The sequence below is a fragment of the Xanthomonas cissicola genome, from assembly GCF_008801575.1.
Classification (GTDB): domain Bacteria; phylum Pseudomonadota; class Gammaproteobacteria; order Xanthomonadales; family Xanthomonadaceae; genus Xanthomonas; species Xanthomonas cissicola.
In genome coordinates this window covers 57,672-112,289 of record NZ_VZPL01000008.1, presented here as the reverse complement: position 1 = coordinate 112,289, position 54,618 = coordinate 57,672, and the positions used below count along the sequence as shown (strand labels likewise).

The 54,618-nt window shown below is 66.1% G+C and carries 46 protein-coding genes, 1 tRNA gene, 1 other RNA gene and 2 pseudogenes (1 of these 50 cut by a window edge); 21 read left to right on the top strand and 29 right to left on the bottom strand.

The window, feature by feature from the left end; all coding sequences use genetic code 11:
* The 6 genes from F7R02_RS05680 to dtd all read right to left on the bottom strand — a co-directional run.
* Window positions 1-187 (bottom strand): transposase (locus tag F7R02_RS05680; RefSeq protein WP_151210039.1); only part of this gene is annotated, 187 nt, incomplete at its 3' end.
* A gap of 560 nt (window positions 188-747) precedes the next feature.
* Window positions 748-1,938 (bottom strand): tyrosine-type recombinase/integrase, encoded by a 1,191-nt coding sequence (locus F7R02_RS05670; RefSeq protein WP_078589720.1) that lies wholly within the window; start codon window positions 1,936-1,938, stop codon window positions 748-750.
* Between the two features lie 166 nt (window positions 1,939-2,104).
* A tRNA-Ile gene (locus tag F7R02_RS05665) sits at window positions 2,105-2,180 on the bottom strand.
* A gap of 484 nt (window positions 2,181-2,664) precedes the next feature.
* Complete coding sequence (locus F7R02_RS05660) at window positions 2,665-2,985, bottom strand: hypothetical protein (RefSeq protein WP_011052523.1); 321 nt, start codon at window positions 2,983-2,985, stop codon at window positions 2,665-2,667.
* A 192-nt stretch (window positions 2,986-3,177) separates the two neighbouring features.
* On the bottom strand, window positions 3,178-5,055 hold the full coding sequence (gene rpoD, locus F7R02_RS05655; RefSeq protein WP_005921936.1) for an RNA polymerase sigma factor RpoD: 1,878 nt from the start codon (window positions 5,053-5,055) through the stop codon (window positions 3,178-3,180).
* 108 nt (window positions 5,056-5,163) lie between these two features.
* On the bottom strand, window positions 5,164-5,604 hold the full coding sequence (dtd, locus tag F7R02_RS05650) for a D-aminoacyl-tRNA deacylase (protein WP_005927386.1): 441 nt from the start codon (window positions 5,602-5,604) through the stop codon (window positions 5,164-5,166).
* Between dtd and F7R02_RS05645 the strand changes: the two genes are divergently transcribed.
* A complete protein-coding gene (locus F7R02_RS05645; RefSeq protein WP_172397222.1) occupies window positions 5,603-6,619 on the top strand; it encodes a lauroyl acyltransferase in 1,017 nt (338 codons plus the stop codon). The two genes, dtd and F7R02_RS05645, sit on opposite strands and share 2 nt — an antisense overlap.
* Window positions 6,620-6,681: 62 nt before the next feature.
* On the opposite strand, the gene F7R02_RS05640 is transcribed toward F7R02_RS05645, so the two are convergent.
* Window positions 6,682-6,758, bottom strand: a non-coding RNA gene (locus F7R02_RS05640) — sX9 sRNA.
* A 55-nt stretch (window positions 6,759-6,813) separates the two neighbouring features.
* Entirely contained in the window at window positions 6,814-7,335 is a 522-nt protein-coding gene (locus F7R02_RS05635; protein WP_003484403.1) for a GNAT family N-acetyltransferase, read from the bottom strand.
* A 245-nt stretch (window positions 7,336-7,580) separates the two neighbouring features.
* Here F7R02_RS05635 and ribA point away from each other — a divergent pair, with 245 nt between their 5' ends.
* The 3 genes from ribA (at window position 7,581) to F7R02_RS05615 (ending at window position 10,831) form a co-directional block, all read left to right on the top strand.
* Window positions 7,581-8,714: a GTP cyclohydrolase II RibA gene (gene ribA, locus F7R02_RS05625; protein ID WP_011052524.1), complete on the top strand. Its 1,134-nt coding sequence runs from the start codon at window positions 7,581-7,583 to the stop codon at window positions 8,712-8,714.
* Window positions 8,715-8,852: 138 nt separating this feature from the next.
* Window positions 8,853-9,329, top strand: coding sequence for a PH domain-containing protein (locus F7R02_RS05620; RefSeq protein WP_003484425.1), 477 nt, complete (start codon window positions 8,853-8,855; stop codon window positions 9,327-9,329).
* Window positions 9,326-10,831, top strand: coding sequence for a PH domain-containing protein (locus F7R02_RS05615; protein WP_078589717.1), 1,506 nt, complete (start codon window positions 9,326-9,328; stop codon window positions 10,829-10,831). Before F7R02_RS05620 ends, F7R02_RS05615 begins: the two co-directional genes overlap by 4 nt.
* Before the next feature lie 284 nt (window positions 10,832-11,115).
* Here the strand turns inward: F7R02_RS05615 and F7R02_RS05610 are convergent, their stop codons facing one another.
* Entirely contained in the window at window positions 11,116-12,174 is a 1,059-nt protein-coding gene (locus tag F7R02_RS05610) for a CDP-glycerol glycerophosphotransferase family protein (RefSeq protein WP_078589716.1), read from the bottom strand.
* On the opposite strand from F7R02_RS05610, the gene F7R02_RS05605 reads away from it, so the two are divergent.
* Complete coding sequence (locus F7R02_RS05605) at window positions 12,175-12,999, top strand: glycosyltransferase family 2 protein (protein ID WP_078589715.1); 825 nt, start codon at window positions 12,175-12,177, stop codon at window positions 12,997-12,999.
* Window positions 13,000-13,182: 183 nt separating this feature from the next.
* Here F7R02_RS05605 and F7R02_RS05600 read toward each other — a convergent pair whose 3' ends face one another.
* The 5 genes from F7R02_RS05600 to def all read right to left on the bottom strand — a co-directional run bounded on the left by F7R02_RS05600 (window position 13,183) and on the right by def (window position 19,558).
* Window positions 13,183-14,460, bottom strand: coding sequence for an O-antigen ligase family protein (locus tag F7R02_RS05600; RefSeq protein WP_078589714.1), 1,278 nt, complete (start codon window positions 14,458-14,460; stop codon window positions 13,183-13,185).
* 165 nt (window positions 14,461-14,625) lie between these two features.
* Window positions 14,626-16,347, bottom strand: a complete 1,722-nt coding sequence (locus tag F7R02_RS05595) for an ArnT family glycosyltransferase (RefSeq protein ID WP_078589713.1) — start codon at window positions 16,345-16,347, stop codon at window positions 14,626-14,628.
* Window positions 16,348-16,397: 50 nt separating this feature from the next.
* Complete coding sequence (rsmB, locus tag F7R02_RS05590; RefSeq protein ID WP_078589712.1) at window positions 16,398-17,708, bottom strand: 16S rRNA (cytosine(967)-C(5))-methyltransferase RsmB; 1,311 nt, start codon at window positions 17,706-17,708, stop codon at window positions 16,398-16,400.
* Window positions 17,708-18,631 (bottom strand): methionyl-tRNA formyltransferase, encoded by a 924-nt coding sequence (gene fmt / locus F7R02_RS05585; protein ID WP_007972915.1) that lies wholly within the window; start codon window positions 18,629-18,631, stop codon window positions 17,708-17,710. Before fmt ends, rsmB begins: the two co-directional genes overlap by 1 nt.
* 414 nt (window positions 18,632-19,045) lie before the next feature.
* The gene (gene def, locus F7R02_RS05580) at window positions 19,046-19,558 is read right to left on the bottom strand and encodes a peptide deformylase (protein WP_005911379.1); all 513 of its coding nucleotides are present in this window, start codon (window positions 19,556-19,558) and stop codon (window positions 19,046-19,048) included.
* Window positions 19,559-19,689: 131 nt separating this feature from the next.
* Here def and F7R02_RS05575 point away from each other — a divergent pair, with 131 nt between their 5' ends.
* The 9 genes from F7R02_RS05575 to F7R02_RS05535 all read left to right on the top strand — a co-directional run bounded on the left by F7R02_RS05575 (window position 19,690) and on the right by F7R02_RS05535 (window position 29,555).
* A complete protein-coding gene (locus tag F7R02_RS05575; RefSeq protein ID WP_151210067.1) occupies window positions 19,690-20,826 on the top strand; it encodes a LysM peptidoglycan-binding domain-containing protein in 1,137 nt (378 codons plus the stop codon).
* Between the two features lie 71 nt (window positions 20,827-20,897).
* Window positions 20,898-22,043: a DNA-processing protein DprA gene (gene dprA, locus F7R02_RS05570; RefSeq protein ID WP_151210065.1), complete on the top strand. Its 1,146-nt coding sequence runs from the start codon at window positions 20,898-20,900 to the stop codon at window positions 22,041-22,043.
* Window positions 22,044-22,085: 42 nt separating this feature from the next.
* On the top strand, window positions 22,086-22,559 hold the full coding sequence (locus tag F7R02_RS05565) for a DUF494 family protein (RefSeq protein ID WP_151210063.1): 474 nt from the start codon (window positions 22,086-22,088) through the stop codon (window positions 22,557-22,559).
* Window positions 22,560-22,599: 40 nt separating this feature from the next.
* Window positions 22,600-23,322, top strand: coding sequence for a pilin (locus tag F7R02_RS05560; protein ID WP_003484454.1), 723 nt, complete (start codon window positions 22,600-22,602; stop codon window positions 23,320-23,322).
* 41 nt (window positions 23,323-23,363) lie between these two features.
* Window positions 23,364-24,632 (top strand): RDD family protein, encoded by a 1,269-nt coding sequence (locus F7R02_RS05555; RefSeq protein WP_151210061.1) that lies wholly within the window; start codon window positions 23,364-23,366, stop codon window positions 24,630-24,632.
* A gap of 182 nt (window positions 24,633-24,814) precedes the next feature.
* On the top strand, window positions 24,815-27,307 hold the full coding sequence (locus F7R02_RS05550) for a DNA topoisomerase I (protein WP_005927347.1): 2,493 nt from the start codon (window positions 24,815-24,817) through the stop codon (window positions 27,305-27,307).
* Window positions 27,308-27,317: 10 nt separating this feature from the next.
* Window positions 27,318-27,881 carry an L-threonylcarbamoyladenylate synthase type 1 TsaC gene (gene tsaC / locus F7R02_RS05545; RefSeq protein WP_003484460.1) on the top strand — a complete coding sequence of 188 codons (564 nt, stop codon included), beginning with the start codon at window positions 27,318-27,320 and terminating at the stop codon, window positions 27,879-27,881.
* Window positions 27,882-28,107: 226 nt separating this feature from the next.
* Window positions 28,108-28,881 (top strand): hypothetical protein, encoded by a 774-nt coding sequence (locus F7R02_RS05540; RefSeq protein ID WP_078584250.1) that lies wholly within the window; start codon window positions 28,108-28,110, stop codon window positions 28,879-28,881.
* Window positions 28,882-28,904: 23 nt separating this feature from the next.
* Window positions 28,905-29,555, top strand: coding sequence for a DUF4124 domain-containing protein (locus tag F7R02_RS05535; protein WP_087962461.1), 651 nt, complete (start codon window positions 28,905-28,907; stop codon window positions 29,553-29,555).
* Between the two features lie 157 nt (window positions 29,556-29,712).
* Here F7R02_RS05535 and F7R02_RS05530 read toward each other — a convergent pair whose 3' ends face one another.
* A complete protein-coding gene (locus F7R02_RS05530) occupies window positions 29,713-30,489 on the bottom strand; it encodes an SDR family oxidoreductase (RefSeq protein ID WP_003484465.1) in 777 nt (258 codons plus the stop codon).
* Between the two features lie 276 nt (window positions 30,490-30,765).
* Between F7R02_RS05530 and F7R02_RS05525 the strand changes: the two genes are divergently transcribed.
* The gene (locus tag F7R02_RS05525; protein ID WP_003484467.1) at window positions 30,766-30,981 is read left to right on the top strand and encodes a hypothetical protein; all 216 of its coding nucleotides are present in this window, start codon (window positions 30,766-30,768) and stop codon (window positions 30,979-30,981) included.
* Between the two features lie 374 nt (window positions 30,982-31,355).
* Here F7R02_RS05525 and sppA read toward each other — a convergent pair whose 3' ends face one another.
* Entirely contained in the window at window positions 31,356-33,257 is a 1,902-nt protein-coding gene (sppA, locus tag F7R02_RS05520; protein ID WP_151210059.1) for a signal peptide peptidase SppA, read from the bottom strand.
* Window positions 33,258-33,341: 84 nt separating this feature from the next.
* Window positions 33,342-34,718 (bottom strand): MATE family efflux transporter, encoded by a 1,377-nt coding sequence (locus F7R02_RS05515; protein WP_033485535.1) that lies wholly within the window; start codon window positions 34,716-34,718, stop codon window positions 33,342-33,344.
* A gap of 186 nt (window positions 34,719-34,904) precedes the next feature.
* On the opposite strand from F7R02_RS05515, the pseudogene F7R02_RS05510 reads away from it, so the two are divergent.
* Window positions 34,905-36,151 (top strand): annotated as a pseudogene (locus F7R02_RS05510) (DUF3667 domain-containing protein).
* A 188-nt stretch (window positions 36,152-36,339) separates the two neighbouring features.
* Here F7R02_RS05510 and F7R02_RS05505 read toward each other — a convergent pair.
* Window positions 36,340-36,942, bottom strand: a complete 603-nt coding sequence (locus tag F7R02_RS05505; protein WP_033482395.1) for a DUF3106 domain-containing protein — start codon at window positions 36,940-36,942, stop codon at window positions 36,340-36,342.
* The gene (locus F7R02_RS05500) at window positions 36,926-37,960 is read right to left on the bottom strand and encodes a hypothetical protein (RefSeq protein ID WP_033485537.1); all 1,035 of its coding nucleotides are present in this window, start codon (window positions 37,958-37,960) and stop codon (window positions 36,926-36,928) included. The genes F7R02_RS05505 and F7R02_RS05500 overlap by 17 nt, the downstream gene beginning before the upstream one ends.
* 469 nt (window positions 37,961-38,429) lie before the next feature.
* Here F7R02_RS05500 and F7R02_RS05495 point away from each other — a divergent pair, with 469 nt between their 5' ends.
* Window positions 38,430-40,652 (top strand): primosomal protein N', encoded by a 2,223-nt coding sequence (locus F7R02_RS05495; RefSeq protein ID WP_151210057.1) that lies wholly within the window; start codon window positions 38,430-38,432, stop codon window positions 40,650-40,652.
* A gap of 237 nt (window positions 40,653-40,889) precedes the next feature.
* On the opposite strand, the gene F7R02_RS05490 is transcribed toward F7R02_RS05495, so the two are convergent.
* The 3 genes from F7R02_RS05490 to F7R02_RS05480 are packed head-to-tail and all read right to left on the bottom strand — an operon-like array spanning window position 40,890 to window position 42,888.
* Complete coding sequence (locus tag F7R02_RS05490; RefSeq protein WP_276526725.1) at window positions 40,890-41,513, bottom strand: glutathione S-transferase family protein; 624 nt, start codon at window positions 41,511-41,513, stop codon at window positions 40,890-40,892.
* Between the two features lie 35 nt (window positions 41,514-41,548).
* Window positions 41,549-42,355, bottom strand: coding sequence for an NYN domain-containing protein (locus F7R02_RS05485; RefSeq protein ID WP_139370889.1), 807 nt, complete (start codon window positions 42,353-42,355; stop codon window positions 41,549-41,551).
* The gene (locus F7R02_RS05480) at window positions 42,352-42,888 is read right to left on the bottom strand and encodes a hypothetical protein (protein WP_078589533.1); all 537 of its coding nucleotides are present in this window, start codon (window positions 42,886-42,888) and stop codon (window positions 42,352-42,354) included. The genes F7R02_RS05485 and F7R02_RS05480 overlap by 4 nt, the downstream gene beginning before the upstream one ends.
* Window positions 42,889-43,006: 118 nt before the next feature.
* Between F7R02_RS05480 and F7R02_RS05475 the strand changes: the two are divergent.
* Both F7R02_RS05475 and F7R02_RS05470 read left to right on the top strand, forming a co-directional pair.
* A pseudogene (locus F7R02_RS05475) lies at window positions 43,007-44,299 on the top strand (NAD(P)/FAD-dependent oxidoreductase).
* Between the two features lie 52 nt (window positions 44,300-44,351).
* Complete coding sequence (locus F7R02_RS05470) at window positions 44,352-44,966, top strand: trimeric intracellular cation channel family protein (protein ID WP_005923058.1); 615 nt, start codon at window positions 44,352-44,354, stop codon at window positions 44,964-44,966.
* A 78-nt stretch (window positions 44,967-45,044) separates the two neighbouring features.
* Here F7R02_RS05470 and rpoH read toward each other — a convergent pair whose 3' ends face one another.
* The 6 genes from rpoH to rhlB form a co-directional block, all read right to left on the bottom strand.
* Window positions 45,045-45,920, bottom strand: a complete 876-nt coding sequence (rpoH, locus tag F7R02_RS05465) for an RNA polymerase sigma factor RpoH (protein ID WP_005911428.1) — start codon at window positions 45,918-45,920, stop codon at window positions 45,045-45,047.
* Between the two features lie 199 nt (window positions 45,921-46,119).
* Window positions 46,120-46,845, bottom strand: coding sequence for a uracil-DNA glycosylase (gene ung / locus F7R02_RS05460; protein ID WP_005911429.1), 726 nt, complete (start codon window positions 46,843-46,845; stop codon window positions 46,120-46,122).
* The gene (locus tag F7R02_RS05455) at window positions 46,842-47,684 is read right to left on the bottom strand and encodes a response regulator (protein ID WP_005927293.1); all 843 of its coding nucleotides are present in this window, start codon (window positions 47,682-47,684) and stop codon (window positions 46,842-46,844) included. The genes ung and F7R02_RS05455 overlap by 4 nt, the downstream gene beginning before the upstream one ends.
* Before the next feature lie 8 nt (window positions 47,685-47,692).
* Window positions 47,693-48,643, bottom strand: coding sequence for a permease-like cell division protein FtsX (ftsX, locus tag F7R02_RS05450; protein ID WP_003484495.1), 951 nt, complete (start codon window positions 48,641-48,643; stop codon window positions 47,693-47,695).
* Entirely contained in the window at window positions 48,640-49,326 is a 687-nt protein-coding gene (gene ftsE / locus F7R02_RS05445; RefSeq protein WP_003484499.1) for a cell division ATP-binding protein FtsE, read from the bottom strand. The genes ftsX and ftsE overlap by 4 nt, the downstream gene beginning before the upstream one ends.
* 75 nt (window positions 49,327-49,401) lie before the next feature.
* The gene (gene rhlB / locus F7R02_RS05440; protein ID WP_003484502.1) at window positions 49,402-51,120 is read right to left on the bottom strand and encodes an ATP-dependent RNA helicase RhlB; all 1,719 of its coding nucleotides are present in this window, start codon (window positions 51,118-51,120) and stop codon (window positions 49,402-49,404) included.
* 198 nt (window positions 51,121-51,318) lie between these two features.
* Between rhlB and trxA the strand changes: the two genes are divergently transcribed.
* Both trxA and rho read left to right on the top strand, forming a co-directional pair.
* On the top strand, window positions 51,319-51,660 hold the full coding sequence (gene trxA, locus F7R02_RS05435) for a thioredoxin TrxA (RefSeq protein ID WP_005923050.1): 342 nt from the start codon (window positions 51,319-51,321) through the stop codon (window positions 51,658-51,660).
* A 215-nt stretch (window positions 51,661-51,875) separates the two neighbouring features.
* Complete coding sequence (gene rho, locus F7R02_RS05430; RefSeq protein ID WP_033485545.1) at window positions 51,876-53,756, top strand: transcription termination factor Rho; 1,881 nt, start codon at window positions 51,876-51,878, stop codon at window positions 53,754-53,756.
* A 339-nt stretch (window positions 53,757-54,095) separates the two neighbouring features.
* Here the strand turns inward: rho and aceK are convergent, their stop codons facing one another.
* On the bottom strand, window positions 54,096-54,618 hold the final stretch of the coding sequence (gene aceK / locus F7R02_RS05425; RefSeq protein ID WP_078586402.1) for a bifunctional isocitrate dehydrogenase kinase/phosphatase. The gene runs 1,217 nt beyond the window's last position; the window shows 523 of its 1,740 coding nt (coding positions 1,218-1,740); the start codon falls outside the window, past its right edge — the gene reads right to left on this strand; its stop codon occupies window positions 54,096-54,098.

Sequence of the window (54,618 nt, the reverse complement as noted above, 5' to 3'; positions counted from 1 at the left end):
AACGGTTCATGCGTGTGTAGACCGTATGCCAGTTGCCAAAGCGCTTGGGTAGGCCGCGCCATTTGCAGCCATGCTCGGCAACGTAAAGGATGGCGTTGACCACTTGCAGGTTGGTCATGCTGACATTGCCGCGCTGCGCCGGCAGGCAGTGTTCGATCAGAGAAAATTGTGCTGGCGTGATCTCCATGCCCAATAGTTTAATCGCTCGGGCCATTAGTGTTAACAGGCCCTAGAAGCCGACGCGTCAGAGTTCACGCGGATAGCTGTGTAAAAACTTTTTTTACAAACTCTGTTGGACGCGGCCGGAATCAGGCGGACGACGGGCAGGCGTTGCCGGCCCGCGTAGACGATGCGAGCAAGGCGCTGACGTGCAGGTGCGGCTATACAGCCGGCGAACGACAGTAAGGAATTAGCAGCGCAGGGCGGCGCATGCGTCTGCTGACGTACGCACGGGCTGGCGAAGAAGAAATTTGGCGCCAGAGAAGAGGGTCGCCGGAGAATCACCTCGGCTGAACTCGCCGACCTGCGTCGCGCTAGGCGCGGCATGATCCGGCGTCCGGGTGCGTCCGGCATCGTCTCAAGGCGAGGTGATTGCTACACGAGTTACAGAGCGTTACTCAGCAGCCGAACGCCCGCCACCACCTTCCAAAGCACTGAATTTATTGCGTTATTGCCGAGGCGTTACGCGCGTTACAGCAGTTACCCTGAAAAATGGCAAGTCCGAAAATAAAAGTGGGCAGACAGCGGCTAGATAGATGCCCTGAGACTGTCCAAGTAGTCCGCCCAGGCTTGCATCATCTTCCGGCGCTCGACCAGATGGGCAGTGCGGTTGTAAGCGCGTCCGTTGGGATCTCGGACGGCATGCGCAAGTTGGTGCTCGATGTAGTCGGGACGAAAGCCCAGAACCTCGTCCAAGACGGTGCGTGCCATTGCTCGGAAGCCATGACCTGTCATCGTGTCTGAGTCGTAGCCCAGCCGCCGCAGCGCCGCATTGATGGTGTTCTCGCTCATCGGGCGCCCTCTCCCACGCACGCTAGGGAAAACGAACTCACCGCGACCCGTCAGCGGATGTAGGTCGCGCAAGATGGCAACCGCTTGCGAGGACAATGGAACCACGTGGGACTGAGCGGTCTTGCTCGCAATGAATCGCCATTCGCTCGAATCAAGATCAATGTTCTCCCAGCGTGCTCGCCTCAGTTCTCCTGGGCGCACGAATACGAGTGGAGCCAGTTGCAGCGCTCCCATCACCACTGGTGAACCACGATAGCCATGGATCGCTCGCAATAGCTCACCTACCAAGGCTGGCTCGGTCACGCTGGCGAAATGACGACCCTCCGGTGGAGTCAAAGCGCCCTTCAGATCAGAAGCAGGGTTGCGTTCCGCTCGGCCCGTAGCAATGGCATAGCGAAACACTTGGGCGGCAAGCATTCGCGCGCGATGAGCAGTTTCCACCGCCCCACGCGCCTCAATCTTCCGCAGTGCCTGCAGTAGATCGCGAGCCGGTATTGCATCCACTGGACGGCTACCGATGTAAGGACCGAGATCCTTCTCAAGGAGGCGCCGCTCACGCACAACTGAGCCAGCAGAGAGCTTGTTGGCTCGCATAGATAGATGCTCCGCGGCGATCGCCTCAAACGTGTTGGCCGAGCGCTCCAAGGTTGCCGACTTCTCAGCCTTGCGCTGTTCGCCAGGATCGATGCCTTCGGCCAACAACTTGCGCGCCGCCGCATGCCGCTCACGTGCCGTAGCCAAGCTGACATCCGGATATGTCCCAAGCGATAGCGTGTTGCGCTTGCTCGTCACCGGGCGGCGGTAGTCCCAACGCCACCACTTTGCACCGTCAGGGCGCAGTAGCAGATACAGGCCGCCGCCGTCGCGAAGCTTCTGCACTGTGGCGGCGGGCTTTGCCTTACGAATGGCTGTATCGGTCAAAGGCACTTTGGCGGTAACTGACTTTGGGGGGCGGTAGCTTACCGCCAAACTTACCGTCATCAAACTTGGGATCTAAGCAAACCCCATAGGACGCAATCAGACACAAAAAAGGCCGAAACCCCTTTTTTTATGCGGGTCTTCGGCCTTCTTAGGACGCTACTGGATCTTAAAATGGTGGGCCCACCAGGATTCGAACCTGGAACCAAAGGATTATGAGTCCTCTGCTCTAACCGTTGAGCTATAGGCCCGCGTGTCTGTCGGCGAGATGGCGAGCATGTCGGGCCGTGCAGCGGACACGAAAGTTTACCTGTCTGTACGTCACCGTGTCTGCCATGTGCCCTCTGCCGGAAGCGATCCAGCGCTCATAGCCGCGAGATCACGTATCGGCTGTCCACAACGAAAAAGCCCAGCACCGGCTGGGCTTTGCGCATCAGATTTCAGGGTTAAGTCCCGCCGCCTTACAGACGCCTTCGACGGACCGGTGCGGTGCAACCAAGCAGATTGCAGCCCGGTGTGGAGCTTGGTGGTGCCGAAGCTGGTTTAGTTAGCAGCCCGTCGCAGCGCATGTGTGCGTGACCGGTGGCGAGCCTTCGGCGCAAGCTTGGCAATCAACACGACGTGGCGGCGGGCACGATGATCGCGATAACGCGCGGGGTGGCGTTGGGAAACACAATATCTCGAAGCAACCAGCAAACCCTACCAATCCAGAATCCCCAATCCCAATCCCCACCCTCAGGCATCAGCCGTCTCAAACTGCCCATCGATCAACTGCCGACCTGCACGAAACCCGTGCGCAATGGCCTCCTGGTACGTCGCATAGGCCAGCCCGTTGCAGCCGATACGCGGCTTACGCTTGCCGCCGAGCGCATACACGTCCACCCAGAGCGTCCACTTGGCATCAGGGGAAGCCTGCTCGGCGCGTACGCGGATCTCGTGTTCGCGGTACGTGGTGGTTTCAAAGCGGCTTTGCCTGCTCATAAAGCAATCTCGTCTCCATTCGTCGGCCAACTTAAAAGTCGCTGTCAGAACGCCACGTGAGGTTTGCAGAAACATCTGTTTAATGTTGCATGGCCGTGTAGCTTCGTCGGCGGTGCGTGAAACATCGGGGCTGCACCGCTGACGCTTGCCTGGCATGCGACCGATCGCAGCCCAGGTACCAAGCATAGCCAACTGCCTGAGCCATAACGCAACAGCCCCGCATGAGCGGGGCTGCTGTGTGATCACTGCACGGTCGCGACCGAGGACTCAGTCGATATCCAGGAACGAGCGCAGCTGTTCCGAACGGCTCGGGTGACGCAGCTTGCGCAATGCCTTGGCCTCTATCTGACGAATCCGCTCACGTGTGACGTCGAACTGCTTACCGACCTCTTCCAGCGTGTGATCGGTGTTCATGTCGATACCGAAGCGCATGCGCAGTACCTTCGCCTCGCGCGGGGTTAGGCCGGCCAACACGTCACGCACCGTCTCGGAGAGATTGATGTTGGTGGTGTTGTCGATCGGGGACTCCACATTGGTGTCCTCGATGAAGTCGCCCAGATGCGAATCCTCGTCGTCGCCGATCGGGGTTTCCATCGAGATCGGCTCCTTGGCGATTTTCATCACCTTGCGGATCTTGTCCTCGGGCATGTCCATTTCCTTGGCCAGTTCCTCCGGCGTGGCCTCGCGGCCGAACTGCTGGAGCATCTGACGGGAAATGCGGTTCAACTTGTTGATCGTTTCGATCATGTGCACCGGGATACGGATGGTGCGCGCCTGATCGGCGATCGAACGGGTGATGGCCTGACGGATCCACCACGTGGCATACGTCGAGAACTTGTAACCGCGACGGTATTCGAACTTGTCCACGGCCTTCATCAGGCCGATGTTGCCTTCCTGGATCAGGTCCAGGAACTGCAGGCCGCGGTTGGTGTACTTCTTGGCAATGGAGATCACCAGACGCAGGTTGGCTTCGACCATTTCCTTCTTGGCCTTGCGCGCCTTGGCTTCGCCATAGGCCATCGCACGGCTGATTTCCTTGATCTCGCCCAGGGTCAGGTAATTGGCCTTTTCCATCTCGATCGAGCCCTGCTGCTCGGAGATGATCTGATCCTTGACGTCGCGCAGCGCCGAGGACCACTTCTGCTTGCGCTTGAGTGCGTCTTCCACCCATTCCAGGTTGGTCTGGTTGCCTTCCCAGGAGCGGATGAAATCCTTGCGCGGCATGCGGGCCACGGTGGTGGCCAGGTGCAGCACCTTGCGCTCGTGGTCCTTGATGCCATTGACCACGCCACGCAGCTGGGTGACCAGCGCGTCGGTCAGCGGTAGCGGAAGCTTGAGCGTGGTGAAGATGGCGGCCATGTCTTCGCGCGCCTTGACCACCAGCTTGTGCTCGGCGCCGTTCTTGGCATAGACCTTCTTGAACTTGGCGTATTCGTTGGCCAGGTTCTCCATGCGCGTGGCCACTTCCACCGGGTCCGGACCGGTCGGGCCGGCCTCTTCTTCGGCGGCCTCGTCATCGCCGTCTTCGTCGTCGTCTTCGTCGACTGCTTCATCGTCGGACACGGCGACCGGGCCGGCCGCGGCGAGCGCAGCAGCGGCCGCATCGGCCTCTTCGATCAGGTCGTTGAAGCCGACCACGATCTCGGCCAGACGCTTCTTGCCCTCCTTGTGCGCTTCGTAGTCGGCCAGCAGCATTTCGGTCGACAGCGGGAACACGCCCAACGCGGCCTGGACCTGGCTCAGGCCTTCTTCGATGCGCTTGGCGATGGCGATTTCGCCTTCGCGGGTCAACAGCTCGACCGTGCCCATTTCGCGCATGTACATGCGCACCGGGTCGGTGGTGCGGCCACCTTCGGTGTCGAGCGCGGTCAGCGCGGCGGCAGCTTCTTCGGCTGCGGTGTCGTCAACCTCGCGGTTGCCGGTGTTGCCATCGTTGAGCAACAGGGTTTCGGCATCGGGTGCAACTTCATGGACATCGATGCCCATGCCGTTGATCATGCTGATGATGTCTTCGATCTGCTCCGGGTCGACGAGGTCGTCGGGCAGATGGTCATTGACTTCGGCGTAGGTCAGATAGCCCTGTTCCAGGCCCTTGCTGATCAGTAGCTTGATGTCGGATTGCTGGGCAGGACGTTCGTTGGCCATGAGTGCTCGCGCCACCGGCTTTGAGATTGGAAAGAGAACCTAGCATTATACCAGCGTGAAGCCCGGTCTGCCGGATTCAAGACAGGACCGCTGGTGGACGTGTTGTATCTAGGGTCTGAGAAGGAAGGTCACCGGGCCATCGTTGACAAGGTCGACAACCATATGGGCACCGAAACGCCCGGTTTCCACCCCGCCGCGATGTTTTTCGCGACAGATCGCCGCCAATCGATTGAACGCCGGTTCAGCCTCCAGTGGCGGCGCGGCGGTGCTGAAGCCTGGGCGGTTACCGGAACTGGTGTCCGCAGCCAGGGTGAACTGGCTGACCAGCAGCAGGCCGCCGCCGGTGTCGGCGAGTGAGCGGTTCATCTTGCCAGCGTCGTCGCCGAATACCCGGTAGCTCAGCAGCCGCTCGGCCAGGCGCCGGATCTGCGCATCGCTGTCGCCGGGCTCCACGCCGATCAGCGCCAGCAGCCCGGGACCGATCTGCCCGACGATCTGGTCATCGACCGTGACGCTGGCGCGGGTGACGCGCTGGATCAGTGCAAGCATGGGCATTCTCGGGCAGCAAACTGTGCCGCGCAGCATGCCCAGCGCCGCCGGCACTGTCACGCGCGGGCCTTCGCGGTCTGCGCTGTTTAGAATTGCGCGGATGACACCTGATGTTCGCGCTCGCCTGTTGTACGCCACCGCCGCCACCGTGGGCCGCTTGCCGTGGCCGTTGCTCAAGCGCGTGGCCGACACGCTGGCCTGGGGCTGGCGCAAGCTCAATGCACGCGAATCACGCATGGCGCGCCGCAATCTGGAGCTGGCATATCCGGAACTGAGCGCCGAGCAGCGCGCGCGCTTGCATGCGCAGATCCTGCGCTCGACCGCGCGGCAGACGCTGGAAGTGCTGCGCGCCTGGACCCGCCCGCCGGCGGAGAACCTGGCACGCCTGCAGCGCAACGGCCAGGAACTTTACGACGCTGCGCTCGCCTCCGGGCGCGGGGTCATCGTGGCGGCGCCGCATTTCGGCAACTGGGAACTGCTCAACCAGTGGCTGTCCGAGCGCGGGCCGATCGCGATTGTCTACCGCCCGCCGGAGTCCGAGGCGGTGGATGGCTTCCTGCAGCTGGCACGCGGCGGCGACAACGTGCGCCAGGTACGCGCCGAAGGCCCGGCGGTGCGGCAGTTGTTCAAGGTGCTCAAGGATGGCGGCGCGGTCGGCATCCTGCCCGACCAGCAGCCCAAGGCCGGCGACGGCGTGTTCGCGCCGTTCTTCGGCATTCCGGCCTTGACCATGACCTTGGTCAACCGGCTGGCCGAGCGGACCGGGGCGATCGTGCTGTACGGCTGGTGCGAGCGCGCCGGCGACGACCTGCAGTTCGCGCTGCATGTGCAACCGGCCGACCCCGCGGTGGCCGATGCGGACCCGGTGCGTGCGGCCAGCGCGCTCAACGCCGGCATCGAACAGATCGCCCGGCGCGACCCGGCGCAATATCAGTGGACCTACAAACGCTACACCCTGCGCCCGCCGGGCAGCGGCGAGGCCAATCCGTATGCGACCGAGCGGCATCCGCATTGAATGCAGAGCCACATCTCACTTGATTGCCCAGCGCATCACTGCCAGGTCAACGCACTTGGAGCGGCTACCAACACGTAGCGGGCAGTCGTCAGGTGGGTGCGGACGGCGCGCTCAGAACCGCAGTGTAAGAGTGGTACATGCCGATTCCGGGCATCGGCGCGCCCGCCTGGCGAGTGCGTAGCTTTGGTAACCGCTCAGTCGTCGTGCGGATCGGCAGGTGTGTCCAGGATGCGTTGATAGAACGCCAGGTCCAGCCAGCGCCCGAACTTGAACCCGGCCTCGCGCACGGTGCCGGCATGGGTGAAACCGAACTGTTCGTGCAAGGCGATGCTGGCCTGGTTGCTGGCGTCGATGCCGCCCACCAGCACGTGCACGCCACGCGCTTGCGCCGCTGCGATCAGGGCCTGCAGCAGCAGGCGCCCCAGCCCTTTGCCACGATGGTCGCGATGCACGTAGATCGAATGCTCGACGCTGTACTTGAAGGCGGGCCAGGCGCGAAACGTGCCGTAGCTGGCAAAGCCCATCAGGGTGCCGTCGTCGTGCTCCACGCCGATCACCGGAAAGCCGCCCGTCTGTTTGGTGGCGAACCAGCCGACCATGCTTTCCGGTGGCCGGGGACGGTAGTCGTACAGCGCAGTGGAATTGGCGATGGCTTCGTTGAAGATGTCCAGAATGGCGCTGGCATGGCGCGCTTGGCTGCAATCGACAATGTGCATGGGGGCCAACGAACATGGAGGTCGCCCGATTAGAAAGCATTGCCGGACCCTGAACAACGCGGGCAGCGGGGCAACCAAGTGGCGCGGGCCTGCCCACTCAATCGGCAGCGGCTGGATGCAGCGTTCTATCCGGTTGTGGCGACTGCCTGTCGCCAGGCGCGCGACAATGGGCAGAGACGATCACGCAATGACCGCGGCGGCGTCCGCCTTGAAGCGGCCGTGGCAATCCCCATCTGGAGTCGTGCATGAGCAGCCCCCTCCCCTCCCCCAGCACACAGGCCTTCGGCGATCCGGCGGCGATTCGCTGTGAGCGCGCCGCTTCCGAACTGCGTGCCGGGCGCCCGGTCTTGCTGACGGCGGCGAATGGGCAGGCGCGTGCGGTGCTGGCGCTGGATAGCAGCACGGCACAGTCGTATGCGGCGTTCGCCCGTGCCGCACGGGGCCGCCACTATCTCTTTGTGACGCCCACTCGCGCCCAGGTGCTGGGGCTGAGCGCGCCGCAGGGTGCGCGCGTGGGCTTGATCGATCACAGCTACGACCAGCTCGCCGCGTTGGCCTACCTGCGCGACACCCCGGTGCCTGCGCAGTGGACGGCCGGCGATGCGCTGGATGCCGGCGGCGTGGAGATCGCGCGGCTTGGCCTGCTGCTGCCGGCGTTGCTGGCGGTGGAGCTGCGCGATGTGCACGACCATGCCGCGTTCGCCGGCTGCCAGTCGCTGGCGCTGGACGATTTGCTCCGCGGCTGTGCCACCTCCGCGGCTGCCGGCTACGAGCTGGTGACCCGCACCCCGGTGCCGCTGCGCGGCCTGGGCATGAGCGAGTTCGTGGTGTTTCGCGGCGGTGTGGCGCAGCGCGATCAGGTGGCGATCGTGGTCGGCCAGCCGGACCTGGGCACTGCCGTCCCGGTGCGCGTGCATTCGTCGTGCCTCACCGGCGACCTGTTCGGCTCGCTCAAATGCGATTGCGGCGACCAGCTGCGGCACGGCCTGGCCAAGTTGAAGGAGCTCGGTGGCGGCGTCCTGCTGTATCTGGACCAGGAAGGTCGCGGCACCGGCATCGCCGCCAAGATGCGCGCCTACGGCTATCAGCATGCGGGCCTGGACACCATCGACGCCGATGCGCAATTGGGCTTTGGTCCGGACGAGCGCCGCTACGGCAGTGCGGTGGCGATGCTGCGCGGGCTGGGCATCGGCCGGATCCGGTTGTTGACCAACAACCCGGCCAAGGCCGAGCGCCTGCGCGCGGCCGGCATCGTGGTCGAAGACCGCATCGCGATCACCGGCGACATCACCGCCGAAAACGAGCAGTACCTGCGCACCAAGGCCGCACGCGCCGGCCACGCGCTGGATGTGGATGCGTTGATCCTGGCCGCGCAATAACGCGCCCGGCGCCGGGTGCGCCTGCACTGGGCAGCCGGCTATGCTTGCGCATCGCTTCTGCAGGCCCGCCTCGTGCACGACGCTCCACCGCCGCACCCCGACGTCTTGGTCCAGCCCGCTCCGGCAGAAGCCCCAGCCGTGACGCACAGCCAGTGGCAGTCGCTGCCGCGTCGCGGTGCATATGTGGCGGCGATCAATGGCACGCTCGGCGGCGGATGTGCGGGCCTGATCGCAGCCAGTGTCACGGTTGTCTGGCTGCACGCCTGGCGTTACTGGCCGGCGGTGCTGGGCGTGACCGCGGTCATCGCCCTGCTGGGCGCCTGGTTGGCGGTCAAACGGCACCGGCTGACGCAATGGAAACTCGATCAGCATGGCCTGGCGCTACAGCGCGGTCATCTGTGGCAAAGCGATACGCGCGTTCCGATTTCGCGCGTGCAGCATGTGGACCTGCGCCGAGGGCCGATCGAACGCGCGACCGGCCTGACCACGCTGGTGGTACACACCGCCGGCAGCCGGCTCAACGCGGTGGCGCTGTCGGGGCTGGATCAGGACGATGCCGAGCGCCTGCGCGACCGCCTGGCCCGCCAACTCGATCACGACGACGACGCGCTATGAGTGCCGTTGCACATCCCGGCAACGACGAGCAGCGCCTGCATCCATTGTCGTGGGTGTTCGTGTTGCTGCAGCAGATCCGTCAGTTCCTGATTCCGCTGGCCGCACTGATCCTGTTCGGCAGCCGCGACGGCAATCGCGATGTTGCCGACCAGATCGCCACCGGCGTGGTGATTGCGGTGCTGGTGGCGATTTCGGTGCTGCGCTACTTCACCTACCGCTACCGCATCGGCAGCGATAGCGTGGCCATTCGCAGTGGCCTGCTGGAACGCAGCCGGCGCGATATTCCGTTTGCGCGCATCCATAACGTGGTGGTGCATCAATCGCTGCTGCACCGTCTGGCCGGCGTGGCCGAGGTGCGGCTGGAATCGGCCGGTGGGCACAAGCCGGAAGCGGAAATGCGCGTGCTGCGGCTGGATCAGGCGCTGGCGCTGGAAGATCTGATACGGCGCCGTGCAAGCGACGCAGGCGTGCCGGCGCCGCAAGTCGAAGAAGACAGCGGCAGCTTGCTGCGCCTGCCGATGGCCGAGGTCATCCGGCTGGGCCTGATCTCCAATCGCGGCATGGTGGTGGTGGCGGCCGGCTTTGGCGTGATCTACCAGATGATTCCGCGCCGTACGGTGTCCAACTTCGTCGAGCATAACGGCGAGCTGGCCTATCGCTACGTCAGCCAGATCCATCCCGGCGTCGCGGTCATGGCAACGCTGGTGATCCTCGCCACGCTTGCCCTGTTGATGGCCATGCGCGCGCTGTCGGTCGCCCTGGCGGTGACCCAATACCACGGCTTCCATCTGAGCGAATCCGAGCGCCGCCTCACCGTGGAGCGCGGGCTGCTGACGCGGATCCGCAGCAGCGTGGCGTTGCGGCGGATCCAGTCGTGGACGTTGTACGAGGGCCTGCTGCATCGCCTGTTCGGTCGTCGCCAGTTGCGGGTGGACACCGCAGTGGCCGGCACTGGCGACACCCACGGCGGCGCATTGAAAGAACTCGCGCCCATTGCCGACCCGCAACAATGCGACGCCTTGCTGCAACGCCTGCTGCCCGGCATCGCCTGGCCGCCGACGCAGTGGCAGACGATCGCCACGCATTGCTGGTGGCGATTGAGTCTGCCCGCCGCGCTGATGCTGCTGCCGCTGACGGCGGGCCTGGCGTGGCAGTTCGGCAGCAAGGCCTTGTGGTTGCTGGTATGGCTGCCGTGGAGCGCGTTCAAGGCGCAACGCCAGGTGCAGCGCATGGCCTACGCGGTGGATGCGCGTTACGTTGCCGTACGCGGCGGCTGGTGGAAGCGCTGGTGGCGGCTGGCCGAGCTGGACAAGCTGCAGGCGCTGCAACTGCAACGCTCGCCGCTGGATCGGCTCTCCGGCACCGCCACGCTATGGCTGGATACGGCTGGCGCCAGCGCCACCGGCCCGGCATTGCGGCTGCGGTTTGTGCCGTTTGCGCAGGCGCAGGCGCTGCAGGCGCAACTCGGTGCCGCATTGGCACGGCGCAAACTGCGCTGGTGATCACCGCCGGCGATCAGTCATGGTGCTGATCCGTCCTTGGTGATCTGCGGTTGTGCTGGTCGAGTGGGCCACTCGGTTTCGTGATCCGATCATTGACGGCGATCAGCTTGGGCGATGCCTTGCAATGCTCACCGACGTGGTCACGGCTGATGCAGCCCGGCGCGGCACCAAACGTCGCGAGCCGTCGGACAACGCGGGGCACTGCAATCGACGCGTGGTACATGCCGAATCCGAGCACCGACCACGACCGCCTGACGGCTGCGCAGTCGTGGCATGAGCTGCGCTTAGCGCTGCGCCGGCCCCCAGTAGCCCAACTCGCGACGGATCTGCAACCCGCGCCACACCGCACCCAGCGGTTTGCGGCGCAGTCCGCCGAGCTTGCCGGCGATGAAGTCTTCGGTGGCGGCAATCACCCGCTCGGAAGAATGCCCGTCGCGATACGGGTGAATCGCATCGGCGTAACTGGCAAGCGCGCTACGCGATGCCGCATCCGGCGCCAGCGCGCGCGCCAGCTGCTGCGGCAATTGCTCTGCCTGCTGGAAGTCGAGCATGTGCGGCTGCGGCACACGGTTGCGAAAGGTCACCACCGGTTTATGCTGCACCACGAACTCGGACACGATCGATGAGGTATCGGAAACCAGCACGTCGGCCGCACGTTGCGCGGCCATGACCTCTTCGGGCTCGATGAAGCGAGCGTTGGCGCCTGCCAGTGCGCGATAGCGGTCGAACAATTCCTGCGCGCACTTCGGGTGCAAGGTCAGCAGCCAGTAATGCGCGCCGCGCGCGATGTCGGCGGCGATCTCGTCGTAGAGTGCGGGCGCTGCGCTCAGCCGCTCGGTGAAGGTGGAACCGAACAGGATCACCGGGCGGCCGGCGGCCGGCGCACGCAAGGCCGCGCTACGGCCGCCATCGTCGCGAAAGACCGGGTCGAGCTTGGGCCAGCCTGTTTCCACCACGGCAAAATGGCCCTCGCGCTGCGCCAGCGCGCGAAACGGCGCCGTGGTGGCGGGGCCTTGCGTGCAGTACAGATCGAACAGGCCACGCACCCGGAAATGGCCGCGATTGTCCTCGCGCTTTTGCACATTGAAACCGTGAAACAGCTGCACTTTCGCGCCGGACACAAACGGTGGCACCCAATTGGCGGCACTGAAAACCGCACGCGGACGCAGCGCCAACGCCTCGTGCAGGCCGACCTCGCGCACGCCCGGCAGCGCCAGCCCGCGCGCGCCACCTTCGAACCAGGCCGACACCGCGTGCCCGCAGGCCTGTAACGCCTGCGCCAATGGCGCCAGAATAGGCAACGCGTAACGCTCCGTTGCGAACAGCAGGTAATCGGCCATCACATGTCCTCTTCGACCGCACCCGACGAACGGCCTCGCATTAGCGCCTGCATTATCGCGTTCAACGAGGCCGATCGCCTACGCGACTGTCTGACCTCGCTGGCGTTCTGCGATGAGATCGTGGTGGTGGACTCCGGCTCGACCGATGCCACTGCCGCCATCGCCAGCGCACACGGCGCGCGCGTGCTGCAGCGCGCCTTCGATGGCTATCGCAGCCAGAAGGCGTTCTGCGTGGCACAGGCCAGCCACGACTGGGTGTTGTGTCTGGACGCCGACGAACGCGTCAGCGATACCCTGCGCGCCTCGATCATCGCTGCGCGCGATGCCGGGTTCGCCACTGCGGCCGGCTACCGCTTCGCACGCCTGTCCGATTACTTCGGCCGCTTCCTGCGCCACGGCAACGCGTATCCGGACCGGGTGCTGCGCTTGTTCGATCGTCGCCGTGGTGGCTGGCGCGGCAAGCGCGAAATCCACGAAGCGGCCAGCGTGGATGGCCCCGTGGAGACCTTGCCGGGCGATCTGATCCATTACCCGTACCGCTCGCTGATGCAGCAGCTGGCCAAGACCCAGCGCTACGCGCAGATGATGGCCGAACACGAACACGCACACGGCAAACGCGCCACCTGGAGCAAGCTAGTGCTGGCACCGGCCTGGCGCTTCTGGCGCGGCTATCTGTTGCGCGGCGGCTTTCGCGATGGCTGGCATGGGCTGATCTACGCGTATGTGCGCGCCAACTACGTGCGCCAGAAGACCATCATGTTGTGGCTGCTGCAGCACAATCAGCCGGTGCAGGATCCGCCGCCCGCGCCGGAGCGGCGCAGCGAGTAGGCGCAGTTGAAAAGCCTGGCGAGCAGTCATCAAGCCGCTGCAAATAGTGCGCAGACGTCGGCATATCCAGGGGAGAGATGCCGATTCCAGCAACAAGTGCGCCGATTCGGCATCTGCGCAGTTGTCTTAGCAGTCGCTCAAAACGCGCGCATGCACCATATGCAGCTGATTGATCACCTGCCGCTAGCGAGCGATTGTCGCAGCGAGCTCGGTCTGCTGCGCCTGCCGCGCCGACAGACCCACCAGCACGCCTAGCGTGGCCGTGTAGAAGCTTGCCGCCACCTGATGCGCGAACATCGACTGGGTCAGCCCGCACAAGGCATAACTGATCACGATCATCACCCCGGCTGCGGCCGGGCCGCGGAACTGTTTCTGTCCACTGCGCCGATGCAGGCGCACGAATAGCCACAGCGGCACGCCGTAGACGGCAAGCAGCAGCAACAGCCCGGGCACACCCTGGGTTGCGCCCCATTCGGCCAGATCGTTGTGTGCATGTCCCAGATGACAGCGAACCAATGCCGGATCGGCGGCACAGGCCGGCAGGTCCTGCATCGCATCGTCGAAACGGCCAACGCCTACACCGGTCAGCGGATGCTCCTTCACGGTATCCCAGGCCACGTGCAAGCGTTCGATGCGGGCACCGGCCGACGAATCGCTATCGCCAACTTCGTAACGTTGCAGGTCGCTCTGCAATTCGCCCAGGCGCATCTGATCGGTCAGCCCCGGCACGCTGAGCACCACACCCATCGCCAGCACCGCGCTGCCGATGAAGGTGAGCAAGCGCATGCGCGTGCTGTGCCACGGCGCGCCCCAGATCAGCATGCCCAGCGTCGCCAGCAATGCCAACCAGACCCCGCGGCTGCCACTGAGCACGATCACCGCCACCGTGGCGACCGCAGCGCCCACTAGCCAACGCACATTGCCGGGCGGGCGACAGAACACCACCACCACCAGCAACATCAGCGCAATGTCGGCAAACACGATCGCGTTGGTGAAGCCTTCCGCGCGGTCGGCACCGTTCATCACCTGCAACAACGCAATCAACATCGCCGCGAACACGCCGGCTAGCGCGCCACGCCACAGCCAGAGCTGGCGCGGCTGCAATGCATAGGCCCATAGCGCCGCCCACGGCAGTACCAGGAAGCGCGAGCGGTTGCCCACATCGCGCAGCCCATGTTCGAACAAGGCGATCGACAGCAGCGACATCGCAATCACCGCCACGGTCAGCCAGCCCACTACGCGCAACGACCATTCGCGCGCAGCAATGCCGTCGCGCAGGCTGCGCCAGCCGATCAGCGAACCAAGCAACAGGCACAGGCCGAACGGCAGCAGCCCGCTCGGCATGCTGACCACCAGCGCGGTCAACACGAACACGCCCAGCTCGGCAATGCGCACGCCTGCCCGCGATGTGGTCTGAGCAGACGGCGAAAGCGATGCGGGCTGGGTACGCAAGGAATTCATCTAGAGATCGGCGGTGAAAGGGAGGTAACGCAGCGGACGGGCGGCGGCAACGCCGGCCAAGCTAACGATGCGCCGCATGAATCCCTGCTAGACGGCCGCCATCTGGCGCATTGACGCCGTACAAAGGGCGCCCGGCACGTGCGCATGCCTGTGGGTTGCGCTGGCTCATTCGGTATCCAGGTTGCCCTGTTCTTTTGCTTCCACCGCGCGCTCGCTGGAGCTGGCCACGCAGTCGCCATGCACCGCATCGCCCGGCACCAGCCACCAGCGTCGGCGATTGGCCACGCCCACCAGCTGGCTGCGACTGCGATCCACGCAGGCCAGCAACGCGGTTTCCTGCGCCATCAGCCAGCGCTGGCCGGGTTGCTGTGCCTGCCAGGCCACGCCGCGCTGCAATTGGGTTTCCCACGGCACCTTGAAGCCGAAGGTCTGCGCCGGGCGGTCGGCCATCAGCAGGTTCTGCTCCTTCCATGCCACGAGCCCGAGTTGCGCATCCGGGCCGATGCGGCGCCCGGCCTCGCGCATCACCGCGCTGGCCGAACTGGAATCGTTGAAGATCGGGTAGCAGACCAGCCCGAAGGCCACCCACCATGCACCAAGCAGCGAGACCACCGCGAATGCGGAGCGGCGCACCCGCATCAGCAGCAGGCTGGCAACGCCCCAGGTACCGACCGCCAGCAGCAGCCAGCCCAATGGGTCGGTGGCTTCGCTGCCGACCCCGCGGCTGTCCATGATCTTCTGCTCGAAGCCCGGATGGCCGATCAGCATCGCCGTGCCACCGGCGCTGAACACCAGCGCCAGCAGCACCCCGAACCCGAACAGCAGCCGCTGCACGCCAGCACGGCGCAGCAGGCCTGGCACCAGCGGCGCCAGTGCCAGGCAGAACATCGGCAGGGCCGGCAGGATGTAGACATCGCGCTTGCCGCTGGGAATGGTGAAGAACACCAGCACCAGCAGCCACCAGGCCAGCGGCAGCAGATAGCGCGGGTCGCGCCGCTTGAGCCGGCGCCGCCACGCCGGGATCGCCCACGGCAGCAGCAGGATGGTCGGCAGCCACATCGTGGCCATGCTTTGCAGGTGGTACCAGACCGGCTGCGCGTGATCCCAGGAGCTGGCGTAGCGCTTGGCGGTCTGGCGCAGCAGGATGTCGTTGAGATACACGCGGTATTCGGGCTGGCCGGCGGTCAGCGCCGTCACCATCATCGGCACGAACCACAACAGGATCGCCACGAAGAAGAACAGCGGCCCCAACCAGAAGCGCCGGTCGCGCACATGCACGCGCACACCCGCCCAACCACGCGCCGCGGCAATCCCGGCCGGGATCAGCATCAGCAGCGCGATGATGCCCACACCCTTGGTGATCACGCCCAAGCCGGCGGAAAACCAGCCCAGCGTCCACCAGCGCCAGGCCGGGCCCATCAGCAGATGGCGCAGCAATCCGTAATTGGCCAAGGTGATCCAGAACACCACCAGCGGGTCGATCTGCGCCTTCTTGGCCTGGAAGGTGAAGTGCAGCGTAAACAGCAGCATCCAGGCCGCATAGAGACCGACGCGCCGGGTCCACATGCGCCGGCCCAGATCGTAGACGCAGGCCAATGTGCCCAACGCGGCCAGCAACGACGGCAGCAGGAACGCCACCCGCCAATTGCCCAGCAGCGTGTAGGACAGCGCCTGCAGCCACATCAGCATCGGTGGCTTGTCCGAATACAGCTCGTTGCCGCGATGCGGGAACAACCAGTCGCCGCTCAACACCATCTGCTTGGCCACCAGCGCAAAGCGCGGCTCGTCCGCCGGCCACGGGTCACGCAAACCCAGGCCGGCACCGATCACCAGCACGGCGGTCATGGCCAGCAACCAGACATCGGTGGAAGCGCGATTCTTGAACATGTCGGGCGGCAGTCGGTCGCAGAGGGTGGCGCGCTGGACTTCGCGCGCGATCAGGAAGATTTTAGCAAAAGCGCGTAGAAAAATCCGTCGCAGTACTGCTCGCCTGGAAACCGCTGACGTCCGGCGCCCGCGGCATGCCCGAACTGCGCACCCAAGGTCTGCGCGCGTGCGTCGGGAGTGCGCTGCAGGAATGCATCGACCTGCGCCTGGTTCTCGCGCGCCAACAGCGAGCAGGTGGTGTACAGCAATTGTCCGCCTGGGCGCAGCGTGCGCCAGGTCGCATCCAGTAGCCGCGCCTGCAGCGCACACAGCGCCTCGATATCGTCGGCGCGCCGGTGCAGCAGCACATCCGGTTGACGACGCACCACGCCGGTGGCCGAACATGGCGCGTCCAGCAGTACCGCATCGAACGGCCGGCCGTTCCACCATGCGTCCGTATCGGCGGCGTCGGCCGCCTGCAACGCAACTAGCGCATTGGGGACCGTGCGCTGCAAGGTCTGCTGCACGCGCTCCAGGCGGCGCGCATCCACATCCAGCGCCACGAGCTGCAATCCGGGATGGCGCTCCAGCAGATGCGCCGCCTTGCCACCGGGCGCGGCGCAGGCATCGAGCACGCGTGCCCACGGCGCCAGGGTCAACGCATCGGCCACCTGCTGCGCAGAGCCGTCCTGCACCGAAACATCGCCTTCGGCGAAGCCCGGCAACTGGCTCACCGGCACGGCATTGTGCAGGCGCACCGCATCCGGCAATACAGCATCGGTGTGCGCGACGATATCCAGTTCGGCCAGTCGTGCGACATATGTCGCAGGGTCGGTGCGCGAACGCTGCACGCGCAGCCACATCGGCGCCATCTGCGCACTGGCGGTGAAAATGGCTTCGGCACGATCGCCCCAGTCCGCGCGCAACTGCTTGCGCAGCCAAGACGGCCAACCGGCATCGTCGGCCACCGCGGGAAATCCTTCGCGCTGGGCACGCCGCAAAATCGCGTTGACCATGCCGGCCTGACGGGGCCGGCCCAGTGCGCGACACGCATCCACGGTGGCCGACAACGCGGCGTGCGCGGGCAGTTGCAGCACGTCGAGTTGCGCGAAACCGACCATCAGCAGCGCCTTGAGTTCGGCATCGCGGGGCGGCAACGCGCGTTCCAGCCATTGCCGCAACGCGACCTCATACGCCGGGCGCCGGCGAATGACCGCAAAGCAGATCGCCTCCACCAGCGCGCGATCACGCGGATCGCCGATGCCGGGCAAGGTCGCGGCAAGTTCGGCCTTCAACGACCGGCCTTGATCGAACACCGCCGTCAGTACGCATGCGGCAGCCAGGCGCGAGGCGACGCCGGCGGTTGCGGTGTCGGCCGACATCAGCGCAGCGCCGGCAGGTCGCGTCGCGCGTTGAGGTAATCGGCGGCGGTAATCGCCTTGCCGCCCTCGCGCTGGAGCACGCGCACCCGCAGCGCACCCTCACCGCAGGCGATATCGATGCCCTGCTTGCTGGCCGCCAGCAGGGTGCCCGGCGGCTGTTGATGGGCCAGTTCAAGCGCCACCGCGCCATGCAGGCGCACGCGCTCGCCCGCCAGGATCGCCTCGGCCACCGGCCACGGGTTGAACGCCCGCACGCGTCGCGCCAGTTCCTGCGCCGGCTGTGCCCAATCCAGCCGCGCCTGCGCCTTGTCCAGCTTGTGCGCATAGGTCACCCCGTCGGCCGGCTGCGGCTGGGCCACCGGACGGATGCCGGCGCGCAACAGGCCCAGGCCATCGGACAGCACCTGCGCGCCCAGCGCGGCCAGCCGGTCGTGCAACTGCCCGCCGGTTTCCTGCTCGCCAATTTCGATGCGCTGCGACAGCAGCACCGGGCCGGTGTCCAACCCGGCTTCCATCTGCATCAGACACACCCCGGTCTCGGTGTCGCCGGCCTCGATCGCACGCTGGATCGGCGCGGCGCCACGCCAGCGCGGCAGCAACGAGGCATGCACGTTCCAGCAGCCGTGCGTCGGCGCGGCCAGCACTGCCTTTGGCAGGATCAACCCGTACGCCACCACCACCATCAGGTCCGCATCGAGCGCGCGCAACGTCGCCAATGCTTCGGGCGAACGCAGCGTCTGCGGCTGGAAGACCGGAATGCCGCGCGCGATCGCCTCCAGCTTGACCGGCGAGGGCGTCAACCCGCGACCACGTCCGGCGGGGCGATCGGGCTGCGTGTACACCGCCACCACCTCATGCCGCTGCGCGGCGGCGCGTAGCGACGGGACGGCAAAATCCGGCGTACCGGCGAAGATGATTCTCATAGGACTGGGATTCGGGATTCGGGAGTGGGGAGTCGCAACGGCAGGTCTGCTGGCCGGGGCGAGAATGGCGTGGAGCTGAGAGGTGGAAGCGGGATCTGCGCTGGAAGATTCGGCAACCCGGTGCCAGCACCTGCGTGGCCCATCCTCGATCGAGCGCGTCGAGAGGCAGGCCTGGCAACGGAGAATTGAATGCCCGCTGCAGGCAGCGGCTCATCCATCACGACGTCCGCATCCGAAGTTTCACGGCCATCCGCCCGCAGACGTGGCGCCATGGCAATGCACCGCCATCGCCATGAGTTCGCACCGAGATGAGCGCTCAACGATTTGAAACCAGCGGACTCAAAGGCCAGCAAAAACCCGCTTCTGCCAATCCCGAATCCCCAATCCCCAATCCCCAATCCCCAATCCCGGCCCTCAAGCCACATGCTTGCGCTGTTTGGCCAGCTTCTTGCGCACCATTTCGCGCTTGAGCGGCGACAGATAATCCACGAACAGCTTGCCGTCCAGGTGGTCCATCTCGTGCTGGATGCACACGGCTAGCAGCCCGTCGGCATGCAGTTCCTGCGGTTGGCCCTGGCGGTCGAGATAGCGCACGGTAATCGCATCGGCGCGGCTGACATCGGCATAGATGCCGGGCACCGACAGGCAGCCTTCCTGATACAGCTGCTCGCCCTGTTTGCTCACGATCTCCGGGTTGACGAACACCTGCGGCAGGTTTTTCTCGTCGCTGATGTCGATCACCATGAATCGCTTGTGCACGTCCACCTGACTGGCAGCCAGGCCAATGCCGGGCGCCTCGTACATGGTCTGGAACATATCGTCCAGCAGCGTCTGGAACGCTTGGCTGGTGACCTCGGCAGCATCGACCGGCACGGCCTTGGTGCGCAGCCGCGGATCGGGAAACTCAAGAATTGGGAGCAAAGCCATGGGGTTACCCGTCTGGAAACACCGGCGCGGCGCCGGCAAGACGGTGTCATTCTAGCGCAATGCTTGCGTGGCGCCCCGGTTTCTAGACTATAGTGCGCAGACCTGTTGGGGAATCAGGCAAGAAGGCACCTATGTTGAACCGACTTCGTACGGTCGTCGCTGCGGCGATGCTGACCGTCGCGACCTACGCTGCCGCGCAAGCGGTGGGCGAGCATCCAGACACCTATGTGGTCCGCAAGGGCGATACCTTGTGGGACATCGCTGGGCGTTTCCTGCAAAAACCATGGCTGTGGCCGGAAATCTGGCAAGCCAATCCGCAGATTCAGAATCCGCACCTGATCTATCCGGGTGACGTGATCAGCCTGGCCTATCTGGACCGGGTCGGCAAAGGCACGATCCAGCCCGGCCCGCGCCAGGAAGCGCCGATCAACGCCATTCCGCTGGCCGACGTCGAGCCGTTCCTGAAGAACCTGCGCGTGGTCGATGACTTCGACCAGTTGCCGTACGTCGTGGGTCTGGAAGGCGGTCGCACGCGTGCCACCACCGGCCAGGTCGCCTACGTGGTCGGGCTGGACAACGCTCAGCCGGGTCAGCGCTTTGCGGTGGTTCGCCCGACCGTGAAGTTCAGCCTGCCCAAGCACAACGAAGATCTGGACATGGCCGGCAACATCACCGCCGGCTCCGGCAACATCTGGAAGAACTTCATCGCGCCGAGCACGCGCCGCGAGTTCCTCGGCTACGAGATGGCGCAGGTCAATGTCGGCACCATCACCCGCAGCGCGGCAGGCGGCAACTCCAAGGCGGCCACCCTGCTGTTGCAGGACAGCGGCCGCGAAGTGCGCGCCGGCGATCGCATCGTTGCGGTCGAAGCGCAGCCGTACGATTTGCAGTTCATCCCGCATCCGCCGTCGGAACAGGCGCTGCAGACCGAGCTGCGCGTGCTGGCCATCTCCGACGCCTTCACCGTTGGCGGCACGCGCGATGTGATCGCCATCTCCGGCGGCGCTCGCGAAGGCATCAACAACGGCACGGTGTTCTCGATCTGGCGCAAGGGCCGCACGGTCAGCAACCGCGTCAAGCACTCGCGCTTCTCGCGGACCGACGACGATTTCAGCGGCCCGTCCGGCTCCACCGTCGGCCTGCCCAACGAGTACGCCTCGCATGCCATGGTATTCCGCACCTTCGACAAGGTCAGCTATGCGCTGGTGATGGAAAGCGTCAAGCCGACCGGCCTGGGCTATTTCGTCAAGCATCCTGACGCGCAATAAGCGAAAGATCCGATGCATCAACGCGACGGCGCCCGAGGGCGCCGTCGTCGTTTGTGGCCTAGCCTGGGTGTATGGCCCAAACCGCTCCCGACCTACGCGCACTGCTGATCCTGCTGCTGGCTGGCGGCCGCAGCCCACCGCGACGAAAATTGTTGACTTCGTACGGGTCAGCGTCCGAGATGCTGGCCGCCGGGCCTGGGGCGTGGCGTGCCGCTGGTTGCGATGAGGTGCAAGCCGCGCTGCTGCAGAGCCCCGATCCACATGCGCTGGAGGCCGCGCTGCGCTGGTGCGAACAGCCCGGCCATCACCTGATCGGCTGGCGCGATCCGGATTACCCGGCGCTGCTGCGGCATATCGCCAACCCGCCGATGGCCTTGTTCGTGGACGGCGACCCCGATGCCCTCTGGCACCCGGGCGTGGCGGTGGTCGGCAGCCGCGCGGCCACTGCCGGCGGCCGCGACCACACCCGCGCATTCGCCTCGAGCCTGGCCTGCGCCGGGTTAAGCATCGTCAGCGGCATGGCCGCCGGCGTGGATGCGATCGCACACGAGGGCGCACTGGCCCAGCACGACGGCATCACGGTGGCGGTGGTCGGCACAGGTGTCGATGTCGCCTATCCCGAGCGGCACCAAGGCTTGCGCGATCGCATCGCCGAACGCGGCGCGGTGGTCAGCGAATATCTGCCGGGCACTGCCCCGGTCGCGGCGCACTTTCCGGCCCGCAACCGGATCATTGCCGGGCTGGCGCTGGGGACGCTGGTGGTCGAAGCGGCGATGCGTTCGGGTGCACTGATTACCGCCCGGCTGGCGGCCGAAGCAGGCCGCGAGGTGTTCGCCCTACCCAGCTCGCTGCACAATCCGCTCGCGCGCGGCTGCCATCACCTCATCCGGCAGGGCGCCACGCTGGCGCAGGAGCCCGCACAGGTCATCGAGGGACTGGGCCAGCTGTCTGGCGAATTGGCCAGCGCCTTGCGCGAGCGCCTAGCCGCCCCCACAGAGTTGCCCGGGAAGGCTACGACCAGCGCTGGCTCCGGTCCTGCCCGCTCTGATCCCGACTACCAGCGCTTGTGGCAAGCGCTGGACCACGACCCAACCCCTATGGATTCATTGGTGCAGCGCACCGGATTGACGGCCGCCGCGCTGTCCTCCATGCTGCTCATCATGGAACTGGAGGGAGACGTGGTCACCGAGCACGGTCGCTATACCCGCAATCCTTAGTTTCTTCACCTCCACAGCGTCGCGCGACGCAGGCCGAGGGCAATGAAAGAGAGCATTCTCGATGTACTGCTGTACCTGTTCGAACATTACTTCAGCGAAGACGCGGACCTGGTCCGTGACCGTGACTCGCTTCAAAATGGCCTGATCCAGGCCGGTTTCAGTCCCGCAGAAATCAGCAAAGCCTTCGATTGGCTGGACGCGCTTTCCGAGCAGCGGCCCAGCGTCGCGCGCCCGCATGTCGATGGACCGGTGCGTATCTATCACGGGCCGGAGCTGGACAAGCTCGATGTCGACTGCCGCGGATTTCTGCTGTTCCTGGAGCAACACCGCATCCTCGACGCCGACCAGCGCGAGTTGGTGCTGGACCGCGCCATGGTGCTGGATCAGGACGAACTGGATCTGGACGACCTCAAGTGGGTGGTATTGATGGTGTTGTTCAACCAGCCCGGGGCGGAAGCGGCCTACGCCTGGATGGAAACCCAGATGTTCCTGGACGAGCCTGAACCCGTACACTGAGCGTTGAAGCCGCCACGGATGTGCGTGCAGGGGAACGGGGATGCGCAGTTGGTATTACGCCGATGGCCACCGCCATCGGCATGGCCCGGTGGCCGACGATGCCTTGCTGGGCCTGTATCGCGATCGCGTGATCGCCCTGGATACGCTGGTCTGGCGCGAAGGCCTGGACCATTGGGTGCCGCTGTCGGCGTGCGCCGACACCCTGGGTCCGCCTGTTTCCACTGATGTGCGGGCGGGCGCGGTTCCACCGCCGTTGCCGCCTGCCGCGGCGTACATCACGCCAGCCCATCCGTCCATCGCGCCAGCGCAGCCGCGCAGCGATCGCTCAGGCTGGCCGCTGGTTGCAGTGCTAGGTGCGGTGGTCGGTGTCTTCGTGATGGTGGGCGTCATCGGCATCCTGGCTGCGATCGCATTCCCGGCCTACAACGATTACCTGAGCCGCGCCAAGGTCGCCGAGGCGGTCGGCGAGTTGGCGGCATTGAAGCCGCAGATCACCGAATTTCTGGCCAGTGAAGGCCGCTGCCCGGCCAATGACGACACGGGGTTCAAGCCACCCGAGCAGTACGCGAGCGAGCGGCTGAGCAGCGTGCGCATCGGCCGTTTCGAGGGCAGCGAATGCGGCATCGAAGCCGTGCTCCATGCGCCCAAGTCGGCCAGAATCGACGGCAAGGCAGTATGGCTGGAGCTGGATGCGGATGCCGGCAGCTGGCGGTGCAGTTCCGAAATCGACGACACCCAACTTCCACCGGATTGCCGCGGCTGACCGCCTGCTGCATGCCGATCGCGACACGCTAAGGGGACAACATGACGCAGTGGTACTACGCCGACGCACAGCGGCAGCGCCAGGGGCCGGTGGACACGGACACGCTTCGTGCGCGCCTGTCGCAGGGCATCGTCGACCGTTCCAGCCTGGTCTGGCGCGAAGGTCTGGCGCAGTGGGTGGCACTGCACGAGGTCGAGGGCGAGCTAGGCTTCGGCGGCGCAGCGCCGGCCGCGGCCCCGGAAGCCAGCGGGCCGATGCCGGCGGATGCGACACGCCATGCGCCACTGTCGGCTGCGTATCCCGGCGACAACCCGCCGGCCACAGCCTCGGCTTCCGCAACCTTGCCGATCGACGACCACGCCGCTGAAACATCGCGCTGGCAGCCGGCAGTTGCCGGCGGCGGCATTGCCGGTGCGAGTGCCAGCACCAGTGATGCCGGCGCGACTGACGATGCCGGTCACCACCCGGCAATCGACTCCCCACTACATCCGCCGCGCGATCAATCCCCGTTATCGGACCCGTCGGCATGGTCCACCGCGCCGCTGGCTTCAGATCCAAGCCCGACCACGACCTCGAGCACCACGCCGACACCGGGTCCCCCCCCGGCAGCGGCGACCACGCCACCTCCAGGCGCCTGGGATGCCCCGGCCTTCACCGCGCCTGCCGCAGGCCTGGCGCTGCAGGATGCGCCAGTGGTCTACGCCGGTCTTTGGCGGCGCGTGGCCGCCAGTATTCTCGATAGCCTGATCACCACCTTTGCGGTGTACCTGATCGTGATCCCGCTGGTGTTCGTGGTGGCGCTGGTCACCACGCGCGGCGATTCGGGTTCGGCGTTGGACGACGGCAGTGCGCTCGGCATCGCCATCGTGGTGATGTCCTATGGCATCGGCCTGGCCATCCCGACGCTGTATTTCGCCTGGATGCAGTCCAGCCGGCATCAGGCCAGCCTGGGCAAGCTCGCCTGCGGCATCAAGCTGGTGCGTGCCGACAGCAACGGCGGCCGGGTCGGATTCTGGCGCAATGTGCTGCGCTATCTGGCCTACATGCTGATCAGCGTGCTGACCCTGGGCATCGGGGTGATCGTGGCGGCCTTCATGGCCGGCATGACCGAGCGCAAGCAGGCCCCGCACGACAAGGTCTGCGACACCCTGGTCGTGGACCGTTGGGCGTTCACCGAGCATCCGGAGCGGCAATCCAGAGGATTGGATACCGTGTCCATCGTGGTTCTGGCCATTTACGGGCTGATCCTGGTGCTCTCGGTGGTGGTCGTGACCTTCATGCTGGCGGCGATCGGAATGAGTCAAAGCTAGCAGTTCACGGCGCTGGCCGCTTGACACGGCGACGCCCGCCGTGATCTTTCTAATAAGAGAACTGAACGCCCGGGAGTCCTTCCCGGGCGTTAACGCGTGGGAAACGGTCGATCCGCTTCCCTCGACCGGCCAATTAGGCCACGCTACCCGCCCCCCGGGCTCCGCCCCAAGAAGTTGCCACCATGCCCAAGCACCTGCTCATCGTCGAATCGCCCGCCAAGGCCAAGACGATCAATAAATACCTCGGCAAGGACTTCACCGTCCTGGCCTCGTATGGGCACGTGCGCGACCTGGTCCCCAAGGAAGGCGCGGTCGATCCGGACAACGGCTTTGCGATGCGTTACGACCTCATCGAGAAGAACGAGAAGCACGTCGAAGCCATCGCGCGTGCCGCCAAGGGTGCCGACGACATCTTTCTGGCGACCGACCCGGACCGCGAGGGCGAGGCGATCAGCTGGCACATCGCCGAGATCCTGAAGGAGCGCGGCCTGCTCAAGGACAAGCCGATGCAGCGGGTGGTGTTCACCGAAATCACCCCGCGTGCGATCAAGGAGGCGATGGCCAAGCCACGCATGATCGCCGGCGACCTGGTGGATGCGCAGCAGGCGCGCCGCGCACTCGATTACCTGGTCGGCTTCAATCTGTCGCCGGTGCTGTGGCGCAAGGTGCAGCGCGGCCTGTCCGCTGGCCGCGTGCAATCGCCGGCGCTGCGTATGATCGTCGAGCGCGAAGAAGAGATCGAAGCCTTCATCCCGCGCGAGTACTGGTCCATCGATGCGCATTGCCGGCATCCCTCGCAGGCGTTCAACGCGCGACTGATCAAGCTGGATGGGCAGAAGTTCGAGCAGTTCACCGTGACCGACGGCGACACCGCCGAGGCGGCGCGCCTGCGCATCCAGCAGGCCGCGCAAGGCGTGCTGCATGTCACCGACGTGGCCAGCAAGGAGCGCAAGCGCCGCCCTGCCCCGCCGTTCACGACCTCCACGCTGCAGCAGGAAGCCTCGCGCAAGCTCGGCTTCACCACCCGCAAGACCATGCAGGTGGCGCAGAAGTTGTACGAAGGCGTGGCACTCGGCGACGAAGGCTCGGTCGGTCTGATCAGCTATATGCGTACCGACTCGGTGAACCTGTCGCAGGACGCCCTGGCGGAAATCCGCGATGTGATCGCGCGCGACTTCGGCACCGCTTCGCTCCCCGACCAGCCCAACGCCTACACCACCAAATCCAAGAACGCGCAGGAAGCCCACGAGGCGGTGCGCCCGACCTCCGCGCTGCGCACCCCGGCGCAGGTGGCGCGTTTCCTGTCCGAGGACGAGCGCCGCCTGTACGAGCTGATCTGGCGCCGCGCAGTGGCCTGCCAAATGATTCCGGCCACGCTCAATACCGTCAGCGTGGATCTGTCGGCCGGCAGCGAGCACGTGTTCCGCGCCAGCGGCACCACCGTGGTGGTCCCGGGCTTCCTGGCCGTGTACGAAGAAGGCAAGGACACCAAGAGCAGCGAGGACGAGGACGAAGGCCGCAAGCTGCCGCTGATGAAGGCCGGCGACAACGTCCCGCTGGACCGCATCGTCACCGACCAGCACTTCACCCAGCCGCCGCCGCGTTTCACCGAAGCGGCGCTGGTCAAGGCGCTGGAGGAATACGGCATCGGCCGTCCCTCCACCTACGCCTCGATCATCCAGACCCTGCAGTTCCGCAAATACGTCGAGATGGAAGGCCGCAGCTTCCGTCCCACCGACGTGGGCCGTGCAGTGTCCAAGTTCCTGTCCGGGCATTTCACCCGCTACGTCGATTACGACTTCACCGCCAATCTGGAAGACGATCTGGACGCGGTGTCGCGCGGCGAAGCCGAGTGGATCCCGTTGATGGAGAAGTTCTGGGGCCCATTCAAGGAATTGGTCGAAGACAAGAAAGACTCGCTGGACAAGACCGATGCCGGCAGCGTGCGCGTGCTCGGCACCGACCCGGTCAGCGGCAAGGAAGTCAGCGCGCGCATCGGTCGCTTCGGCCCGATGGTGCAGATCGGCACGGTCGAAGACGAGGACAAGCCCACCTTCGCGTCGCTGCGTCCGGGCCAGAGCATCTATTCGATCTCCCTCGAAGATGCGCTGGAACTGTTCAAGATGCCGCGCGCGCTGGGCCAGGACAAGGACCAGGATGTCAGCGTGGGCATCGGCCGTTTCGGCCCGTTCGCGCGGCGCGGCAGCACCTATGCCTCGCTGAAGAAGGAAGACGACCCCTACACCATCGACCTGGCGCGCGCGGTCTTCCTGATCGAAGAGAAGGAAGAGATCGCACGCAACCGGGTGATCAAGGAATTCGACGGCAGCGACATCCAGGTGCTCAACGGCCGCTTCGGTCCCTACATCAGCGACGGCAAGCTCAATGGCAAGATCCCCAAGGACCGTGAGCCGGCGTCGTTGACGTTCGAAGAAGTGCAGCAGCTGCTGGCCGACACCGGCAAGCCGGTGCGCAAGGGCTTCGGCGCCAAGAAGGCCACCCTGAAGAAGAATACGGTCAAGGATTCGGCGCCGAAGAAGCCTGCCGTCAAGAAGACCGCGACCAAGACCGCGGCCAGCAAGACCGCTGTCAAGAAGGCGCCAGCCAAGAAGACGGCCACCAAGAAGGCCGCCAAGCGCGTGGTCAAGAAAACCGTGAGCAAGGCCGCGGGCTGAGAGGCGCAGCATGACCGACACACTCGACCTGGATCGCGCCGTCGCCGCACTGACGCAGGGCGGCGTGATCGCCTACCCGACCGAAGCGGTGTGGGGACTGGGATGCGACCCGCGCCAGCGAGCGGCCGTGATGCGGCTGCTGGAGATCAAGCGGCGCCCGGTGGAGAAGGGCGTGATCGTAGTGGCGTCGAGCGTGGACGTACTACGCGACTGGGTCGACATCGACGCACTGGAGCCGGCACGCCGGCAGGACGTGCTGACCAGCTGGCCCGGCCCGCACACCTGGATCCTGCCGATCACCGACCGGGCGCCGCGCTGGGTCACCGGCGAGCATGACGGGCTGGCGGTACGCATCAGCGCGCATCCTGTGGTGGCGGCCCTGTGCGGGGCCTGGGGGGCGCCGCTGGTGTCGACCAGCGCCAACCTGGCCGGCGAGCCGCCAGCGCGTAGCCGCGCCGCCCTGGATCCGGCGTTGCTGGCGACGATCGACGGCGTGGTGGATGGCGAGACCGGCGCCCTGGCGCAGCCGACCCAGATCCGCGACGCACGCAGCGGGCAGATCCTGCGCGACTGAGTACGGCGGAGAAACGACCGCGCAGTCATCAGGCGAGCGCGGCCGGTCCATCGGTTCGTCTGTCCCATGCCGAATGTTCCGGGCGGTCGCCCTTGTCGGCCTACCTGGCGACTGCCCGCCCCTTCGGCAGCAGGCCGCAGCCATCTGGCGCGTCGTCGCCTCGACCCTGCACACCGTTCAGCCGCTCCCCCTTTGCGACGGCCGCACAGACGCGCACACTGCGGCCATGCGCATCGTCCTGACTGTTCTGCTGCTCGCCGCGGCGCTGCCTGCGTCGGCCGCCACCGCCGCGAGCAAACCCGACCCGAATGTGCGGGTCTATCGCTGCGTGAGCAGCACCGGCACCGTCGCCCTGCAGGATGCGCCTTGCAGCAGCGGTCGCCAGCAGGTGCTGGATCTGCAACGGCCGCAAGACCCACCACCGCGTCCGGCCCGCGTGGAGCCGGCACCGGTCGTCGCAGCGCCCACGCATGAGGTCCGTATCGTCACCGTACAACCGCCACAGCCAATGTACGAGTGCACCACCGAAGACGGCAACCGCTACACGAGCGACAGCCCGGAAGGCAATCCGCGCTGGGTGCCGACCTGGGGCCCCGCCTATGTGGGCAATACCATTGCCCCCCCGGTCGGCGGCGGTGGCGGTATCCAGCGCCCCCCGATCTCGGTGAACCCGCGTCCGGCGATCTCGGTGCAGGGCGGCTCCGGACGAGGAAACATCCGCGGCAACGCAAGCTTCGGCGTAGATAGCTACCAAGGCGGCTATCAGGGCGGTTACAACGGTGGCCGATACGGCGGCACGGTCATCGTGCCTTACGGCAACGTGCAGATCCGCGACGAATGCCACGCCCTGCCCGCACAGGAAGTCTGCGCGCGGCTCGCCGACCGCCGTTGGGAGCTGATCCGCCGCTACAACAGCGCGCTGCAGAGCGAGCGCGAAGATCTCAGCCGCGAACAGCGCGGTATCGAGGCGCGCCAGCAACGCGACTGTGGCGGCGCATGAGGCGCTGGCCGCTGTTGGGCGCAATGACGCTCGGCATGATGGCGCTCGGTTCGCTGGCCGGCGCGCAGGAAGTGGCCATCTATCGCTGTACCGATGCGGCTGGCGCACTGACGGTGCAGAACATGCCGTGCCCGAAGGGCATGCAACAACAGAAGAAGCTGATGACCGCACCGGCAGCGGTGCCATTCGCGCCAGGCGGCGCGACCAACCCATCGCCTCCACATGCGATGCCAGCGGCCCAACCACGGGCTACCGCGCAGGCGGCTGCCTCGGCGCCCGTTGCACCGGCTACGCCCGCCGCACCGCCAGCACCGACGGTCACCTCGACGTCGACCCTGCCACCGCCGCCACTGTTCGAGTGCACCGCACACGACAACGGGCGTTACTTCACCGAAGACCGCGAACCGGCCACGCGCTGCCTGCCGATGCAGACCACCAACCTGGCCGGCGGGCCGGCCACTGGGGGCGGCAGCGCCTGCGAGGTGGTCACCGACCGCTGCGCGCCGGTGCCGGACCAGAGCCTGTGCGAGGCCTGGCGCAAACGCGCCGAGCAGGCCGAATCCACCTGGCGCTTCTCCGATGAAGCGCAGTCGGCCGAACGCAAGCAACGCTATGAGCAGATGCGCCGGGTTCTCGACGAGAGCCGTTGCGCCAATCCAGCCGCCATACCCTGAACACCCCTGTCGCGTCATTGAGCCAACGGGTCTGGACGGCGGGCGAGCAATCGCCATTTGCTGAAAGAAGAGGCGTGCAGAACCGGCGTGTGCATGAACATGCCGGCTCTGCGTCCATGCGCGTCCAATCGGAACCAGGCGGTATTTGTTGCCTGCGCTAGAACCCGTAGCGCAAGAAGCCGCCGTCCACCGCGATGCATTCGCCGGTGATGTAACTGGCGGCTGGCAGGCACAAAAAACCCACTGCGGCGGCCACTTCTTCCGGTTCGCCAATGCGGCGCATCGGGGTGCGTTCGATCACCTGCTCGTAGTAATCCGGATCGGACAACGGCCCGGAGGTGCGGCGGGTGCGGATATACCACGGCGCCACCGCATTGACGCGGATGCCGTCTTCGGCCCACTCCACCGCCAGGTTGCGCGTCATCTGCTGCAACGCCGCCTTGGTCATGCCGTACGGCGCGCCGCTACGTACATGGGTGATGCCCGAGACGCTGCCGACGTTCACGATTGCCGACGCAGCATGTTGCGTCAGCAACGGATGCGCATAACGCGACAATTCAAATGCGGAAAACACGTTGGTTTCGAAGATGCCGCGCCACTGGTCTTCGGTGTAATCGATTGCGGCGCGGGTAATGTTGCCGCCGGCGTTGTTGATCAGCAGATGCAGGCCATCGGCATGGTCTTCCACCCAATCCAGGATGGCGCGGCGCTCTTCATCGTCGGAGACATCGGCGGCCAGCCCATGCAGCTCGCGCTCGGGAAACTCGTCGGCAAGCTCATCGCGCGCCTGCGCCAGGGCATCGGCATCGCGTGCCACCATCAGCAGGTCGGCACCGAAGCCGAGCAGTTCGCGCGCGATGGCCAGGCCGATGCCGGCACTGGCGCCGGTGATGAGGGCGGTCTGTCCATCCAGCCGCCAACGGTGCGTTGTCACGTGGGTGATCCTCTTCAAAAGCGCAGGAAACGGCCGCTGCAACGCAGTTGACGCGCATGCGTGGCCCGGGCGTTAGAGCATGTTATGCACCTTGAGATGAGATGCGTTGGCCGTCAGCGGTGCGGAGCGGGTGCCGCGTAGCGCCGGCTTGGCTGGCGCCAAGGCAAGCTGCGCGGCGCCCGCGCCGTGCCGCTGACGGCCAACCCTCCGGAAAGCACTCACCTCAAAGTACATAACACGTTCTAGGATAACGCCACCCCAGGTGAGGTCACGACGATGAAGATGCATTGGATGCTTGCGGTTGGTCTGGCGTTGTCGCTTGGCGCCTGTCAGCGGCCGCAGCCCGCGCCCACCGATCAGAAGCCCGACCCGCAGGCCACCGCCTTGCGCGACCACATCCAGCAACCGTTGAACAAGGCGCACGCGGTGCAGGCCGCAACCGACCAGGCGGCCGACGATCAGCGCAAGGCGATCGATGCCGCCACGCAGTAGCGGAACCTCGGCAATCTGCTGGCGTCGCGTCCTCAAGCGTCTGCGTTTGTATTTAGCCGGCTGCCACCACAGGACGACTTGGTGCACCAAGCAGCACGTGCATGCAGAAGCGCACGTGGACCGCGCACCAATGTGCAAATACCTGTGCGAACGGCGGCCAAACCTGCAAAGGCGTTCACCGCAATATGCGTCATAGCTAGTTGCTGATTAGCTGATAGCTGATAGCTTGAACGCTAGACGATTGAATCATGCGTCCTGCCATCTGCTTCGTTCGTTTGTGCGTTCAAAACGCCGCATCTCCCGACTTTAGAAACAACAACGCCGGCACATGGCCGGCGTTGTCGATGCATCACTCGCTCACTGAGCGCAACGCGTCAGAACCCGCAGAAGCAATAGGCCAGCGACTTGACCGGCGTGCCGCCTGCCTTGCTGTCGTGCACGGCGCTTTCGACAAAGCGCAGTTGGCTGTCCACTTCCGGCAACGAGCGGGCCAGCAGCGCGCGCGCCATGCCCGAGTCGCTCAGCATCCAGGCACCCATGCGGCTGCCGGCAAACCCGCTCATGAACTGCGAGAACGGCGTGGCCGGCTTTTCCACATAGCGCACGCGGAACTTGCCGCGGCTCAGCTTGGCGCGGTCGGCCGCATCGACCACCGCTTCCTGCATGCCGCCGAACGCATCCACCAATCCACGCTCCTTGGCCTGCGCACCGCTCCACACACGGCCACGCGCAACCTTGTCGATCGCGTCCACCGACTGGTGACGCGCCTGCGCCACCTTGCCGGTGAAGTCGGCGTAGCCCTTGTTGATCACCGCCTGGATGACCTGGCCGGCAGCCGGATCCAGCGGACGGGTGATGTCGAACGCACCGGCGAACCGCGTGGTGGCCACGCCGTCGGTGTGCACGCCGATCTTGTCCAGCGCACGGGTCAGATTCGGCACCATGCCGAAGATGCCGATGGAGCCGCTGATGGTCGACGGGTCGGCGTAGATGCGATCGGCATTCATGCTGATCCAGTAACCGCCGGAAGCGGCAAGATCGCCCATCGACACCACCACCGGCTTGCCGGCCTGCTTGAGCGCAACCACTTCGCGGCGGATCTGCTCGGAGGCGAAGACTTCGCCACCGGGCGAATCCACGCGCAGCACCACCGCCTTCACGTCATCGTCGTCGCGCGACTGGCGCAGCAGCGCCGCCGTGGACTCGCCACCGATGCGCCCGGCCGGCTGTTCGCCACCGCTGATCTCGCCCGCCGCCACGACCACCGCCACCTGCGGGCGACTGTCCATGGGCGAACGCTGCGCCTGCAGCTGGCTCAGATAATCGTTGAACCCGATATTGCGGAAACCGCTGTCGGCATCGCTGTCGGCGACGCCGCGCTGGACCAGCAGCGCATCGACTTCCTCGCGCGTCTTGAGCCCGTCCACCAGCTTCTGTTGCAGCGCGAACTTGGCCAGGTCGCCACCGGCGGCGGCCACGCCTTCGGGCAGCGTGTCGATACCGGCAGCCAGCTGCGCCGGGCTCAGCTTGCGTGCGGTGCCCACGTCGGCCAGGTAGCGCCGCCACACATCGTTCATCCAGAACAGATCCGCTTCCTTGGCATCGGCCGAGGCCGCGTCCAGGATGTACGGCTCGGCTGCAGACTTGTACTCGCCAACGCGGAACAGATGCACGTCCACGCCGAGCTTGTCCTGCAGGCCTTCGCGGAAGTACTGGCGATAGCGGCCAAGGCCTTCCAGCAGCACGCTGCCCATCGGGTCCAGATACACCTCGTTGGCCTGTGCGGCGAGCAGGTACTGGCCCTGGCTCATGCTCTCGCTGAAGGCCACGATCTGCTTGCCGGAGGCGCGCAACTTCTGCAATGCGGCGGCCACTTCGCGCTGGGAAGCGAATCCGGACGGTTGCAACTTGTCCAGGTTCAACAGCACGCGCTCGATCTTGCGGTCCTTGCCGGCCGCTTCGATCACGCGCACCAGGTCGCGCAGTTGCACTTCTTCGGCACTCTTGTCGCCGACCGCCTTGGCCAGCGACCGGCTGACCGGGTCGGCACTGAATTGTTCGACCAGCGTGCCTTCCGGGTTGATCACCAGGGTAGTGCGCTCGGCCAGCGGCTTGGTGCCATCACCACGCGCGAGCGCCACCACGAACACCAGCAGCAGCAAAAACAGGAAACCGAAGAACACCAGGTTGAAAATCAGGCGCCGGGTGAAATTCATCACATCCCACAGGCCGACGAAGAAGCTGGCGATGGGATTGCGACGCACGGGGTGGTTCATGGAAAGCTCCGTCGAAAGACGCTGCATACAGATCGATGGCGCCCAGCATACCGGCTGCGCAGCGCGCGCGGGATGCGCTGGAAGTCAGGGTGTCACGGTGGCGGTCAGCCGCCGGCTGGTCTGGCGAAAGCGCAGCCCCATCAGGATCGACGCCACCGTCAGGCCCAGGATCAGGCCCACCCACATGCCCTTTGGTCCCCAGCCCAGCCCCAGGCCGAGCCCGGCGCCGATCGGCATGCCCACGCCCCAGTACGAAAACATCGCCAAGAACATCGGCACGCGGGTGTCCTTGAGCCCGCGCAGCGCGCCGGCCGACAGCACCTGGATGCCGTCGGGAAACTGGAACGTGGCGGCAAACAGCAGCAACACCGAGGCCAGCGCGGCCACGGCCACGTCGTCGGTATAGACGCCGACGATGGCATCGTGGCCCAGCAGCAGCGCGCTGGCCGATAGCGCTTGCGTGCCCAGCACGATGGCATAGCCGGCCCAGGCTGCGCGCCGCATCGCCTGCGGGTCGCCGCGGCCCACTGCGTGGCCCACGCGCACGGTGGTGGCCTCGGCCACGCCCATCGGGATCATGAAACACAGCTGCGCGACGTTGATCGCAATCTGGTGCGCGGCCGCTTCGGTGGAGCCCAGCCGGCCGATCAACAGCGCGGTGACGATGAACAACCCGCCTTCCATCAAAACCGTAATGCCGATCGGCAAGCCGGTGCGTAGCAACTCGCCGATGGCGCGCCAGCGCGGCCCTTCCAGGTGGGCGAACAATTGCAGATGCGCAAACCGTCGCGCGCGCCACAAATACAGCGCGAACACGCTCGCCTGCATCCACATGGTGATGGCCGAGGCCATGCCCAGCCCTTCGGCACCGTGCTCGGCGAAACCGAACTTGCCATAAGTCAGCGCATAGCCCACCGGTGCCAGGACCAGCAAGCCGCCAAAGCCCAGCAGCATGGTCGGCAGCGTCCAGTGCATGCCCTCGCTGAGGTAGCGCATGCAGAAGTAGAACGTCAGCGCCGGCACGCCCCAGCGGACCGCGTGCAAGAACGCGGTGGCACCGGGCACGATGTCCGGCGCAATCCCGAAGGTGGGCAGCAACGGCGGCACCACGCTCAGGAACACGAACATCAGCGCACTCAGCCCCAGCGACAGCCACAACGCCTGTCGGAACAGCGGCCCGATCTCGCGCTCGCGGCCGGCGCCGAGCAATTGCGAGACCGAGGCGGTCAACGAAATCAAGGTGCCGATCGGCACCAGCATCGGCAGCCACAGCAGCGAAGTGCCGATGGTGACTGCAGCCAGCGTGGCGGTGCCGTGGTGGCCGGCGATGACGTTGTCGACAAAACCGATCAGGCCGGTGGAAACGTGGCCGAGCACCAGCGGCAATGCAAGCAGGCCGGTGGTGCGCACTTCCGAGGCGAAGCCTGGCGTCGCGGACGGGGGTGCAGAAGAAACAGACATGACAACCGATCGCTGCGCGGACTACGGCCGTGCCGGGAGGCGCTGGCACCGGGTCGCGCGGGCCGGCTATCTTACGCCTACTTTCCGACTGCGGCCTTGCCGCGCAGCTGGGTAGAGCCCGCTGCGCGACTGCGCGCGCGGGCAAAAACGCGAAGGCTGCTGCAACCGGGCCGGCGCGGGATACCGTTGCACGCGTGCGCCAAACGCCGGTCTTTCGGGATCAGGTCGACGGCAACGCGCCTTCCCCGACTCGCCAACCGGACCTGGCTCATGTCACCGCATTCGACCGCGCACCATCCCACGGCCTGCGAAAATTGTGCGACTGCCTTGCATGGGGCGTACTGCCACGCCTGCGGGCAAAGCGCGCACAACCCGGTGCGCAGCGTCGCCCATGCAGTGGAAGAAGTCTTCGAATCGTTCTGGCATCTGGATGGGCGCATTTTCCGCACCCTGCGCGACCTGCTGGTGCCCGGACGCGTGGCGCAGCGCTTCCTGGGCGGCCAACGCGTGCGCTACGTGGCGCCGATGCGGCTGTTCCTGGTACTGAGCCTGTTGACGTTCTTCATTGCGCGCATCGCCGTGCATGCGTCCGACGCAGACAGCGATATCGCACCGGCGCCCGGCACCAGCCAGACCGCGGTTCCCAAGGATTTCGCACACGCACGCCGGCGCAGGTAGAAGCGGTACGCAAGCAATTGGTCGACACGCTGACGCAGACACGCGCGGCGGTGCCGACCGGCATCGCACGCGACAGCCTGGACGCCGGCATCGCGCGTGCCAACGCGCAAGCGCAACGCCGTCTGACGCAGTTGCAGGCCGACGCGCGTCCGACCAGCGCCGTACCCATCGCAGAGGCAAACAGCGACAGCACGTTCTTTTCGGTGACGGGCAAGCCGTGGGACCCGGTGAGCAACCCACTGCACTATGCGGCGCTACCGCAGTTCGCCAACCGCTGGATCAATACCCAACTTCGCCATATCCGCGACAACCTGCCGCGGCTGCGCAGCGATCCGCAGCTGCTCTACAACGCGTTCTTCGCAGCGGTACCGTCTGCACTGCTGGTGCTGGTGCCATTGTTTGCGCTGCTGTTGCGGGTGTTCTACGTGCGCAGCGGGCAGGTGTATCTGGAGCATCTGGTGGTGGCGCTGTACAGCCACGCCTTCCTGTGCCTGAACCTGCTGACGCAGCTGCTGTTGTCGCTGCTCAGCGATGCGCTGGCGCACGTCGCCAGCCCGATCACCTGGAGTATCGGACTTGCGCAGTTCGGGCTGACGGCCTGGATGCCGGTGTACCTGCTCTGGATGCAGCGGCGCGTGTACGCGCAGTCCTGGCCGGTCACCGTGCTCAAGTACCTCGGCCTGAGCGGGGTGTATCTGGTGTTGGTGACGGTGGCCGCGGCGCTATTGATGGTGGCGAGTCTGGCGCGTCTTTGACGCGACGAATCTGCGCAGACGGTTGCGCGAAAACGCCCGCATAGCAGCGCGAGGCAGCGATGCCGGGCTTGGAGGTGGGGCGTCTGGAGCGGCAGTGTGCAAACAGGCTCCCGCTTGAACCGATGTGACCGGCGAAACGCTAAAAAGCATTGCGCGCGCTGACGGCGCCGAACCGGTGGCGCGAGCGATCAACGCGCCAGTTGGCGCTTTAACCAGGTGCTGCGCGTGGCCGGCGCTTCGGCCAGGAAGGCCACGCGCAAGCCGTCGCGTTCCTGGGGCGGGGTGCGCTGCGCCAGCACTGCCAGTTGCTCCAGCTGACCGGCGTCCAGGCTGCGCAGCGCGGCCAGCATGGCCTCGCGCTGGGCAGGCGGCACGTAGCCGATCAACGGCTGCAACTGGGCATAGAACGCCCCTACCTGCGAGCCCAGGCGCCAGCCATCGCGATGCAGGCGATCCATCGCGCCGAACTGGGTGCGCAACGCGCGTTGCTGATCCTCGGGCAAGGCTTGCAGCCGCTCGCGTGCCTGGCGCAACACCACCCGGTCGGTAGCAGTCAGACCCTTCCAGGCAGCGTAGCGGGCGCGCAGCTCGGCTTGCTGCGCAGGCGTCATCGCCGCCCAGCGCGCGACCTGCTGCGCGGCGCTGGGCGATGTACCCGGCGCTGCGGCAGCGGACGTGGACGCGGCCGGCGCAGCGGCGGATTCTTCCAGCGGCGTCGGCAAGCGCTGCGCGCCGGCGACGGCGGCAATCGCGCAAAGCAGCAGGCCGCACCATTTAGTTGGTTTCATCATCGACCGTCTCCAGAGGGGCGGAAGGCTGCTCGGCCGCGGTGGCATGCGCACCGGATTCATCAACCGGCACCGGGTGGCCGGCGGCATACCAGGCATAGAAGTCCGCAGCGCGGGCCAGCTCCAGATCCGGGTCGGCCAGCATCGCCTGGTCGCGTGGATCCAGGCCCGGGGCGGCCACGGCATCCGGCAGGTCGGCCGCCGGGAGTTCTTCCACCAGTACCGGTGCCGCGTCGGTCACGTGCAGCACGCCGGCAGGCGCCTGCGAAACGGGCTCGGGAGGAAGCGCGGGCCGGCGGTGGGTCCACCACCAGCCCAGTACTGCCAGCAGCAGTGCCACCGCCAGCACGCCCAGTGCCACGCCGGCGTGGCGGCGCTCCAGCTGGGGCCACTGCCATTGCCGCCGGGCCCGCGCGCGCGCGGCGGCTGGACGACGCGGCGCCGGTGCCGGCTCGGCCGGCGCGGCAGCCTGCAGCGGCATTCCGGCCAGGGCCGAATCGCGGAGTTGGCCCAGCCGGGCCAACTGGGCCGGGCTCAGGTCGCGCAGTTCCACTTGCGCCGCCTCGGCCAGGGCCCGCCAGGCCTGGGCATCCGGATTGCCTGCGGCGTCGCGCGGGCAGGCACGCGCCAGCAACTGCCGGTAGTCGGCCGTTTCGACGCCTTGCACCTCGCTGGCCACGCCTTCTTCCAGCCCGGCCACGATCCGCAGCAGCAGCGCCAGGCGGTCGGCAGTCTGCATCCGGCCCAAGGCGGTGAATGGGGGCAGCCACGTGCCCGGCATCGGCTCGCGCCGCAGCGGTGGCGCGGTGGCCAGCAGGCTCCAGAAGCGCATCGGCCAGCCTGCCATCGGCCGACCTGCCGCCTGGCTGCTGAAGGCGCGCAAGGCCGCTGCGAGGGCGCGCTCGGCGGCGGCCACATCGCCGCACTGCAATTGCGCGAGCACCAGCCCCCGGCGTTCCACACCCCGCAAGAAGGCAGATAGCGCGGCGGGGGTCACAGGGGCGTCGGGGACTACGGTCATGAGAACTCCAGCATCGGCCGGCATGATACCGACGCGATTGCCCCCCGCCGATGGCTTGACAGATCGGCTCGGCCCCGCTCCGGCTTCACATCGGCCGCGCCTGCCGCCGATGCGGGTTGTGCACAGCGGCAGACATACCGATACGCAGGCGTCTGTCAACTGTTGTTTTTTCTTTGTTGCAATCGTGTTTCACGCCTAAGTGATTGAAATTTATTGACTTATGGATGTTGGCTAAAAAATGTCCAAGAGGTTGCAGAGGCTAGTGAATCCATCGTCACAGCGTGGAGCACGAGACTAATTCACAGGTTTATCCACAGCCGGTGTGGATAAACCCGTTTCCTTAACCCTCACATAGGTTTACGTCGTATTTATCACTTCCGTCACAGAAACGCGGCCGCTGCCCCGGCGTGGATCTGGGCCGATTCGGGGTCGGCCGCCGGCCTCTGGACAGGGTGGGTAGACTGGTCGGATGTCTTCGACCGTCGCCACCCTGCGCGTCGCCTTGCCGGTGCCGCTGCCCCAGTTGTTCGACTATCTGCCTCCGGCCGATGCGGCGCTGACCGATCCGGCGCGGGTCGGCTGCCGGGTGCGGGTGCCGTTCGGGCCCCGCGAGCTGGTCGGGGTTGTGGTGGAGATCGGGCAACTGCCCGCGGCCGACGGCTTGCGCCCGGCACTGGCGTGGTGCGACCAGGCCCCGCTGCTGGTCGATGAACTGGCCCGCTCGCTGCACTGGCTGGCCCGCTACACCCACGCCCCGCTCGGCGAGGCCCAGGCCAGCGCCCTGCCCGGCCCGCTGCGGCGCGGCGAGCCGCTGGCCGATACCCACGCCTGGGCCTGGCAGCTGACCGAAGCCGGCCGCACCGGCTCCACCAGCCTGCGCGCAGGCAGCCGCCCCGCCCTGCTGGCAGCCCTGCTGCGCACCGGTGCGGTCGGCGAGGAGCAACTGGACCCGCTGCTGCCGCAGTGGCGCGAAGCCGCGCGCAGCCTGGCCAAGCGCGAGTACGCCGAGCGCGTGGCGGTGCCGGCCGACACGATTCCGCCACGCCCCGGCAACGGCCCGCCGCTCAACGACGAACAACAGGCCGCCACCGCCGCGATCCGCGCGCATAGCGGCTTTGCCACCTATCTGCTCGACGGCGTCACCGGCAGCGGCAAGACCGAGGTCTACCTGCAGGCGATCGCCGATTGCCTGGCCGCCGGCAAGCAGGCGCTGGTGCTGGTGCCCGAGATCGGGCTGACGCCGCAGACCCTGGGGCGTTTCCGTGCGCGCCTGGGCGTGCCGGTGCATGCGCTGCACTCGGGTCTGTCCGATGGCGAGCGCGCGCGGGTCTGGGCGGCGGCCTGGCGCGGTGAGGCACGGCTGATCGTCGGCACTCGCTCGGCGGTGTTCACCCCGCTGCCCAACGCCGGCCTGATCGTGATCGACGAAGAACACGACGGCAGCTACAAGCAGCAGGACGGCATCCGCTATCACGCGCGCGATTTCGCGCTGGTACGCGGCAAGGCGCTGGATGTGCCGGTGATCCTGGGCAGCGCCACGCCATCGCTGGAAAGCCTGCACAACGCCTACGCCGGTCGCTACCAGCATCTGCGCCTGTCGCAGCGCGCCGGCGAAGCGCGTCCGCCGCGCGTGCGCGTGCTCGACGTGCGCAAGCGCCCGCTCAAGGACGGCCTGTCGCCCGAGGTGCTGGCCGGTATCGGCACCACCCTGGCGCGTGGCGAACAGGTCCTGGTGTTCAAGAACCGCCGCGGCTATGCACCGGTGCTGCTGTGCCACGACTGCGGCTGGACCGCTGCCTGCCAGCGCTGCAGCACACCGCTGCACCAGACCCCGATGACCGTGCATGCAGGCGGCCGGCGCCTGCAGTGCCACCATTGCGGCGCGCGCCAACCCGCACCGCTGGCCTGCCCGGCCTGCGCCAGCCTGGCGCTGCAGCCGCAGGGCATCGGCACCGAGCGGCTGGAAGAACGCCTGACCGAAGCGTTTCCGGATGTCCCGGTGGTGCGCATCGACCGCAGCACCACCCAGCGCCGCGACGTACTGGAAACCCAGCTCGCCCGGCTCGGCACCGAGGCCGGCATCCTGGTCGGCACGCAGATCCTGGCCAAGGGCCACGACCTGCCGCGGCTAACCATGGTCGTGGTGGTCGGCATCGACGAAGGCCTGTTCTCGGCCGACTTCCGCGCCGCCGAAAAACTGGCCCAGCAGTTGATCCAGGTGGCCGGACGCGCCGGCCGTGCCGACCGGCCGGGCGAAGTCTGGCTGCAGACCCATCACCCCGAACACCCGTTGCTGCAGACCCTGGTCAATGGCGGCTACCACGCCTTCGCCGACGCCGAACTGCAGCAGCGCGAGGCCGCGGGATTTCCGCCGTTCGCGCATCTGGCGCTGTTCCGCGCCGAGGCCAAGGACGTGGCCGCGGCCAACCAATTCCTGATGGCGGTGCGTGGCCTGACCACGGCAGACAGCACCGCACAATCGGCTGCCTTTGCCGCAGTGGAGTGCTACGGCCCGATGCCGGCACCGATGCCACGCCGCGCCGGTTTCCAGCGCACCCAGTTGCTGTTGTCCGCGCAACAGCGCTCGGCGCTGCATCGTCTGCTGGATGCGCAACTGCCTGCGATCTATGCGCTGCCGCAGGCGCGGCGCGTACGCTGGTCGCTGGATGTGGATCCGATCGATCTGTATTAGTGCGGGCGTATCGCACGCGGAGCAGCAGCTAGATCACCGTGTACCCAGCTTGCGTAGGAGCGCGCTTGCGCGATGGCGTTCCCGGGAATGCCCTCGCGCACCAGTGCGCTCCTACAGAAAACGCGGGCTATTTAGTCGCGCGATGTACAAGGCCCATGTCCTTGCAGCAACGTGTCGGGTCGGCAGCACGTGCGGCGCCTGCCATGGACCATGCTGGCCTGAGCGCAAACGCGAAACTCAAGTCAGCGCGGTCATCACCCCACGCTGGTACGCCGGCCGCACACGCAAGCGCGCGTACCACGCCTGCAGATGCGGCAATTCGGGCCGCTCGATCGGCATTTCGAACCACGCGTAGATGAAGCTGCCCAGCGGTATATCGCCCATCGCGAACCGTCCGCCGGACAGGTACGGCTGCTGCGCCAATGCCGCATCGGCACGTGCGAGCAACTCGCCCGACTGGGTCAACGCCGCAGCGATGCGTGCGTGATCGCGCTCGGCCTCCGGCGTGCGCACAACGCCCCAGAACAGGTCGCGAAACACACCGGCGAACGTGGAGGTGGTCCAATCCATCCAGCGGTCGCCCAGCGCGCGCTCGGCCGGTGCCTGCGGATACAGGGCCGGCGCATATTGCGCGGCTAGGTAGCGCACGATCGCATTGGACTCCCACAGCACCAGCGCACCATCCTGCAAGGTCGGCACCACGCCGTTCGGATTCAATGCGCGATAGGCCGGCGTGTCATTGCCGCCGAACGCACCGCCCACCTCGATCGAGCTGTAGGCCACCCCGGCTTCTTCGGCGCACCACAGCACCTTGCGCACATTGCTTGAATTGCGCCGGCCCCAGATCGTGATGGCGGGCATCGCTGCGGTGGGCACATTTGCGTCCTGCGTCATGCTCAGCCCCCTGCTGCAGGTTTGGCCGGCGCACGTGCCGGGCGCTTGGCAGCCGCCGGTTGCGCCGGTTTGCCGCGGCCACTCTTGGGCGTGTCGCGCACCCACAACGCCTGTTCGTCCTGCCTGATCTCGAACAAGCCGATCGCGCGCACCAGATCGCTGAGTTTGCGATAGCCATAGTTGCGTGGATCGAACGAGGCCTGGTTGGCCACCTGCTTGCCGACTGCACTCAGCAGCGCCCAGCCATCGTCTTCGCAGGCGCTGACGATCGAATTGCGCAGCATTTGGACCAGACGCGTATCGCGACGTAATGCGGTGGCGTCCTTGCGACCGGCAGCCGTCTCGCTGGCGGCTGCAGCTTGCTCGCCGAGCGCCTCGACATAGGTGAACTTGGAGCACGCATTGACGAACGGCGCCGGTGTCTTCTTTTCGCCGAAGCCATAGACCTTCATGCCGTCGGTCAGCAGGCGCATCACCAGCGGCGTGAAATCGGCATCGCTGGAGACGATCGCAAATCCATCCAGATTGCGCGCGTACAACAGGTCCATCGCATCGATCACCATTGCCATGTCCGAGGCGTTCTTGCCGGAACTGTAGGCAAATTGCTGGATCGGCCGGATCGCATAGTCGTGCAACGCCGCCTCCCAGCCTTTCAGGTGCGGGCTCTTCCAGTTGCCGTAGGCGCGGCGCACGTTGGCCACGCCGTAGCGCGCTACTTCGGCCAGCACCACGTCGATCTTGCCGGCCGGCGCATTGTCCGCATCGATCAACAGCGCGATGCGTTTGTCAGGGTTGTCGATCATGCTCATTGCTCCAGGGACTTCGCAGATTCGGTCTTGAAGTCGGTGTCGGTGTCGGTGTCGGTGTCCATCTCACTCTCCTCCACGTCGGTCTCGGCCGGCAATGTGTACTCGGTGCCATCGCGCAGCGTGAGCACGCCCGTACTCAGGATCTCGCGTTCTGCCCCGTCGCTGACCCAGGTAGCGTGCACGCGCCCGGTGCCGCGATCGCCTTCCACATCGAACACGAACTCGTCGCTACCCGGGGCCAGACTGGTGCGATACAGATCCACCTGCATGTCGCGGATGTGCCCGATATGTTCCTGCACCACGGCATCGGCCTGCAGCGCACTGCGCGCCTGATCGGCAAACAGCGACCAACCGATCGACATCAGCCAGATGAGCGCGCCGAGCACCAGCGTCCCGAACAGCACTACACACGTCGCCACGCCAATCAGCCCGATCGCCACACTGCTGAGCGGCTTCTTGACGCCCGCTGCCCGCGACGGTGCAGCGGGCGGCACAGACGACAACGGCGGCAACGGCGGCGGGAGCGACGACATGGGGTGGCCGGAAGCGGGAGATGCGACATGATGCCGCAGGCGGGCCACGCTCACGCGGCATGTTCATTGCCGATGCGGCATCCTGATACGCCCGCGTCGCACTCCATCGGACCTTACGATGACCTCTCTCCCCTCCCAAGCTCCGCTGCATCTGGTTGTGGTTGGCGGCGGATTCGCCGGCTTATGGGCGACCCGCGCGCTCGACGACCCCGGCATCCGCATCACTCTGGTCGACCGTCAGAACCACCACCTGTTCCAGCCCCTGCTGTATCAGGTGGCCACCGCCGGCCTGTCGGCACCGGACATCGCCGCGCCGCTGCGGCACATCCTGCGCGAGCAACGCAATGTCGAAGTACTGCTCGGCGATGTCACCGATATCGCACCAAGCCGCCGCGAGGTGGTGTTGGCCGATGGCGGCACGCTCGGCTACGACATGTTGCTGCTGGCCACCGGCGCCACCCATGCCTATTTCGGCAACGACCAATGGGCCGAACACGCCCCTGGCCTGAAAACGCTGTACGACGCGCTGGTGCTGCGGCGCAAGCTGCTGCTGGCCTTCGAACGCGCAGAAGCCGAATCCGACCCTGCCGCACGCGCCGCCTGGCTGAGCTTTGCAGTGGTCGGCGGCGGGCCCACCGGCGTCGAACTGGCCGGCACTCTGGCCGAAATCGCCCGCCACACACTCAAGAACGAGTTCCGCCACATCGACCCGCGGCAGGCGCGCGTGCGGCTGGTCGAAGCCGGTCCGCGCGTGCTGCCCTCGTTTCCGGAAGATCTCACCGCCAAGGCGCGCAAACAGTTGGAACGTCTGGGCGTGGAGGTGCACACCGGAACTCCGGTCACGCAGATCGATGCATTGGGCTACCAGCTCGGCGGCACCTTCGTGCCGGCCCGCACCGTGGTGTGGGCCGCCGGCGTGGCCGCCTCGCCGCTGGCGCGTACGCTGGGCGTGCCGCTGGATCGCGCCGGCCGCGTGCTGGTCGAAGCCGACCTCAGCGTGCCGGGCCACCCGGACATCTTCGTCGGCGGCGATCTGGCCTCGGTGCAGCAGGACGGCCGCCCGGTGCCGGGCGTGGCACCGGCCGCCAAGCAGATGGGCAAGCACATCGCCAAGGCAATCCGTGCGCGGCAGCGCGGCCAGACCGCGCCGGCGTTCCGCTACCAGGACTACGGCAACCTGGCCACGATCGGCCGCATGGCCGCGATCGTGCATGTGGGCAAGCTCAAGCTGTCCGGCGTCGTCGCCTGGTAGTTCTGGCTGGCTGCGCACGTGTACTTTTTGATCGGCTTCCGCAACCGGTTCGTGGTGCTGGTGAACTGGGCGATGGCGTACTGGAGCTACCAGCGCGCCGCGCGCATCATCTTCGGCGGCGCCACAGACGATCCTCCGCCCAGCAGCAAGGACGGATGACAGCGGCGCAGGCCGTGCGCGATGCTGTGCGGCCTGATGCGATGGCCTGATCGTGGCAACTGTCCTGTTCCTGCTGGATCTGCTCGGCACCTTCGTGTTCGCCCTGAGCGGGGCGACCGTGGCGGTACGCAACCGTCTGGACCTGTTCGGCGTGCTGGTGCTCTCCTGCGCGGCCGCGGTGTCCGGCGGCATCGTGCGCGATGTGCTGATCGGCGCCACCCCGCCGGCCGCGCTGGTGCAGCCGCAGTATCTGCTGGTGGCCTGCCTGGCCGGCGTGGCCGGGTTCTATTGGCATGCAGCGGTGGAGCGCCTGCGCAATCCGGTGCAGATCTTCGATGCCGCCGGGCTGGCGCTGTTTGCGGTCTATGGCACCAGCAAGGCGCTGGACTATCACCTCACCCCGTTGAGCGCGACATTGCTGGGCATGCTCAGCGGCATCGGCGGCGGCATTGCGCGCGATCTGCTGGTGGCGCGCACGCCGGTGGTGTTGCAGGCCGAACTGTACGCGGTCGCCGCGCTTGCCGGTGGCGGGCTGGTCGCGGTCGGGCACGTCCTGGATGTGCCGCAGGCCTGGTCGTTGGCGACCGGCGCCGGCGTGTGCTTCGGCCTGCGCTTCATGGCGATCCGCTACGGCTGGCATCTGCCGGTGGCGCGCTCGCCGGAGTAGCAATCGCGTAGCCCCACATAGACAGACGGCCCGGAAAACCGGGCCGTCTGTGCAAACACTCGCGCAAGACCGACAGGATCAGGCGACGAACAGCGCCTTCATCTTCTTCAGCGCATTCGCTTCGATCTGACGGATGCGCTCGGCTGACACGCCGTATTCGTCTGCCAGTTCCTGCAGCGTCACCTTGGAATCGGAATCCAGCCAGCGGCGCTTGACGATGTCGCGCGAGCGCGCGTCCAGGCCAGCCATACCTTCGCGCAGCAGCTGCAGCTGGTTGTCTTCGCTGTCGTGACGCTCGTACGCCTGCGACGGATCTTCTTCATTGGCGACCAGGTAGCTCACCGGCGACGGCGGGCCGTGATCGTCGTCTTCGTCCGACGACGCGTCGAAACCGATATCGCGACCGGACAGGCGCGACTCCATTTCCATCACTTCACGCTCGGAGACGTTCAGGTCCTTGGCAACCGCAGTCACTTCGGACGCATTGAGCCAGCCCAGACGGGTCTTGGACTTGCGCAGGTTGAAGAACAGTTTGCGCTGCGCCTTGGTCGTGGCGACCTTGACGATGCGCCAGTTCTTCAGGATGAACTCGTGCATCTCGGCACGGATCCAGTGCACCGCGAAGCTGACCAGGCGCACGCCCATGTCCGGGTCGAAGCGCTTGACCGCCTTCATCAGGCCGATATTGCCTTCCTGGATCAGGTCGCCCAGCGGCAGGCCGTAGCCGTTGTAGCCGCGGGCAACGTGCACCACGAAGCGCAGGTGGGAATGGACCAGTTCGCGCGCGGCGTCCAGATCCAGCTCGTCGCGAAAGCGACGGGCCAGATCCTGCTCCTCATCGACCGACAGCACCGGGATCTGGTGCACGGCACCGATGTAGGCGTCCAGCGAACCGAGCGCACTGGGAATCGGGAGATTGTTTGCCACAAGGGCAGTCGAGGTAGTCTGGTTCATAGGCACCATCTTAGCAGTCGAACTATTGGACTGCCGGGTACAGAAAGAGTTCCCAGCATTCCATTTATAGGACGTTCGGGCTTTTGGCATCGCCGGTGTTCTACAGCCCGGCACCCCAAATTCGAGGCTTACCGTATCACCAAGCCCCTATGCAAACCGTGACAAACTGGTTGCGCAACGGAATGTACGGGAGCGTCGTTCAGGCGCCGGCGGAGGTGAGGTCCAGCGCGCTGCGCGGTGGCAGCGACCAGTCGATCGGGCTCAGACCACGCCGCCGCAAATGGTCGTTGGTCTTGGAAAAATGCTGGCAGCCCAGGAAGCCGCGGTGCGCCGACAGCGGCGAAGGATGCGGCGCCTTCAAGACCCGGTGGCGCGTCTGGTCGATGACCTTGCCCTTGGACTGCGCATAGCTGCCCCACAGCAGGAACACCAGCCCTTCGCGCTCGCGGTTGAGGGTTTCCACCACATGATCGGTGAAGCCTTCCCAGCCCTTGTTCTGGTGGGCCCCGGCGCGTCCCTGCTCCACCGTCAGCACCGCATTGAGCAGCAGCACGCCCTGGCGCGCCCAGGGCATCAGGTAGCCGTGATCCGGCCGCGCGATCCCCAGGTCGTCCTGGATCTCTTTGTAGATATTGAGCAGCGACGGCGGCACCGGCACGCCGGGCAGTACCGAGAAGCACAGCCCATGCGCCTGACCTTCGCCGTGATACGGGTCCTGGCCCAGGATCACCACCTTGACTTGCTCGAACGGTGTCGCGTCGAAGGCGGCGAAGATCTGCGGGCCGGGCGGAAACACCCGCGCCCCGGCCGCCTTGCGCTGGCGCAGGAACGCCGACAGCTCCCGCATCTGCGGGCGCAGCAGCCAGTCGCCCACCCTTGCCTTCCACGACGGTTCCAGCTGGATGCGTCCTTCCCCTTCAGTCATAGCGTGACAGCCTGATCCTCCAGGCGTGCCAGGCGCAGCTGGAACAACACCTTGGTCACCAGCAAGCGCTCTTCGATCGGTTTTTGCACCAGATCGTTGGCACCGGCGCGCAGCAATTCGGACTGATTGCGCGGGTTGGTGTCGCCGGTCATCACCAGCACAGGCAGGCGGCGCTTGCCGTAGGCGAAGTCGATGCGGATACGCTCGACCACGTCGCGGCCGTTGAGCTCGCCCTTCAGCGTCACGTCGGTCAGCACCACGTCGATTCGGCGCTCGGTGCGGCCCAGCGATTCGGCGGTGAGCAGCGCAAAGGCATCTTCGGCGGTGAGCACGTGCACCACTTTCAGGCTCTGGCGTTCGAGCATGCGCTTGGTCGCCTCGGCCACCACGCGGCTGTCTTCAATGTAGAGCACGGTCGCGCCCACCACCGGCTCGGGCTGCACGTAGCCGCGGATGAAGGTCGCCAGGGCTTCATGGCCCAGCGCCTTGTCGAAATAATCGGTGACGTACTCGGTGAAACGGCGCTCCACCAGATGCTGCTGCGCATCGCCGGAGACCACGATCACCGGGACATAGGCCTGCCCGGCGGTTTCGCGCACGCTGCGCGCCAGGGTCAGGCCGTCGCCATCGGGCAGCGACAGCGAGGTGGTGACCAGATCCACCGCGCCGGCTTCCAGCGCCTGACGCGCTTCGGCAATGTTGGAACAGCCGATCACCTGCACATTGGGCAGGTCGCGCTTGAGCACGTCGGCAATCAGCTTGCGCACCAACTTGGAGCCATCGACCACCATCACGCGCGGCGCGTCGCTGATCAGGTGTTTGAGATCTGGTGGGTGCATGGCAGGCCTCAGGTCTCGGTAGGACGGGTCTGGCGAAGGAAATGGCCGGTCACCAGCCAGGCACCCAACCAACCCAGGACTAAGGTGCCGACCAGCACCATCGCAGAATGCAACAGATCCAGCCCATGCAGGGTAAAAGAACTGCCGTAACTGTCGGCCAATGTCGCCAACGGCGCACGCAATGCCAGGCCCGAGGCGGCGATCAGAGCGAGCGCGACAGCGCCGGCGCCGAGTCCGTACCACGCGCCCAGATACAAGAACGGACGACGGATGAAGCCATCGCTGGCGCCGAGCAACTGCAGCACGCCGATTTCTTCGCGCCGCGACTGGATATCCAGCCGCACGGTGTTGCCGACCACCAGCACCGCACCGATCCCGAGCAGGGCAGACAATACCTGGACCAGGCGCTCGCCGAAATGCAACCAGCCATCCAGGCGCTTGCGCCACAGCGCGTCGTGCTGCACCTGATCGGTCTGCGGCAGCGCCTGTAGCGCACCGGCCAGCTGCGCGTCGTCGGTCGCATCGGCGGGAGTGACGATCAACAAGGTGGGCAGCGGGTTGTCGCCCAGCGCATCGGCCGCTTCATCGAGCTTGGCGCTCTCGCGCAGCTCGGCCAAACCCTGTTCGGGCGTACGCAGCGTGACCTTGGCCACATCCGGACGTGCACGCAGCTCGCCGGCCAGCGCCTGCGCCGCATCGGCGGCCACGTCGACCTTCAGGAACAGATTGATCTCGCGCGATTGCTGCACGCTGCCGGCCAGCAGCTTGACGTTATCCAGCGCGATCGACAGCCCCAACGGCAGGGCTAGCGCCAGGGCCATCACCACGATGGTCAACAAGGTGGCCCACGGCTTGCGCATCGCACGGCCCAGGCTGAAGGCGATGCTGTGCAGATGATGGTCGATCCACACGCCGAACCGCGACGGCGCGACGGTTTCGGTATTGGCGGGCTTGCTCATTCGGCCAGGTCCTGCGGCGAGATGTCGTCGACCAGGCGGCCGTGATCCAGAATCAGCACGCGCTTGCGCATCTGCTTGAGCAGCGCCAGGTCGTGGCTGACCACCAGCACGCTGGTGCCACGGGCCGGGAGTTCGGCGAACAACTGCATGATTTCCGCGGCCAGTGCGGGGTCGAGATTGCCGGTGGGCTCATCTGCCACCAGCAGCCGCGGTTCGCCGACGATGGCGCGCGCGATGCCAACGCGTTGCTGCTCACCGGCAGACAATTGCGACGGCAGGGCTTTCTCGCGATGGGCCAGACCGATGCGCTCCAATGCCGAGCGCACGCGTTTGCCGATCTCGGCACGCCGGGTGCCGCGCAAGATCAGCGGCAAGGCCACGTTCTCGGCGATGCTGCGGTCGTTGAGCAGACGGTGGTCCTGATAGACCGCGCCCACCTGACGCCGATGCAGCGGAATCTGCCGGCCACGCACCTTGAGCAGGTTACGTTCGCCCAGCAGCACCGCGCCCTGACTCGGGCGTTCGCTGAGGTGGATCAGTTTGAGCAAGGTACTTTTGCCGGCGCCGGAATGGCCGGTCACGAACAGCATCTCGCCATCGGCCACTTCGAAGCTGACATCGGTCAGCGCCTGGTGGCCACCGGCGTAGTGCTTGCTGACGTTGTCGAAACGCAGAACGGTCATTCAGCGATTATGCCGGAGCGCCAGTGCTTGCGTCGCATCGCCGATGCGCGGCGATGCGATCAATGCCGCAAACGGTCAGTTGCCGGAGACCAGCGAACGCAGTCGGCGGCCGATCCGGCTGAGCAGCGACGGGCTACCCGACGGCTTGGCGGCGGCACGCACCGGCTTGGCAACCACCTGGGTGGGCTTGCGCGGTGCGGCAGGCGCGGGAACCGGCGTGGATGCCACTGCCGGCTCGGCACCCTCGACCGGACGACCGTTACGCCGACGCCGACGCTTGCGTGGTGCGCGCTCGGCATCGGCCACGCCCGCGGAAGGTGCCTGTGCCGCTACTGCAGCAACCACCGGATGTTCGGTCGACGCCGCAGCTGCAGGCGCTTGGCCTTCCACCCGTGGCTTGCGACGCGGACGCGGCTTGCCATCGGCACCTGCGCCATCGCGGCGACCACCGCCACTGCCGCTACGCGACCCGCCGGGGCCACCGCGCCCACCACCGCGACGCTGTTCTTCGGCGGCACGCTGCTCGCGCGCTTCGCGGAAGATCGTGCCCACACTGTCGCCAGCAGCGTCATCGTCGGCCTCTTCGCCTTCCACCGGCACGCGTGGCGCGCGCGGCAGCGGCGTCAGCAGTTCGGACGTCACCGGCTCGACCGGAATCTTCTGCTCGATGTAGGCCTCGATGTCGGGCAGGCTCATCGCATAGCGTTCGCAGGCGAAGCTGATCGCATCGCCTTCCTCGCCCAGACGCGCGGTGCGGCCGATGCGGTGGACGTAGTCTTCGGCGTCGAACGGCAGGTCGTAGTTGTAGACGTACTTGACGCCGTCGATATGCAGACCGCGCGCGGCCACGTCGGTGGCGACCAGGATTTCGAGCTGGCCTTTCTGGAAGCGGTTGAGCAGCGACTCGCGCTTCTTCTGCGGCACATCGCCCGACAGCACACCCACCCGGTAGCCATGCCGCTCCAGGGTGCGCGCCACGCGCTCCACGAAGGCCTTGGTGTTGACGAACACCATGGTGCGCGCGCCTTCGCTGCGCGACAGCAAGCCCAAAAGTAGCGTCTGCTTCTCTTCGTCGGACGGGAAATAGATGCGCTGGCGCACCCGCGCGGCGGTGATGCTTTCGGTTTCGACAACGAGCTTCTCCGGCTCGTTCATGTGCTCGTAGGCCAGCTCCAGCACGCGGTGGCTGAGGGTGGCCGAGAACAACAACGTCTGCCGGGTGCCGCGCTCGGGCATGCGCCGCAGCAGGAAGCGGATGTCCTTGATGAAGCCCAGATCGAACATGCGGTCGGCTTCGTCCAGCACGCAGATCTCGCAGGCGTGCAGCGAGACCACCTTGTGCTGTTTGACGTAGTCGATCAGGCGGCCCGGGGTGGCGATGATCACGTCCACGCCCTGCTGCAACAGCTCGCGCTGCTTGTCGTAGTCCACCCCGCCGTAGACCAGCGCAAAGCGCAGGCCCAGGTCGGCGCCGAACTTGACCGCATCCTTGTGGATCTGGATCGCCAGCTCGCGGGTCGGCGCCAGGATCAGCGCGCGCGGGTCTTCCGGCTTGCGGTCGGCCAGGGCCGGGCGGATCAGCAGCCGATTCATCACCGCGACCAGAAATGCCAAGGTCTTGCCGGTACCGGTCTGGGCCTGGCCGGCGACATCGCCGCCCGGCAGCGCGACCGGCAAGGTCAGCGCCTGGATCGGGGTACAGCGGGTAAACCCGGCGCTCTCCAGCCCGGCGATCAAGGCCGGATGCAGGTCGAACGAGGAAAAGGTCACATCGGTCAGCGGTTTGTCGCTCATTATTCCGTCTTCGTGAGGCGCCCTGGGCAGCCCGGGCGCGGCTTGCATCGATGCCGACAGCGTCGCAAACTGCGGCTGTTGTGGCGGACAGCGCGGCTTCAGGACTGACACTTGATTCAGTCACGCAATGCCCCAGTTTAGCGCAATGTAGCGGCCTGCCCGTTCGGGTGGGCCGTTTTGGTTTCCAGGAGACCCAAGGTGAGCGATAAGGTTCAACATGTCGGCGATGCCGACTTCGACACAGCTGTGCTGCAATCGGGCGAACCGGTTCTGGTGGATTTCTGGGCCGAGTGGTGCGGCCCATGCAAGATGATCGCCCCGGTGCTGGACGATCTGGCCGACACCTATCAGGGCCGCCTCAAGGTCGCCAAGGTCAATGTGGACCAGAACCGTGCGCTGGCCATCAAGTACCACGTGCGCTCGATTCCGATGCTGTTGCTGTTCAAGGACGGGCAGGTGCAGGCGACCCAGATCGGTGCCGTCGGCAAGGGCCAGCTGACCCAGATGATCGACAAGACCCTGGGTGGCGCGGCCGCCTGAGCAAGCGGGCGTCCAGCAATGGGCGCCCGATGATGCGCCGGCAGTTAAATCGTGCCCGGCAAGACGCTTGCGCGGCAACGCGCGGCGGTGATACTGTCAGTTGGTCCGGCACACGTTCGTGCGCCGCCGCACCCTCTAGAACCTCTTCTAGACTCCCATCTACCACCAGTTCGCCCCCTAGTTGGGCGCTCGCACCTTAGCGAGGAATCACGCACTTGTCCGATCATCCTTCCTCCGATACCGGGAGCAGCGTCGACGCTCCCGTCGAGAAGCGCGTGCGCAAGCCGCGCGTGAGCAAGACCGCCGCCGCCACTGAAGAGGCTGGCGCACAGCAGCCCAACCTGCCCTTGCCCGCCAGTCCCGCACCCGAAGCACCCCGTGCCGCGCAGGCACCGTCGCGCGCTGCCGATCCGGCACCGGCGCAGACGTCCAGCGATGGCGCCCAGGCCGGTCAGGCGCCCAGCGCCGGCCACGGCAGCGACACCCACGGCGAGCCCCGCGAGGGCGGCCAGTCGCAGCAGCAGCGCTTCAATCAGGCGCAGCAACAGCAGAACCAGAATCAAGGCCAGAACCAGGGCCAAGGCCAAGGTCAGCAGCAGGGCCAGAACCAGAACCAAAACGCCGGCCAGCATCAGCAAGGCCAGGGCGGTCAGGGTCAGGGTCAAAACCAGCAAGGCCAGAACCAGCAGGGCAACCGCCGTGACCGGTTCCGCAACCGCCGCGATCGCGGCCCGCGCGACCGCTTCGGCAACGACGGCGGCATGCCCTCGTCCGACGGCAGCAACGAACCGTTCATCGCGCGTCCGCATCCGGCCGTGCCGGAAGGTTTTCCGGTGTATTCGCTGAGCGACCTCAAGCGGATGCCGGCGCAGAAGCTGCTGGATATCGCCGACCAGCTCAATATTCAGGAAGGCGTGGCGCGTGCGCGCAAGCAGGACGTGATCTTCGCCCTGCTCAAGGTGCTGACCCGTCATGGTGAAGGCGTTGCCGCCGACGGCGTGCTGGAAATTCTGCCCGACGGCTTCGGTTTCCTGCGTGCGGCAGAAGCCAGCTACCTGGCCGGCCCGGACGATACCTATATTTCGCCCAGCCAGATCCGCCGCTTCAACCTGCGTACCGGCGACCACCTCTCCGGCCGCATCCGCTTCCCGAAGGACGGCGAACGCTATTTCGCGCTGTCGATCGTCGACACCATCAATGGCGAGCCGCTGGAAGCGAGCAAGAACAAGGTCCTGTTCGAGAACCTGACCCCGCTGTTCCCGCGCCGCCGCTTCCGTCTGGAGCGTGGCGATGGTTCCACCGAGGACATCACCGGCCGCATCCTCGATCTGATGGCACCGCAGGGCAAGGGTCAGCGTGCGCTGATTGTCTCCCCGCCCAAGGCCGGTAAGACGATGATGATGCAGCAGGTGGCCACGGCCATCACCACCAATCATCCCGAAGTGCACATGATCGTGCTGCTCATCGACGAGCGCCCGGAAGAAGTGACCGAAATGCAGCGCACCGTGCGCGGCGAAGTCATCTCCTCCACGTTCGACGAGCCGGCTGCGCGTCACGTGCAGGTCGCCGAGATGGTGATCGAGCGGGCCAAGCGCCTGGTCGAGCACAAGAAGGACGTGGTGATCCTGCTGGACTCCATCACCCGCCTGGCGCGTGCCTACAACAACGTGGTGCCCAGCTCCGGCAAGGTGCTCACCGGCGGTGTGGATGCCAATGCGTTGCACCGCCCGAAGCGCTTCTTCGGCGCGGCGCGTAACGTGGAAGAAGGCGGCTCGCTGACCATCATCGCCACGGCGCTGGTGGAAACCGGCAGCAAGATGGACGAGGTGATCTACGAAGAGTTCAAGGGCACCGGCAACAGCGAAGTGCATCTGAACCGTCGCATCACCGAAAAGCGCGTGTACCCGGCAATCGACATCAACCGTTCGGGCACGCGTCGCGAAGATCTGCTGATCGAGCCGGAGTTGCTGCAGAAGATCTGGATCCTGCGCAAGCTGCTGCACCCGATGGACGAAATCGCAGCAATGGAATTCCTGTTGGACAAGATGAAGACCACCAAGTCCAACGACGAGTTCTTCAGTTCGATGAAGCGCTGAGTTCAATCGGTTTATCGAGACGAAAAAGCCCCGCATTGCGGGGCTTTTTTGTGTGAGGCGACTGTCGCGCAGCCTTTAGTGTCCTCCGTCAGCCGCTCTCAACTTCCTTGCAGCGGTGTGACCAGGCGAACACCTTCTCCGCGTGCGGAGAACAATCCACTGGCAGGCAGCGCATCCGGGTCGTCGCTCGTCCTGCCGCTGTCGGTAAATCGCTAGAGCGTGTGATGCACGTTGAGATGAGATGCGTTGGCCGCCAGCGGTGCGGAGCGGGTGCTGCGTGGCGCCGGCTTGGCTGGGCTGGCGCCAAGGTAAGCTGCGCGGCGAGCGCTCCGCAACGCTCTAGGCCAGCCTGCGCGACTCCGCATATGGCGGGGTGTCGGGATAATCGTCGTCGCGAAGCCGGCTCTGCAGGTCGCGCCACCAGCGTGGGTCGAACAGTTCCGGGTGCTGGTGCTTGAGCGCTTCCAGTTGCGAGGAGGGCAGGCCCATGAACAAGGCGAAGCGCTCGGGAAAGACGTCGCGCGGGCCGACATGGAACCAGGGTTCTGCGGCCATCTGTTCTTCGTAGGTGGCGGGTGTCGGCCAATCGCGGAAGTTGCATTCGGTGATCAGGCACAGCTCGTCGTAGTCGTAGAACACCGCGCGCTGATGGCGGGTAATGCCGAAATTCTTCAGCAACATGTCGCCGGGAAAGATGTTGTTGCGCGCCATGTCCTTGATGGCTTGGCCGTAGTCCAGCGCTGCGGCATGCGCGGCTTCGGGCAACTGTTCGCGCAGGTACAAATTCAACGGGCGCAACCGGCGCTGCACATAGCACAGTGCGATCAGGACATCGTCGCCGTCTTCGCTCAGGCTCATCGCG

What these genes read in the sequence shown, in the direction of transcription:
- F7R02_RS05505 (WP_033482395.1), bottom strand. Translation starts at nt 36,942, where the DNA reads ATGATGAAACCAACTAAATGGTGCGGCCTGCTGCTTTGCGCGATTGCC.
- F7R02_RS05515 (WP_033485535.1), bottom strand. Translation starts at nt 34,718, where the DNA reads ATGTCTGTTTCTTCTGCACCCCCGTCCGCGACGCCAGGCTTCGCCTCG.
- def (WP_005911379.1), bottom strand. Translation starts at nt 19,558, where the DNA reads ATGGCTTTGCTCCCAATTCTTGAGTTTCCCGATCCGCGGCTGCGCACC.
- F7R02_RS05495 (WP_151210057.1), top strand. Translation starts at nt 38,430, where the DNA reads ATGTCTTCGACCGTCGCCACCCTGCGCGTCGCCTTGCCGGTGCCGCTG.
- F7R02_RS05525 (WP_003484467.1), top strand. Translation starts at nt 30,766, where the DNA reads ATGAAGATGCATTGGATGCTTGCGGTTGGTCTGGCGTTGTCGCTTGGC.
- F7R02_RS05500 (WP_033485537.1), bottom strand. Translation starts at nt 37,960, where the DNA reads ATGACCGTAGTCCCCGACGCCCCTGTGACCCCCGCCGCGCTATCTGCC.
- F7R02_RS05455 (WP_005927293.1), bottom strand. Translation starts at nt 47,684, where the DNA reads ATGCACCCACCAGATCTCAAACACCTGATCAGCGACGCGCCGCGCGTG.
- F7R02_RS05480 (WP_078589533.1), bottom strand. Translation starts at nt 42,888, where the DNA reads ATGTCGTCGCTCCCGCCGCCGTTGCCGCCGTTGTCGTCTGTGCCGCCC.
- F7R02_RS05600 (WP_078589714.1), bottom strand. Translation starts at nt 14,460, where the DNA reads ATGAATTCCTTGCGTACCCAGCCCGCATCGCTTTCGCCGTCTGCTCAG.
- sppA (WP_151210059.1), bottom strand. Translation starts at nt 33,257, where the DNA reads ATGAACCACCCCGTGCGTCGCAATCCCATCGCCAGCTTCTTCGTCGGC.
- rhlB (WP_003484502.1), bottom strand. Translation starts at nt 51,120, where the DNA reads ATGAGCGACAAACCGCTGACCGATGTGACCTTTTCCTCGTTCGACCTG.
- F7R02_RS05535 (WP_087962461.1), top strand. Translation starts at nt 28,905, where the DNA reads ATGACGCTCGGCATGATGGCGCTCGGTTCGCTGGCCGGCGCGCAGGAA.
- F7R02_RS05490 (WP_276526725.1), bottom strand. Translation starts at nt 41,513, where the DNA reads ATGCCCGCCATCACGATCTGGGGCCGGCGCAATTCAAGCAATGTGCGC.
- F7R02_RS05560 (WP_003484454.1), top strand. Translation starts at nt 22,600, where the DNA reads ATGCGCAGTTGGTATTACGCCGATGGCCACCGCCATCGGCATGGCCCG.
- rpoD (WP_005921936.1), bottom strand. Translation starts at nt 5,055, where the DNA reads ATGGCCAACGAACGTCCTGCCCAGCAATCCGACATCAAGCTACTGATC.
- F7R02_RS05660 (WP_011052523.1), bottom strand. Translation starts at nt 2,985, where the DNA reads ATGTTTCTGCAAACCTCACGTGGCGTTCTGACAGCGACTTTTAAGTTG.
- tsaC (WP_003484460.1), top strand. Translation starts at nt 27,318, where the DNA reads ATGACCGACACACTCGACCTGGATCGCGCCGTCGCCGCACTGACGCAG.
- F7R02_RS05615 (WP_078589717.1), top strand. Translation starts at nt 9,326, where the DNA reads ATGAGTGCCGTTGCACATCCCGGCAACGACGAGCAGCGCCTGCATCCA.
- ribA (WP_011052524.1), top strand. Translation starts at nt 7,581, where the DNA reads ATGAGCAGCCCCCTCCCCTCCCCCAGCACACAGGCCTTCGGCGATCCG.
- fmt (WP_007972915.1), bottom strand. Translation starts at nt 18,631, where the DNA reads ATGAGAATCATCTTCGCCGGTACGCCGGATTTTGCCGTCCCGTCGCTA.
- F7R02_RS05595 (WP_078589713.1), bottom strand. Translation starts at nt 16,347, where the DNA reads ATGTTCAAGAATCGCGCTTCCACCGATGTCTGGTTGCTGGCCATGACC.
- rsmB (WP_078589712.1), bottom strand. Translation starts at nt 17,708, where the DNA reads ATGTCGGCCGACACCGCAACCGCCGGCGTCGCCTCGCGCCTGGCTGCC.
- ung (WP_005911429.1), bottom strand. Translation starts at nt 46,845, where the DNA reads ATGACTGAAGGGGAAGGACGCATCCAGCTGGAACCGTCGTGGAAGGCA.
- F7R02_RS05555 (WP_151210061.1), top strand. Translation starts at nt 23,364, where the DNA reads ATGACGCAGTGGTACTACGCCGACGCACAGCGGCAGCGCCAGGGGCCG.
- ftsX (WP_003484495.1), bottom strand. Translation starts at nt 48,643, where the DNA reads ATGAGCAAGCCCGCCAATACCGAAACCGTCGCGCCGTCGCGGTTCGGC.
- F7R02_RS05485 (WP_139370889.1), bottom strand. Translation starts at nt 42,355, where the DNA reads ATGAGCATGATCGACAACCCTGACAAACGCATCGCGCTGTTGATCGAT.
- F7R02_RS05575 (WP_151210067.1), top strand. Translation starts at nt 19,690, where the DNA reads ATGTTGAACCGACTTCGTACGGTCGTCGCTGCGGCGATGCTGACCGTC.
- F7R02_RS05605 (WP_078589715.1), top strand. Translation starts at nt 12,175, where the DNA reads ATGTCCTCTTCGACCGCACCCGACGAACGGCCTCGCATTAGCGCCTGC.
- F7R02_RS05550 (WP_005927347.1), top strand. Translation starts at nt 24,815, where the DNA reads ATGCCCAAGCACCTGCTCATCGTCGAATCGCCCGCCAAGGCCAAGACG.
- ftsE (WP_003484499.1), bottom strand. Translation starts at nt 49,326, where the DNA reads ATGACCGTTCTGCGTTTCGACAACGTCAGCAAGCACTACGCCGGTGGC.
- F7R02_RS05565 (WP_151210063.1), top strand. Translation starts at nt 22,086, where the DNA reads ATGAAAGAGAGCATTCTCGATGTACTGCTGTACCTGTTCGAACATTAC.
- rpoH (WP_005911428.1), bottom strand. Translation starts at nt 45,920, where the DNA reads ATGAACCAGACTACCTCGACTGCCCTTGTGGCAAACAATCTCCCGATT.
- dtd (WP_005927386.1), bottom strand. Translation starts at nt 5,604, where the DNA reads ATGCTTGCACTGATCCAGCGCGTCACCCGCGCCAGCGTCACGGTCGAT.
- F7R02_RS05540 (WP_078584250.1), top strand. Translation starts at nt 28,108, where the DNA reads ATGCGCATCGTCCTGACTGTTCTGCTGCTCGCCGCGGCGCTGCCTGCG.
- F7R02_RS05645 (WP_172397222.1), top strand. Translation starts at nt 5,603, where the DNA reads ATGGGCATTCTCGGGCAGCAAACTGTGCCGCGCAGCATGCCCAGCGCC.
- F7R02_RS05635 (WP_003484403.1), bottom strand. Translation starts at nt 7,335, where the DNA reads ATGCACATTGTCGATTGCAGCCAAGCGCGCCATGCCAGCGCCATTCTG.
- dprA (WP_151210065.1), top strand. Translation starts at nt 20,898, where the DNA reads ATGGCCCAAACCGCTCCCGACCTACGCGCACTGCTGATCCTGCTGCTG.